The sequence below is a fragment of the Acidovorax sp. DMC1 genome (assembly GCF_056314325.1).
This window is the reverse complement of the sequence record NZ_JBQUYO010000008.1, coordinates 165,423-221,176: the sequence shown is the minus strand read 5'-3', so window position 1 is coordinate 221,176 and position 55,754 is coordinate 165,423. Positions and strand designations below refer to the sequence as shown.

General features: G+C 67.1%; 52 protein-coding genes and 1 pseudogene (2 of these 53 cut by a window edge). 36 read left to right on the top strand and 17 right to left on the bottom strand.

The annotated features are described in order from the left end of the window. The 10 genes from ACT531_RS17305 to ACT531_RS17260 form a co-directional block, all read left to right on the top strand. Positions 1–681, top strand: partial view of a DMT family transporter gene (locus tag ACT531_RS17305; RefSeq protein ID WP_476018218.1) — the 3' portion only. The gene continues 237 nt to the left of window position 1, outside the view; 681 of the gene's 918 nt are visible here — the last part of the coding sequence; the start codon falls outside the window, past its left edge; the stop codon is at positions 679–681. After that, entirely contained in the window at positions 678–1,148 is a 471-nt protein-coding gene (locus ACT531_RS17300; RefSeq protein ID WP_476018217.1) for a RidA family protein, read from the top strand. The genes ACT531_RS17305 and ACT531_RS17300 overlap by 4 nt, the downstream gene beginning before the upstream one ends. 4 nt (positions 1,149–1,152) lie before the next feature. Then, entirely contained in the window at positions 1,153–1,482 is a 330-nt protein-coding gene (locus ACT531_RS17295) for a DHCW motif cupin fold protein (RefSeq protein WP_476018216.1), read from the top strand. Positions 1,483–1,578: 96 nt separating this feature from the next. After that, positions 1,579–2,784: an aminotransferase-like domain-containing protein gene (locus ACT531_RS17290; protein WP_207780578.1), complete on the top strand. Its 1,206-nt coding sequence runs from the start codon at positions 1,579–1,581 to the stop codon at positions 2,782–2,784. Between the two features lie 6 nt (positions 2,785–2,790). After that, positions 2,791–3,420 (top strand): glutathione S-transferase, encoded by a 630-nt coding sequence (locus ACT531_RS17285; protein WP_309828673.1) that lies wholly within the window; start codon positions 2,791–2,793, stop codon positions 3,418–3,420. 8 nt (positions 3,421–3,428) lie between these two features. Then, entirely contained in the window at positions 3,429–4,292 is an 864-nt protein-coding gene (locus tag ACT531_RS17280) for a PhzF family phenazine biosynthesis protein (protein WP_056065622.1), read from the top strand. 164 nt (positions 4,293–4,456) lie between these two features. Then, the gene (locus tag ACT531_RS17275; RefSeq protein WP_476018215.1) at positions 4,457–5,332 is read left to right on the top strand and encodes a PhzF family phenazine biosynthesis protein; all 876 of its coding nucleotides are present in this window, start codon (positions 4,457–4,459) and stop codon (positions 5,330–5,332) included. Then, the gene (locus ACT531_RS17270) at positions 5,329–6,057 is read left to right on the top strand and encodes a VOC family protein (protein ID WP_476018214.1); all 729 of its coding nucleotides are present in this window, start codon (positions 5,329–5,331) and stop codon (positions 6,055–6,057) included. Before ACT531_RS17275 ends, ACT531_RS17270 begins: the two co-directional genes overlap by 4 nt. After that, entirely contained in the window at positions 6,054–7,037 is a 984-nt protein-coding gene (locus tag ACT531_RS17265) for a threonine dehydratase (RefSeq protein ID WP_476018213.1), read from the top strand. Before ACT531_RS17270 ends, ACT531_RS17265 begins: the two co-directional genes overlap by 4 nt. A 96-nt stretch (positions 7,038–7,133) precedes the next feature. Then, a complete protein-coding gene (locus ACT531_RS17260; protein ID WP_476018212.1) occupies positions 7,134–7,805 on the top strand; it encodes a histidine phosphatase family protein in 672 nt (223 codons plus the stop codon). An 88-nt stretch (positions 7,806–7,893) separates the two neighbouring features. Here the strand turns inward: ACT531_RS17260 and ACT531_RS17255 are convergent, their stop codons facing one another. Next, entirely contained in the window at positions 7,894–8,745 is an 852-nt protein-coding gene (locus ACT531_RS17255) for a creatininase family protein (protein WP_476018211.1), read from the bottom strand. A 64-nt stretch (positions 8,746–8,809) separates the two neighbouring features. Between ACT531_RS17255 and ACT531_RS17250 the strand changes: the two genes are divergently transcribed. The 4 genes from ACT531_RS17250 (at position 8,810) to ACT531_RS17235 (ending at position 16,735) form a co-directional block, all read left to right on the top strand. Next, on the top strand, positions 8,810–9,562 hold the full coding sequence (locus ACT531_RS17250; protein ID WP_476018210.1) for an alanyl-tRNA editing protein: 753 nt from the start codon (positions 8,810–8,812) through the stop codon (positions 9,560–9,562). Between the two features lie 178 nt (positions 9,563–9,740). Further along, positions 9,741–13,577, top strand: a complete 3,837-nt coding sequence (locus ACT531_RS17245) for a DUF748 domain-containing protein (RefSeq protein ID WP_476018209.1) — start codon at positions 9,741–9,743, stop codon at positions 13,575–13,577. 244 nt (positions 13,578–13,821) lie between these two features. Then, positions 13,822–16,074 carry a protein-disulfide reductase DsbD family protein gene (locus ACT531_RS17240; RefSeq protein WP_476018208.1) on the top strand — a complete coding sequence of 751 codons (2,253 nt, stop codon included), beginning with the start codon at positions 13,822–13,824 and terminating at the stop codon, positions 16,072–16,074. Positions 16,075–16,120: 46 nt separating this feature from the next. Further along, positions 16,121–16,735 carry a thioredoxin family protein gene (locus tag ACT531_RS17235; RefSeq protein WP_476018207.1) on the top strand — a complete coding sequence of 205 codons (615 nt, stop codon included), beginning with the start codon at positions 16,121–16,123 and terminating at the stop codon, positions 16,733–16,735. A gap of 18 nt (positions 16,736–16,753) precedes the next feature. Here ACT531_RS17235 and ACT531_RS17230 read toward each other — a convergent pair whose 3' ends face one another. Together ACT531_RS17230 and ACT531_RS17225 are read right to left on the bottom strand one after the other, a co-directional pair. Beyond that, entirely contained in the window at positions 16,754–17,434 is a 681-nt protein-coding gene (locus ACT531_RS17230; protein ID WP_476018206.1) for a DUF4276 family protein, read from the bottom strand. Continuing rightward, a complete protein-coding gene (locus ACT531_RS17225) occupies positions 17,431–18,528 on the bottom strand; it encodes an AAA family ATPase (RefSeq protein ID WP_476018205.1) in 1,098 nt (365 codons plus the stop codon). The genes ACT531_RS17230 and ACT531_RS17225 overlap by 4 nt, the downstream gene beginning before the upstream one ends. A gap of 126 nt (positions 18,529–18,654) precedes the next feature. On the opposite strand from ACT531_RS17225, the gene ACT531_RS17220 reads away from it, so the two are divergent. From ACT531_RS17220 to ACT531_RS17210, 3 genes are all read left to right on the top strand, one after another. After that, positions 18,655–19,203, top strand: coding sequence for a CoA-binding protein (locus ACT531_RS17220; RefSeq protein ID WP_476018204.1), 549 nt, complete (start codon positions 18,655–18,657; stop codon positions 19,201–19,203). A 71-nt stretch (positions 19,204–19,274) separates the two neighbouring features. Then, entirely contained in the window at positions 19,275–20,591 is a 1,317-nt protein-coding gene (locus ACT531_RS17215; RefSeq protein ID WP_476018203.1) for an O-acetylhomoserine aminocarboxypropyltransferase/cysteine synthase family protein, read from the top strand. 14 nt (positions 20,592–20,605) lie between these two features. After that, complete coding sequence (locus ACT531_RS17210) at positions 20,606–21,061, top strand: hypothetical protein (RefSeq protein WP_476018202.1); 456 nt, start codon at positions 20,606–20,608, stop codon at positions 21,059–21,061. A gap of 8 nt (positions 21,062–21,069) precedes the next feature. Here ACT531_RS17210 and ACT531_RS17205 read toward each other — a convergent pair whose 3' ends face one another. After that, entirely contained in the window at positions 21,070–21,876 is an 807-nt protein-coding gene (locus tag ACT531_RS17205) for an IclR family transcriptional regulator (protein ID WP_476018201.1), read from the bottom strand. Positions 21,877–22,018: 142 nt separating this feature from the next. On the opposite strand from ACT531_RS17205, the gene ACT531_RS17200 reads away from it, so the two are divergent. The 4 genes from ACT531_RS17200 (at position 22,019) to ACT531_RS17185 (ending at position 26,006) form a co-directional block, all read left to right on the top strand. Continuing rightward, positions 22,019–22,978, top strand: a complete 960-nt coding sequence (locus ACT531_RS17200; RefSeq protein WP_476018200.1) for an MBL fold metallo-hydrolase — start codon at positions 22,019–22,021, stop codon at positions 22,976–22,978. A 26-nt stretch (positions 22,979–23,004) separates the two neighbouring features. After that, positions 23,005–24,657, top strand: coding sequence for an FAD-dependent oxidoreductase (locus tag ACT531_RS17195; protein ID WP_476018199.1), 1,653 nt, complete (start codon positions 23,005–23,007; stop codon positions 24,655–24,657). Between the two features lie 26 nt (positions 24,658–24,683). Then, positions 24,684–24,941 carry a DUF2783 domain-containing protein gene (locus ACT531_RS17190; protein ID WP_476018198.1) on the top strand — a complete coding sequence of 86 codons (258 nt, stop codon included), beginning with the start codon at positions 24,684–24,686 and terminating at the stop codon, positions 24,939–24,941. A gap of 96 nt (positions 24,942–25,037) precedes the next feature. After that, on the top strand, positions 25,038–26,006 hold the full coding sequence (locus tag ACT531_RS17185; protein WP_476018251.1) for a Bug family tripartite tricarboxylate transporter substrate binding protein: 969 nt from the start codon (positions 25,038–25,040) through the stop codon (positions 26,004–26,006). A 6-nt stretch (positions 26,007–26,012) separates the two neighbouring features. Here ACT531_RS17185 and ACT531_RS17180 read toward each other — a convergent pair whose 3' ends face one another. Genes ACT531_RS17180 through ACT531_RS17170 form a run of 3 tightly spaced genes read right to left on the bottom strand, consistent with a single transcriptional unit; the run spans position 26,013 to position 27,730 of the window. Beyond that, on the bottom strand, positions 26,013–26,564 hold the full coding sequence (locus ACT531_RS17180) for a DUF2062 domain-containing protein (RefSeq protein WP_476018197.1): 552 nt from the start codon (positions 26,562–26,564) through the stop codon (positions 26,013–26,015). After that, complete coding sequence (locus ACT531_RS17175; protein ID WP_167514376.1) at positions 26,561–26,719, bottom strand: hypothetical protein; 159 nt, start codon at positions 26,717–26,719, stop codon at positions 26,561–26,563. Before ACT531_RS17175 ends, ACT531_RS17180 begins: the two co-directional genes overlap by 4 nt. A 27-nt stretch (positions 26,720–26,746) precedes the next feature. After that, positions 26,747–27,730: a TerC family protein gene (locus tag ACT531_RS17170; RefSeq protein WP_060987433.1), complete on the bottom strand. Its 984-nt coding sequence runs from the start codon at positions 27,728–27,730 to the stop codon at positions 26,747–26,749. A 162-nt stretch (positions 27,731–27,892) separates the two neighbouring features. Here ACT531_RS17170 and ACT531_RS17165 point away from each other — a divergent pair, with 162 nt between their 5' ends. Further along, positions 27,893–28,795 carry a LysR family transcriptional regulator gene (locus ACT531_RS17165; RefSeq protein ID WP_108625908.1) on the top strand — a complete coding sequence of 301 codons (903 nt, stop codon included), beginning with the start codon at positions 27,893–27,895 and terminating at the stop codon, positions 28,793–28,795. Positions 28,796–28,874: 79 nt separating this feature from the next. Here ACT531_RS17165 and ACT531_RS17160 read toward each other — a convergent pair whose 3' ends face one another. From ACT531_RS17160 to ACT531_RS17145, 4 genes are all read right to left on the bottom strand, one after another. Then, positions 28,875–29,603 carry an alpha/beta hydrolase gene (locus tag ACT531_RS17160; protein ID WP_476018196.1) on the bottom strand — a complete coding sequence of 243 codons (729 nt, stop codon included), beginning with the start codon at positions 29,601–29,603 and terminating at the stop codon, positions 28,875–28,877. Between the two features lie 184 nt (positions 29,604–29,787). Continuing rightward, positions 29,788–30,759, bottom strand: a complete 972-nt coding sequence (locus tag ACT531_RS17155; RefSeq protein WP_476018195.1) for a helix-turn-helix domain-containing protein — start codon at positions 30,757–30,759, stop codon at positions 29,788–29,790. Positions 30,760–30,844: 85 nt separating this feature from the next. Next, positions 30,845–32,176 carry a sulfatase family protein gene (locus tag ACT531_RS17150; protein WP_476018194.1) on the bottom strand — a complete coding sequence of 444 codons (1,332 nt, stop codon included), beginning with the start codon at positions 32,174–32,176 and terminating at the stop codon, positions 30,845–30,847. 189 nt (positions 32,177–32,365) lie between these two features. Next, positions 32,366–33,319 (bottom strand): Bug family tripartite tricarboxylate transporter substrate binding protein, encoded by a 954-nt coding sequence (locus tag ACT531_RS17145; protein WP_476018193.1) that lies wholly within the window; start codon positions 33,317–33,319, stop codon positions 32,366–32,368. Between the two features lie 117 nt (positions 33,320–33,436). Here ACT531_RS17145 and ACT531_RS17140 point away from each other — a divergent pair, with 117 nt between their 5' ends. The 4 genes from ACT531_RS17140 (at position 33,437) to ACT531_RS17125 (ending at position 37,849) form a co-directional block, all read left to right on the top strand. Further along, entirely contained in the window at positions 33,437–33,982 is a 546-nt protein-coding gene (locus ACT531_RS17140) for a MarR family transcriptional regulator (RefSeq protein WP_291444181.1), read from the top strand. A gap of 135 nt (positions 33,983–34,117) precedes the next feature. Further along, complete coding sequence (locus tag ACT531_RS17135) at positions 34,118–35,698, top strand: MFS transporter (RefSeq protein WP_476018192.1); 1,581 nt, start codon at positions 34,118–34,120, stop codon at positions 35,696–35,698. Positions 35,699–35,799: 101 nt separating this feature from the next. After that, positions 35,800–36,912, top strand: coding sequence for a uroporphyrinogen decarboxylase (gene hemE / locus ACT531_RS17130; RefSeq protein ID WP_422847887.1), 1,113 nt, complete (start codon positions 35,800–35,802; stop codon positions 36,910–36,912). A 52-nt stretch (positions 36,913–36,964) separates the two neighbouring features. Next, on the top strand, positions 36,965–37,849 hold the full coding sequence (locus tag ACT531_RS17125; RefSeq protein WP_476018191.1) for a helix-turn-helix domain-containing protein: 885 nt from the start codon (positions 36,965–36,967) through the stop codon (positions 37,847–37,849). A 12-nt stretch (positions 37,850–37,861) separates the two neighbouring features. Here ACT531_RS17125 and ACT531_RS17120 read toward each other — a convergent pair whose 3' ends face one another. Beyond that, the gene (locus ACT531_RS17120) at positions 37,862–38,323 is read right to left on the bottom strand and encodes a NuoB/complex I 20 kDa subunit family protein (RefSeq protein ID WP_370220959.1); all 462 of its coding nucleotides are present in this window, start codon (positions 38,321–38,323) and stop codon (positions 37,862–37,864) included. 827 nt (positions 38,324–39,150) lie between these two features. Here ACT531_RS17120 and priA point away from each other — a divergent pair. Beyond that, a complete protein-coding gene (priA, locus tag ACT531_RS17115; RefSeq protein WP_476018190.1) occupies positions 39,151–41,283 on the top strand; it encodes a replication restart helicase PriA in 2,133 nt (710 codons plus the stop codon). A 96-nt stretch (positions 41,284–41,379) separates the two neighbouring features. On the opposite strand, the gene ACT531_RS17110 is transcribed toward priA, so the two are convergent. Then, complete coding sequence (locus ACT531_RS17110; protein ID WP_476018189.1) at positions 41,380–43,341, bottom strand: gamma-glutamyltransferase family protein; 1,962 nt, start codon at positions 43,339–43,341, stop codon at positions 41,380–41,382. 335 nt (positions 43,342–43,676) lie between these two features. Here ACT531_RS17110 and ACT531_RS17105 point away from each other — a divergent pair, with 335 nt between their 5' ends. Then, positions 43,677–43,958 (top strand): cupin domain-containing protein, encoded by a 282-nt coding sequence (locus ACT531_RS17105; RefSeq protein WP_476018188.1) that lies wholly within the window; start codon positions 43,677–43,679, stop codon positions 43,956–43,958. Between the two features lie 35 nt (positions 43,959–43,993). Here ACT531_RS17105 and ACT531_RS17100 read toward each other — a convergent pair whose 3' ends face one another. Both ACT531_RS17100 and ACT531_RS17095 read right to left on the bottom strand, forming a co-directional pair. After that, a complete protein-coding gene (locus ACT531_RS17100) occupies positions 43,994–44,947 on the bottom strand; it encodes an AEC family transporter (protein ID WP_476018187.1) in 954 nt (317 codons plus the stop codon). Between the two features lie 110 nt (positions 44,948–45,057). After that, positions 45,058–46,347, bottom strand: coding sequence for an ABC transporter substrate-binding protein (locus tag ACT531_RS17095; RefSeq protein ID WP_309828617.1), 1,290 nt, complete (start codon positions 46,345–46,347; stop codon positions 45,058–45,060). Between the two features lie 314 nt (positions 46,348–46,661). Between ACT531_RS17095 and ACT531_RS17090 the strand changes: the two genes are divergently transcribed. The 4 genes from ACT531_RS17090 to ACT531_RS17075 all read left to right on the top strand — a co-directional run bounded on the left by ACT531_RS17090 (position 46,662) and on the right by ACT531_RS17075 (position 51,293). Beyond that, on the top strand, positions 46,662–48,761 hold the full coding sequence (locus tag ACT531_RS17090; protein ID WP_015015965.1) for an ATP-dependent helicase: 2,100 nt from the start codon (positions 46,662–46,664) through the stop codon (positions 48,759–48,761). A 180-nt stretch (positions 48,762–48,941) separates the two neighbouring features. Beyond that, positions 48,942–49,295 (top strand): hypothetical protein, encoded by a 354-nt coding sequence (locus ACT531_RS17085; RefSeq protein WP_238990895.1) that lies wholly within the window; start codon positions 48,942–48,944, stop codon positions 49,293–49,295. Next, positions 49,292–50,518, top strand: coding sequence for a phospholipase A (locus ACT531_RS17080; RefSeq protein WP_291444195.1), 1,227 nt, complete (start codon positions 49,292–49,294; stop codon positions 50,516–50,518). The genes ACT531_RS17085 and ACT531_RS17080 overlap by 4 nt, the downstream gene beginning before the upstream one ends. A gap of 385 nt (positions 50,519–50,903) precedes the next feature. Further along, on the top strand, positions 50,904–51,293 hold the full coding sequence (locus tag ACT531_RS17075; RefSeq protein WP_008903515.1) for a hypothetical protein: 390 nt from the start codon (positions 50,904–50,906) through the stop codon (positions 51,291–51,293). 84 nt (positions 51,294–51,377) lie between these two features. Here ACT531_RS17075 and ACT531_RS17070 read toward each other — a convergent pair whose 3' ends face one another. Next, positions 51,378–51,857, bottom strand: coding sequence for a universal stress protein (locus tag ACT531_RS17070; RefSeq protein ID WP_476018186.1), 480 nt, complete (start codon positions 51,855–51,857; stop codon positions 51,378–51,380). Between the two features lie 123 nt (positions 51,858–51,980). On the opposite strand from ACT531_RS17070, the gene tgt reads away from it, so the two are divergent. Both tgt and ACT531_RS17060 read left to right on the top strand, forming a co-directional pair. Then, the gene (gene tgt, locus ACT531_RS17065; protein WP_476018185.1) at positions 51,981–53,153 is read left to right on the top strand and encodes a tRNA guanosine(34) transglycosylase Tgt; all 1,173 of its coding nucleotides are present in this window, start codon (positions 51,981–51,983) and stop codon (positions 53,151–53,153) included. A 77-nt stretch (positions 53,154–53,230) separates the two neighbouring features. Next, positions 53,231–54,031, top strand: coding sequence for a YiiX/YebB-like N1pC/P60 family cysteine hydrolase (locus tag ACT531_RS17060; protein WP_476018184.1), 801 nt, complete (start codon positions 53,231–53,233; stop codon positions 54,029–54,031). 9 nt (positions 54,032–54,040) lie between these two features. Here the strand turns inward: ACT531_RS17060 and ACT531_RS17055 are convergent, their stop codons facing one another. Next, positions 54,041–54,508: a hypothetical protein gene (locus ACT531_RS17055; RefSeq protein ID WP_296338873.1), complete on the bottom strand. Its 468-nt coding sequence runs from the start codon at positions 54,506–54,508 to the stop codon at positions 54,041–54,043. A 522-nt stretch (positions 54,509–55,030) separates the two neighbouring features. Between ACT531_RS17055 and ACT531_RS17050 the strand changes: the two genes are divergently transcribed. Together ACT531_RS17050 and ACT531_RS17045 are read left to right on the top strand one after the other, a co-directional pair. Next, complete coding sequence (locus ACT531_RS17050; RefSeq protein ID WP_476018183.1) at positions 55,031–55,429, top strand: hypothetical protein; 399 nt, start codon at positions 55,031–55,033, stop codon at positions 55,427–55,429. A 139-nt stretch (positions 55,430–55,568) separates the two neighbouring features. Further along, a pseudogene (locus tag ACT531_RS17045) lies at positions 55,569–55,754 on the top strand (GGDEF domain-containing protein); it runs 956 nt beyond the window's last position.

Below are 55,754 nucleotides of genomic sequence, written 5' to 3'. Positions count from 1 at the left end.
CTGGGCATCACGGCGTTTGGCGTGATTGTCGGCTTCCCGCTGTTCCTTGCGCTGGCATTGCGCCATGTGCCCAGCACCCATGGCGCCGTGGTCACGGCCCTGCTGCCGCTGTCCACCGCCCTGCTGGGTGCACTGTGGTACCGGCAGCGGCCCTCGGCAGGCTTCTGGGCCTGTGCGGTGCTGGGTAGCGGGCTGGTGCTGGGCTTCATGGTGTGGCGTGCGGGCGGGCTGTACCTGGGGGCGGCCAACGTCTACCTGCTGATTGCCATGACCACAGGCGCCCTGGGCTACATCGGCGGCGCCCGCCTCACGCCCCGGCTGGGGGCCGAGCAGGTCATCTGCTGGGTGCTGGTGTGCAGCCTGCCACTCACGCTGCCCGTGGCCTGGTGGTTTGCGCCCGCCGTGCCCTCCAGCATTGGCGCGATGAGCTGGGCGGGCTTTCTGTACGTGGCCCTGTTCTCGATGTGGATCGGCTTCTTTGCGTGGTACCGCGCCCTGGCGCTGGGTGCCGTGCGGGTCAGCCAGATCCAGCTCATCCAGCCCTTTTTGAGCCTGCTGTTTGCGGTGCCGCTGCTGGGTGAACACCTCGATACCGTCACCCTGGTGTTCGCAGTGGCCGTGATCGCCACCGTCTTCATGGGCAAACGGATGCCCATTCAACAACAAGGAGCCCCCGCATGAGTGCCATCACCCCGGAGCAGCGACTGCAACAGCTGGGCCTGGCGCTGCCCACCGTGTCCGCCCCGCGCGGCAACTTCGATGCCTATGTGCTGGACGGCCACACGCTGTACCTGTCGGGCAAGGGATCGCCCCTGCGCAACGACATTGCGGTGGTACCCAAGGTGGGCCGCGAGATCAGCACGGACGAGGCTCGCCAGCACGCCCGCGACGTAGGCCTGCACCTGATTGCCACGATGCAGGCAGCCCTCGGAGACTTGTCGCGCGTGCGCCGCGTGGTCAAGCTGCTGGGCATGGTGAATGCGGTGCCCGACTTCATGCAACACACCGAGGTCATCAACGGCTGCTCCGACCTGCTGGTGGAAGTGTTTGGTGATGCGGGACGGCACGCGCGCTCGGCCGTGGGTGTCGGCTCCTTGCCGCGCGGCTTCGCGGTCGAGATCGAGGCCGTGGTGTCGATCAAGGACTGAAACCATGCATTTGCAGAACATCCCCTTTGCCACCACCGACTGGGCCAGCATTCCGCGCGAAGAAAAAAGCGCCGAAGCGGGCCAGGCCTTCTGGCGCACCCAGACATTTGGCGGGGTGCGCGTGCGCATGGTCGAGTACACCCCTGGCTATGTGTCCGACCACTGGTGCACCAAGGGCCATGTGCTGTTGTGCCTGAGCGGCGAGCTGCACACCGAGCTGGCCGACGGCCGCCAATACACCCTGACGCCGGGCATGAGTTACCAGGTGGCGGACAATGCAGAACCTCACCGGTCCACCTCCCCACAGGGCGCCACCCTGTTCATCGTGGACTAAGAAGATATGAACGCACCCGCCAGGGCTGCTGCTCCCATTTTTTGACAACAACTTTGCAACCGTAGCGGCCCAGGCGGCCACCCGCAGGAGACGAGAGTGAAACTGAACGACCTTCCCACCACCAGCACGTGGACCCTGGCACGCCGTGCCGAGCGCATGAACCCCTCGGTCATCCGCGAAATCCTGAAGGTCACCGAAAAGCCCGGCATCATCAGCCTGGCAGGCGGCCTGCCCTCGCCCAAGACCTTCCCGGTGTCCGCGTTTGCCGCCGCCTCTGCCGCGGTGCTGGCCAATGACGGCCCCGGCGCCCTGCAATATGCCGCCAGCGAAGGCTACGGCCCGCTGCGCCAGGCGATTGCCGACTTCCTGCCCTGGGACGTGAGCCCCGACCAGATCCTGATCACCACCGGCTCGCAGCAGGCGCTGGACCTGATCGCCAAAATCCTCATCGACGAAAACAGCCGCGTGCTGGTGGAAACCCCCACCTACCTGGGCGCGCTGCAAGCCTTCACGCCCATGGAGCCCAACGTGGTGTCCGTGGCCAGCGACGACCAGGGCGTGCTGATGGACGACCTGCGCGCCAAGGTGGGCACGGGTGCGGACAAGGCGCGTTTCCTGTACGTGCTGCCCAACTTCCAGAACCCCACGGGCCGCACCATGAGCGACGCACGACGCGCCGAGCTGGTGGCCGCCGCCGCCGAGCTGAACCTGCCCCTGGTGGAAGACAACCCCTACGGCGACCTGTGGTTCGACGCCCCACCGCCCGCCCCGCTCACGGCCCGCAACCCCGAGGGCTGCATCTACATGGGCTCGTTCTCCAAGGTGCTGGCCCCCGGCCTGCGCCTGGGCTACATCGTGGCGCCCAAGGCCGTATACCCCAAGCTGCTGCAAGCCAAGCAGGCGGCCGACCTGCACACCCCCGGCTACAACCAGCGCCTGGTGGCCGAGGTGATGAAGGACGGCTTCCTGGACCGCCACGTGCCCACCATCCGCGCGCTGTACAAGCAGCAGTGCGAGGCCATGCTGGCCGCGCTCGACAAGGAAATGCAGGGCCTGGGCGTGCACTGGAACCGCCCCGACGGCGGCATGTTCCTGTGGGTGCGCCTGCCCGAAGGCATGAGCGCCATCGAGCTGCTGCCCAAGGCCGTGGAGCGCAATGTGGCCTTTGTGCCCGGGGCAGCCTTCTATGCCGACAACGCCGACCACCGCACCCTGCGCCTGTCGTTCGTCACCTCCACCGTGGAGCAGATCGCCACCGGCATCGCCGCCCTGGCTGCGGCGATCCGCGAGAGCAAGGGCTGATTCACCATGCTGAGGCTCTGGGGGCGCCTGTCGTCCATCAACGTGCGCAAGGTCGTGTGGGCCGTGCAAGAGCTGGGCCTGCCCTCGGTGCAGCGCACCGACGCGGGCGGCCAGTTCGGCATCGTGCGCGAGGCACGCTACCTGGGCCTCAACCCCAACGGTCTGGTGCCGCTGATTGAGGACGAGGACACGGGCGTCACGCTGTGGGAGTCCAACGCCATCGTGCGCTATCTGTGCGCCCGGCATTCGCTGGGCAACCTGTACCCCGAAGACCTGCCCACGCGCTTTGTGGCCGAACAGTGGATGGACTGGCAACAGACCACGCTGAACCCCGCAGGGCGTGATGCGTTCCTCCAGTGGATTCGCACCCCCGCAGCGCAGCGCAATGAGGCGCTCATCGCTGCATCGGTCGCACTGACCGAGCCGCTGATGGCGATGCTCGATGCCCACCTGGCGCGCCAGCCCTTCATGGCGGGTGAGCGGTTCACCATGGCCGACATCCCGGTGGGCTGTGAGATCCACCGCTGGTGGGGCCTGCCGCAAGATCGCGCCGCACACCCCCACTTGGAGCGGTGGTACAACACGGTCAGCACCCGCCCCGGCGCCCGGGGCGTGTTGGATCAGCCTCTCGCGTGAGCCTCTCCATGCACCAGCGCCCCTTCAAGCAGATCGACGTGTTCAGCGACCGCCCCGGCTACGGCAACCCCGTGGCCGTGGTGCTGGATGCCGACGGCCTGAGCGACAGCGACATGCGCCGCTTTGCGGCCTGGACCAACCTGTCGGAAACCACCTTTCTGATGCCGCCCACCGACGCCGGGCGCGCGGCCGGGGCCGACTACCGCCTGCGCATCTTCAGCCCCAATGGCGAGCTGCCTTTTGCGGGCCACCCCACACTGGGCACCTGCCACGCCTGGCTGCAGGCGGGCCACCGCCCGCAACAAGACGGCATGGTGATCCAGGAATGTGCGCTGGGCCTGGTGCGCATTGCCCTGAGCGGCGACACCCTGGCGTTTGCCGCGCCCCCGCTCAAGCGCAGCGCCCCCAGCCCCGCGCTGGTGCCACTGATCGCGAGCGCCCTGGGCCTGCGCCCGCAGCAGATTCTGGGCGCGCAGATGCTGGATAACGGCCCCGTGTGGCTGGGCCTGCTGCTCGACAGCGCCGACACAGTGCTGGGCCTGCACCCCGACCACGCCCGCCTGAAGGACCTGGGCCAGGACGTGGGCGTGATCCATGTGGGCCCTGCCGCCAGCAACACCGCCCAGCCCGGCGTGGTGGTGCGCGCGTTTGCCGCGCCCATGGGTAACCCTGAAGACCCGGTCACGGGCACCCTTAACGCCAGCCTGGCCGAATGGCTGATTGCCGACGGCCTCGCCCCCCGCAGCTACCTGGTGGCCCAGGGCGAATGCCTGGGCCGCGCGGGCCGCGTGCACATCCGCCAGGACGATGACCACCAGCTATGGGTGGGCGGTCGCGCCGTCACCTGCATTGAAGGCACGGTGCTGCTATGACCCCGTACCGCACCGCCCTACGCCCCAGCGGCTGATTGCCCCCTCGGCCGCACCAGGGCGCCGAGCCCCAACCAACTGTTTGCACACCGGGCCCCACCCCGGTGAGCCCCCGGCGTGCCCGGCCTACCCCGCTTCACTGTTTTTTGCTCTCAAGGACCTGCCCCATGCACCAACGCCCCTTCCAGCAAGTCGACGTATTCACCGCCACGCCCTACCGTGGCAACCCCCTGGCCGTGGTGCTGGACGGCTCCAGCCTCAGCACCGAAGCCATGCAGGACTTCACCAACTGGACCAACCTGTCCGAAGCCACCTTCCTGCTGCCCCCCACCCCGGAAGGCCGTGCCGCCGGAGCCGACTACCGCGTACGCATCTTCTGCCCAGGACGCGAGCTGCCTTTTGCAGGCCACCCCACACTGGGCAGCTGCCATGCCTGGCTGAAGGCTGGTGGGCAGCCCCAGGTCGCGGGCCAGGTGGTGCAGGAATGTGGCGTGGGCCTGGTCACGCTGCGCCAGGATGGCGAGCGCCTGGCCTTCGCTGCGCCGCCCCTCATCAAGAGCGGCCCGCTGGCCGAAGAGGACGTGGCGCTGATTGCCCGGGGCCTGGGCGTGGCACGCAGCGACATCCTGCACCACGCCTGGTGCGACAACGGCCCCAACTGGCGCGGGGTGATGCTGCGCAGCAGCGAGCAGGTGCTGGCGCTGAAGCCCGACGCCAGCATCCTGGGCCAGCTGGACGTGGGCGTCGTGGGCCCGCGTGGAAAAGTCGGCGTCATCGGCAGCACCGACGCCGAAGGCATCGCCTTTGAAGTGCGCGCCTTCTTCCCCGGCAACAACGGCCTGGCCGAAGACCCCGTGACTGGCAGCCTCAACGCCGCGCTGGCCCAGTGGCTCATCGGCGCCGGGCTGGCCCCCACGCAGTATGTGGCCGCCCAGGGCACCTGCCTGGGCCGCGCAGGGCGGGTGTACGTGCAGCAGGACGGCGACACCATCTGGGTCGGCGGCAGCTCGGTCACCTGCATGTCCGGTGAGGTGCTGCTGTGACCGCCACCTCCACCCAGCAACCCCCCTGCGTGGACCACCTTGTCGTGCTGGCGGCCGACCTGGCCAGTGGTGTGGCCTGGTGCGAACGCACGCTGGGCATCACCCCCACGGCGGGCGGCGAACACCCGCTGATGGGCACCCACAACCGCATCTTCAACGTCTCCAGCCCGGCGCATCCACGCGCCTACCTGGAGATCATTGCTATCAACCCAGGAGCACCCAAGGCAATATCCACTAGCGCAAGACGCTGGTTTGACATGGATGACGCCAATCTGCAGGCCCAGGTGGCGCAACACGGCCCCCAGCTCATCCACTGGGTGGCGAGCGTGCCCGACGTGGCGGCCACGTGCACCGCGTTGTCGGCGCTGGACATGGATCGCGGCGCCGTCATCACCGCCAGCCGCCCCACGCCCCATGGCCTGCTGCAGTGGCAGATCACCGTGCGGGACGACGGCCTGCGCCTGATGGACGGATGCCTGCCCACCCTCATCCAGTGGGGCGCCGTGCACCCCTGCGACAGCCTGCCCGCGAGCGGCGTGCAGCTGGAACAACTCGCACTGCAGCACCCGCAGGTCTCCACGCTGCAGGCGGCATGTGACGCCATCGGTGTCGGCCCCCAGGTCGCCGTCGCCGCAGGCAACGCGCCTGGCCTCACGGCACACCTCTCCACGCCGCTGGGCCCCGTCACCCTGTGGTCCTCTACCGAAAAGAAAGCCGCCGCATGAACACCCGCCTCGACCCCACCGCCCTGCTGCCCACCCTGGCCGACATCGAAGCCGCTGCCGAGGTGGTGTACCGCGACTTCGCCGCCACGCCCCAGTACCGCTGGGGCCTGCTCAGCCAGCGCCTGGGCACCGACTGCTGGCTCAAGCACGAGAACCACACGCCCGTGGGAGCGTTCAAGATCCGCGGTGGCCTCACTTACTTCGACCAGCTCGCCCAGCGCGGCGCGCTGCCCCAAGAGGTCATCAGCGCCACGCGCGGCAACCACGGCCAAAGCATGGGCTGGGCCGCGCGCCGCCACGGCGTGGCCTGCACCATCGTCGTGCCGCGTGGCAACTCGGTGGAGAAGAACGCTGCCATGCGCGCCCTGGGCGTCACGCTCATCGAACACGGCGACGACTTTCAGGAAGCGCGCGAACACGCTATCCAGCTCGCGGCCCAGCGCGGCGCCCACATGGTTCCCAGCTTCCACCCCGACCTGCTGCGCGGTGTCAGCACCTACTGGTGGGAGTTCTTGCGCGCCGTGCCGCAGCTCGATGTGGTGTACGTGCCCATCGGCCAGGGCTCGGGCGCGTGCTCGGCCATCGCAGCCAAGCTTGCGCTGCAGCACCCCGTGCGCGTGGTCGGCGTGGTCAGCAGCCATGCCACCACCTACGCCGATTCGCTGGCCGCCGGCCGCGTAGTCGAGGCACCCGTCACCACCCAGCTCGCCGACGGCATGGCCTGCCGCGTGGCCGACGCCGAGGCCCTGGCCGTGATGGCGCCCCACATCGACCACATCGTGCAGGTGAGCGACGCCGAAGTGGCCGCTGCCATGCGCGCCTTGTTCACCGACACGCACAACGTGGCCGAAGGCGCAGGTGCGGCGGCACTGGCGGCAGCGCTGCAGGAACGCGACCAGCTACAGGGTTTGCAAGTGGGCCTGGCGTTGACGGGCGGCAACGTGGATGCGCCCATGTTCGGCAACGTTCTGGCGGACTGAAGCCCTCGCGGATTCAACCGAAAAAGCTACACATTTAATAGCATCGGTCGCTTTTGCGACAAACGCCTGCAGCTGGTTCTGATCACAATCCGCCGCATGGGAACCCTCTACCTTGTGCGCCACGGCCAGGCCTCGTTTGGCGCGGAAGACTACGACCAGCTCAGCGCGCTGGGCCGCCAGCAGGCGGTGCGACTGGGCGAACACTGGCGCGCACGCGGCCTGGGGTTTGACGCCGTCATCACCGGCACGCTGCGCCGCCACACACAGACGCTGGAAGGCATTGCCGAGGGCCTGCAGACCACGCCCAATGCGCTGCAGTTGCTAGGCCTCAACGAATACGACAGCCACGCACTCATCGCCGCCATCCACCCCCAACCATTGGGCCCGGCCGACACGCCCGAGCGTTATCGCGCGCACTTCCGCATCCTGTGCGACGCACTGGCGCAGTGGATGGCGGGTGTCATCAGCCCCCAGGGCATGCCCAGCTGGAACGAATTTTCGGCCGGCGTGCGCAGCGCACTCGACCATGTGCGCCACCACCACGCAGGCCAGAACGTGCTGCTGGTGAGCAGCGGCGGCCCCATCTCCACGGCCGTGGGCGAGGTGCTGGGCACGGCGCCCGAGGTCACCATTGCGCTGAACATGCGCATCCGCAACAGCGCGGTGACGGAGTTCTCCATCTCGCCCAAGCGATTGATGCTGCAGACCTTCAACACGCTGCCGCACCTGAATGAGCTGGAGCATGCGCAGTGGGTCACGCACGCCTGAGCACCGAGATTTCGGCTTTTTGAGCCTTTCAGGCTGCTTGCGTTAGTGGATCATGCGCCAGTAGCTATCAATAAGATAGCAAATCGATTCAACCCAGGTCAGGCCCGCTCGCCAGGGTAGATAGCGGCAGCGCCTGCAGCTCCTGCAGCAGCGCCACCAGTTGCTGCGCTGCAGCGTCTACCACCGCTTGCCCCTTGTCGGCCGTGGCTGCGGCCGCGTCACCCACGGCACCCGCCGGGTGGTAGTCCTGCATCTGCCAGCCCAGCTTGGCGCTTTTGCCGTTGCCCAGGATGGCGTAGCGCTCCGACCGGTCTTGTGAAGTGGAGCGGAAGTTCTGCGCCTGTTCCATGCGCACCGTGGCGGGCGCCAGGTGCAGCATCATCGATGTCTCGATCTCGCCTGCGTGGATGCCAAAGCGGTGCTCCTGGGCGCTGAACTGGCCCGCTACCGCGTCTGGCAGCGGCAGGCTGAACCAGCTGGCGCTGTAGACGATGAGATCGCATCGCGTGCGCAGCTCGCGCGCCACGATGTCCATCACGCTCACCTGGCCGCCGTGGCCGTTGAACAGCAGCAGTTTCTGGATGCCCGCGCGCGCCACGCATTCACCGATCTCGGTCCACAGCGCAATCACCGTAGCGGGCGACAAGGTGAGCGTGCCGGGAAAGCGAATGTGCTCCGGGCTCAGGCCCACGTTCTGTGGCGGCAAGAACAGCACGGGCAACTCGGCGGGCAGCTGCGGCAGCGCGGCATCGATCACGCCCTGCAGCAGCGTCGCATCCACCGACAGCGGCAGGTGTGGCCCATGCTGCTCGACAGCCGCCACCGGCAGCACGGCCACCACCTGTTCAGCCTGCCCGCTAGCCTTTAGCGCCGCGAAATCACGGGTGGACAAGTCGGCCCAGAAGCGGGAGGGCAAGGGAGTCAATGCGGCAGAAGTCATGTGTGCATGGTAGCGGCGCTGTTGATGCCTGGGAAACGGCCAGCGCCGCCGCTAACATGCCACCATGACCCAAGACCTCTTCCGCCAAGACGCCTACCTGCGCGAATGCAGCGCCCACATCACCGCCGTCACCGATGCTGGCATCGTGCTGGACCAGACCGTGTTCTACCCTCTGGGCGGCGGCCAGGCCGGTGACAGCGGCGTGCTGGTGCTGGCAGACGGCACGCAGATCACCATTGCCGACACCCGCAAGGGCAAAGATGCCGATGGCAACCCCACCAGCGACATCGTCCACGCCCCTGCCCCCGGGCAAGAAGACCGCGTGGCGCAGCTCACGCCCGGTACGACTGTCACCGCCCGCATCGACTGGGAGCGCCGCCACCGCATGATGCGCCTGCACACCACCAGCCACCTGCTGTGCCATGTGGTGCCGCAGCTGGTCAACGGCTGCTCGATCACGCCCGACTACGCGCGGCTGGACTTTGCGATGACCGACCCGCTGGACAAGGAGCAGCTGACCGCCGCCATCGCCACCCTGGTGGCCGCTGCGCACCCGCTCACCGTGGCCTCGATCAGCGACGAAGAACTGGACGCCAACCCCGCGCTGGTCAAAAGCATGAGCGTGCAGCCCCCGCGCGGCACCGGGCGCATCCGCACCATCCGCATCGGTGGCGAAGACAACGCGCCGCTGATCGACCTGCAGCCCTGTGGCGGCACGCATGTGGCCAACACGTCGGAGATCGGCGCCATCGTGGTGACCAAAATCGAGAAAAAGAGCGCAACGACTCGACGGGTGGTACTGGGCTTTGCTCCGTGAGCGCAGCGACGAGCGCGCCCCTCAAATGTCAACAATCTTGAGCCGCCGCAGCCCCCGGTTGCAATGGCTTACCCCGCCAGACCCACAACGGGGACAATAGCGGCCCGCGCGCGCGGCCTTTTTTGGACTTCTTGCACCCGGCGTCCTGGGGCTGCGGCGCTCACTTTTGCCTGCCGCCATGCCGATCTCCCTGCGCTCCGTCTCGTTTGCCTCCCTGCGCCAGCACCGCTGGTTCCGCCCCGCCGTCCGCGCGCTGGCGGGTTTGATCGTCCTGTGGCTGGTCACCTGGCAGGCCATTCCGCCGCTGGTCAAGGGGCCGCTGGAGCGCATTGCGTCCGAACAACTGGGCCGCACCGTCACCGTGGGGGGCATCGACTTTGAGCCCTGGAGCCTGGAATTCGCGCTGCGCGACGTGGCCGTGGCGGGTGCCAACGGCGCACCCCCACAGCTGACCATTGGCCGCGTCTATGCCGATGGCGAGTTGCAGTCGCTGCTGCGCCTGGCGCCCGTGGTGGACGCCTTCACCATCGAAAACCCGGTGCTGCGCATCACCCACCTGGGCGACGGCCGCTATGACGTGGACGACATCATCGCCAAGGTCACCGCGCCCACCACCGAACCCGAGCCCGACAAAGGCCCCGCACGGGTGGCGCTGTACAACCTGGCACTGACGGGTGGCAGCATCGACTTCTCGGACACCGCCGTGGATAAAACCCACGAGGTGCGCGACCTGGCCCTCAAGGTGCCTTTCATCAGCACCTTGCCGTCGCAACGCGAGGTGAAGGTCGAGCCCCACCTTGCGTTCACGCTCAATGGCAGCCGGTTTGACTCGTCCGCCCAGGGCACGCCGTTTGCGCAGACCGGCCAGGCTGACGCGCAGATTCGGCTGGACGGGCTGGACCTCGCGCCCTACTTGGGCTATTTGCCAGCCAACCTGCCCGTCAAGGTGCAGGGCGCCACGCTGGATGCGGATGTGAAGGTGGCCTTTGAGCAGCACCCGCGCATGGCCGTGAAGCTGACCGGCACCGTGCAAGCCAGCGGCGTACGCATCGCAGACCGCCAGGGCGCCGACCTTCTGAGCTATGAGCGCCTGAAAGTCGACATGGCCGATGTGCGCCCGCTGGACCAGGTGGTGCGACTGCAGCATGTGGAGCTGACCGCGCCCGTGGTCACCGCCACGCGCGATGCAGCAGGCCAGATCAACCTGGCGCAACTGGCACCGCCTGCACCGCCGCCATCGGCGGTCAAGGGCAAGACCCCCGCACCTGCGGCACCTGCATCTGCTGAACCGGCGTCTTCGCCACTGGCCAGCGCCAGCTCAGCATCGGCCTCTGCCTCGCCCGCTTCCTCCAGCAAAGCCAAGGCCAAGGCCGCACCCGCCTGGGTAGTAGAAGTCGCCACCGCCGCAGTGCGCGGCGGCACCCTGCGCTGGGCCGACCAGACCACGCGCCCCGCAGCGGCCCTGCAGGCCACAGAGGTCACACTGGATGCGGCCGACGTCGCCGTCCCCTTCGCCAAACCCTTTACCTTCAAAGGCGGGCTCAACCTGCAGGGCAGCACACTCAGCTTCACCGGTGAAGCCACGGACCAGAAGGCCCAGGTCAACGCCACCCTGAACGCCCTGGCCCTGCAACTGGCGGCACCCTACCTGGCCCAGACGCTCGAGCCCACGGTGACCGGCCAGCTCAGCGGCGATGTGGGTGTGGCGTGGCAAGCGCCCACGCCACAGGCCGCGCAGGCGGGCGCCACCGGCGTCACCCTCAAGGCAGGCCCCCTGGCGCTGGAGCAACTGGCCGTCAAGCAGGGCAAGACTACCTTGGCCAGCCTGGGCAAGCTCGACATAGCGGGCGCCGAGGTGCCCCTGGATGCGCGCACTGCCACGCTGGAGCGCCTGGCCATCAGCCAGCCGCAACTGGCGGTGGAACGGGGCGCGGACGGGCGCTGGATGTTCGAGCGCTGGCTGAAGGCAGCGCCAGGCAGCACCACGGCCCCGGCGGCAACGGCTGACGCAGCACCCGCCAGCACCAGCACACCCTGGAAGCTGCGCGTGGCCGATTTCTCGCTGCAGGGCGGCACCGTCTCGCTGGCCGACGACGCCCAGCCGCGCCCCGTGGCGCTGGACGTGACGGCCCTGGGCATCACCGCCCGCAACCTGGCCAGCGACGGCAGCAAGCCCGAAGCCTTCACGCTCACCGCCCGCGCCGCCGCACCGGGCAAGGGCAGCAAGGCCGCGCCGGGCAAGCTCGACTACCAGGGCACGCTGGCCCTGCAGCCGCTGACCACCCAGGGCAAGCTCGACGCCACCCGCCTGCCGCTGCACGCACTCGACGGCTACCTGGCCAGCCAGCTGTCGGTAGAACTGCTGCGCGCCGATGTGGGCTACCGGGGCCAAGTGGCCCTGGCGCAGACCGACAAAGGAGTCAGCCTGCGTCTGAGCGGTGATGCCGTGGTGGAAGACCTGCAGGCCAACAGCACCGCCGCCTTCACCCCCAAGACCGAGGCCCAGGTGGGTGAGGAACTGCTGGCCTGGAAGAGCTTGAACCTGCGCGGCCTGGCCGTGGCCACCGCCCCCGGCACCGCGCCGCGCGTGGAGGTCAAAGAAACCAGCCTGGTGGACTTTTTTGCCCGGGTCACCATCAACGAGGCCGGCCGCATCAACCTGAGCGACATTGCCAAGACCCCGGCCGAGGCACGAGCGGCCAATGCGGCCAGCGCTGCGGCCAGCACGGCCGCCCCCACGGCATCAGCCCCCGCCTCAGCCGCATCGGCAACTCCCACCGCCCCTGCCCCTGCCCCTGCCCCTGCCCCTGCGGCTGTGGCCCAGGCCGACCCGCTGGCCCCTGTGGTGGTCTTTGGCCCCGTGAGCCTGGTCAACGGCAAGGTGCTGTTTTCGGACTTTTTCATCAAGCCCAACTACTCGGCCGACCTGTCGGAGCTGACTGGCAAGCTCAGCGCGTTCTCGTCCGAAGCCTCGGGCGGCGAGCCCGTGCTGGCCGACCTGGAGCTGCGCGGCCGCGCCGAGGGCTCGGCGTCGCTCGAAGTGACCGGCAAACTCAACCCGCTGGCCAAACCGCTGGCCCTCGACATCGTGGGCAAGGTGCGCGACCTGGAGCTGCCCCCGCTCACGCCCTATTCCGTCAAATACGCGGGCCATGGCATCGAGCGCGGCAAACTCAGCGTGGACGTGAACTACAAGGTGCTGCCGAACGGCCAGCTCACCGCCAGCAACCGGCTGGTGCTCAACCAGCTGACCTTTGGCGAGCCCGTGGAGGGCGCGCCCAACAGCCTGCCCGTGAAGCTGGCCGTGGCCCTGCTGGCTGACCGCCAGGGCGTGATCGACCTGGACCTGCCCATCAGCGGCTCGCTCAACGACCCGCAGTTCCGCATTGGCCCGGTGATCTTCAAGATCATCGTCAACCTCATCGGCAAGGCGCTGACCTCGCCCTTCAGCCTGCTGGCCAGCGCCTTCGGCGGTGGCGACGAGATGAGCCACGTGCCCTTTGCCCCTGGCAGCGCCACCCTCACACCCGAGGCGCAGCAGAACCTGGACAAGGTGGCCAAGGCCCTGGCCGACCGCCCCGCGCTCAAGATCACTGTGACCGGCACGGCCAGCCTGCAGGACGAGCGCGAAGGCCTGCGGCGCGAGAGCCTGCAACAACGGGTGCTGGCCGAAAAACGCCGCGCCAATCCGGGCGATACCGCCCCCGTATCGGCCGCCGAATACCCCGCCCTGCTCAAGGAGGTGTACCGCCGCGCCGACATCCCCAAGCCGCGCAACCTGGTCGGCCTGACCAAGGAGCTCACGGTGCCCGAGATGGAAGCCCTGCTGCTGGCCAACCAGCCCGCCACCGAGGCCATGGCCGCCGAACTGGCCACGCAGCGCGGCCAGGCGATCCGCGCGTACCTGGTGGCGCAAAAGCTGCCGGTAGAACGGCTGTTCGTGGCCGCGCCCAAATCGGGCAAGCAGCCCGAAAAGTGGACCCCGCGTGCGGATTTGAGCCTGGCGACACAGTGAGCAACACCCCCTGAGTCGCCTACGGCGCCTTCCCCCCTCTCTCGCTACGCGGGAGGGGGACGCCCCCAGCGCAAAAGGCTGGATACGCCGCTTTCGCGGCGGGGCGGCCCTTGCGCGGGGGCCCCTGGTACTGGCCGCGCCCGTTTTCACGGACATGGACGGCTCCAAGCACAATGGTGGATCGAGAATCGAAACGGCGACTGCGCCGGAACCAATCCCGCCCCGCCCGCTCCCACACTGCACCATGCCTTCACGCCTGTTCCACCGCCTTGCAGCCACTCTCTTTTTTATAGCTGCCAGCGCTTTATGGACTAGCGCTAGCGCCCAATTGGGCACCAAAACCAGCGGACAGGGCACCAGCGTGGTCACCACGCCCTATGTGCGTGCCGAGCTGCTGGCCCATGCGCCCCAGGGCGTGGCGCCCGGCCAGCCGCTGTGGCTGGGCCTGCAAATCACCCACCAGCCCGAGTGGCACACCTACTGGAAGAACCCTGGCGACTCCGGCCTGCCCACCGACCTGGCCTGGACGCTGCCCGCCGGTCTGGACGCGGGCGAGATTGCCTGGCCCCTGCCCAAGAAGATCCCCATCGGCACGTTGGCCAACTATGGCTACGAAGGCACGGTGCTGCTGCCCGTGCCCGTCACCGTGGCCAGCACCTATGCCCCCGGCCCGCTGGCCAAGGACGCGACCATCAAGCTGCGCGCCTCGTGGCTGGTGTGCCGCAAGGAGTGCATTCCCGAAGAAGGTGAATTCACGCTGCAGCTGCCCATCCAGAGCACCACGGCACTGAGCAGTGCTGCCTTTGAGGCGGCCGCCAAGGCCCATCCCCGCGCCGTGGTGGCAGGCACCAGCGGCATCGTGCCCGACAGCCAGGCGCAGATCGCGGACGGCAACCTGCTGAACGTCAGCGTGCAGGGCCTGCCCGTGGCGCTGCGTGGCAAGACACTGGACCTGTTCCCCGAAACCGCCGAGGTCATCGACAACGCGGCGAGCTGGAAGCAGAGCTGGAACGGCAGCGTCTGGACCGCGCAAATTCCCCTGTCGGCCCAGCGCAGCGCCAGCCCCAGCCTGATGCCCGTGGTGCTGGCCGAGCAGGCGGCCCCGGGCCATGGCACCGGCCCCGACACCCGCACCGGCTACCGCGCCGAACTGAAGGTGCTGGGCACCTGGCCGCAGGGCGCATCGGTGGCCAGCGTGTCGCCCGCGCTGGAGGCCGCGCTCAAAGCCAATGCGGCGCAGGCTGGCGGCTCGGCAACGCCTGCCGCAGCCTCCGGCGCATCGTCCCTCACCCTCACGGCCGCGCTGCTCGGCGCCTTGCTCGGGGGCCTCATCCTCAACCTCATGCCCTGCGTGTTCCCGGTGCTGGCGATCAAGGTGGTGGGCTTCACACAGCATGCGCAAGACCGGCGCGCGCACCGCATCAGCGGCATCGCCTACACAGCGGGCGTGGTGCTGTCGTTCATCGCCCTGGGCGCGCTCATGCTGGGCCTGCGCGCGGCGGGTGAGGCGGTGGGTTGGGGCTTTCAGCTGCAGTCGCCCGCCGTGGTGGCATCGCTGGCGGCGCTGTTCACGCTGATCGCGCTGAACCTGGCGGGCGTGTTCGAGTTCGGGCATTTCCTGCCGTCCTCGGTGGCCAGCCTGCAGGCACGCCACCCGGTGGCCGACAGTTTTCTCACTGGCGTGCTGGCCGTGGCCGTGGCCTCACCGTGCACGGCGCCGTTCATGGGCGCATCCCTGGGCCTCACCGCCACGCTGCCTGCGCCCCAGGCGCTGGCCGTGTTTGCGGCGCTGGGGCTGGGGCTGGCGCTGCCGTACCTGGCGGCCAGCTTTGTGCCCGCCGTGGCGCGCGCCCTGCCGCGCCCCGGCGCGTGGATGGACACCTTCCGCAAGCTCATGGCCTTCCCCATGCTGGCCACCGTGGTCTGGCTGGTGTGGGTGCTGGGCCAGCAAAGCGGCATCGACGGCGCGGGGGCGCTGCTGATCCTGCTGGTGGGCCTGTCGCTGGTGGTGTGGGCCCTGTCGCTGGCCGGGCGGGCGCGGGTGTGGATGGCCACGGTGTCCATCGCGGCCATGGCCTTGCTGGTCTGGGCCTTTGCGCCGCACGTCACCAACATGCCTGCCGCGCAGGCGGCCACGTCGTCCCCGCAAGTCTCCGCCACCGGCTGGCAGCCCTGGGCACCCGGCGCGGCCGAGCAGATCGTGGCCGGTGGCCGCCCCGTGTTTGTGGACTTCACCGCCGCCTGGTGCGTGACCTGCCAATACAACAAGAAGACCACGTTGGCGGATGCCAACGTGGTCGCCGACCTGCAAACCAAGAACGTGGCTCTGCTGCGCGCCGACTGGACGCGCCGCGACCCTGCCATCACCGCCGCCCTGGCGTCGCTGGGCCGCAGCGGCGTGCCGGTGTACGTGTTCTACCGCCCCGGCAAGCCGCCGGTGGTGCTGACCGAGGTGCTCAGCGTGGACGAGGTGCGCGCCACCATCGCCCAGCTGTAGCCCTCCCTGCTTTCGACCACCCGCCAACCCTTCAGGAGACCCCGCCATGAAGCTGCTTCGCCGTACGTTGATTGCCACCGCCGCCCTGGTTGCCCTGGGCGCACAGGCCGCCGCCACCGTGGGCCAGCCCGCGCCCGACTTCATGCTCAAGGACACCAACGGAAAAACCGTGCGCCTGTCGGACTTCAAGGGCAAGCATGTGGTGCTGGAGTGGACCAACCCCGGCTGCCCCTTCGTGCGCAAACACTACGACAGCGGCAACATGCCCGCCACACAGAAAGACGCCACCAGCCAAGGCGTGGTGTGGCTGTCCATCAACTCCACCGAAAGAGCCAGCAGCGACTACCTGGAGCCCGCCAAGCTGATGGCCTGGAAGCAGGAGCGCAAGGCCGCCCCCACCGCCGTGCTGATGGACGAGGAAGGCACCGTGGGCAGGAGCTACGGCGCACGCACCACGCCGCACCTGTACATCGTCAACCCGCAGGGCCAGCTGATCTACGCGGGCGGCATCGACAGCATTCCCTCGGCCCGCCCGGCCGACATCGAGAAGGCCACCAACTACGTGAAGGTGGGGCTGGGCGAAGCGCTGGCGGGCAAGCCGATCTCGGCGGCGACGACTGCGCCGTACGGGTGCAGCATCAAGTACAAGTCGCCTGCCTAAGAACGTCACGATGACTTGTCACGAATGCGCCAAGCTTCTGATTTGCGCAAGCCATGCGGAAAAGAAGGCGCATTCAGCTTCGATCGTGGTTAACCCGATCTTTTGGGCCGCGATAGGACCGTGCCTTCGCTTGTGATAACTGGGGTTTCTCAGTTCACGCTCTAGATGTGCTGCCGGTTTGGTTTCTGGTCGCTCGTTGATGTGCTCGGGCGATTCAGCTGCTGCGCGTGCTTTCGCCAGCGCATCGCTTGCTGCCCGCCAACCCGGCTCCACGCGTACCAAGGTTGCCACATCGCTGAAGAGCAAGGCTTCAAACTCGTACGGCTGAACATAAGGAATGAAACGCCCAGGCTGGCAACCAGCTTCAGCTACCACATCTGCGTGCAACGCTCGATTTATCGCATCCAACCTCTGAGTCAAATTGGGCATTGCTCGTGAAACATCAAAACCGGGGAATCCATTATCTAGGCGGTACAGATCAAAAAGCGTGGTAACCACCGGCGCACTGTTCTGCCTAAGCGTGTTGCGCAAATGACGCTTGACCCTGTCGTACTTCAGAGCGCCGCCCTTGTGACCTGGAGACGTCCCAACCATCTCAGGAATCAGATTCAGCCCCAAATCGTAGAAGGCTGGAGCCAACACATCCCGCACGAACGTCTCCTCGGTCTGACCTTCGCAGACGATACAAACACGCCTCATCGAGTCGGCCTCCCGCCCAGTACATTCCGTTTCCAAAGATCCCCAAGGTTGTAGTCCTCCAGCCAGTCTTTCAACTCCTCCTGATCAAGCCGCTTGAGCATCGTGGCGCCGCTTTCGCGTTCCACAACAACCACATCTTGCGGCTCAAAAGCGTTGAGTAATTCCACCGACTGGGTTGAAACAATCACCTGCTTGGTTTCGGCCACCTGCTTGAGCATGTCCGCGAGCAAGTTAATGGCATAGGGGTGCAAACCCAGCTCCGGCTCATCAATCAGTACCGTGTCAGGCAACAGATGAGTAGGCTGCATCAGCAGCGTGGTGAGACAAATGAAGCGCAAGGTGCCATCCGAAAGCACATGCGCTTTGTAGGGCGTATCCGGATCTGTCTGCTCAAACCACTCCAGCTCAATGCTCTCGGGCAATGGATCGCGGATAACAAAGCCACCAAAGAATGGAGCAGCAAGCTTGATAGTGTCCACAACTCGCTGATAGGCGTCAGGATAAATTTTTTTGAGTTTGGCCAGATAGGCCGCTAGGTTATCCGCTGCGGGCTTCAACCTCAGATTGTCATTGCTGCCATGCGGACGCTTCACAGCCGCCGAGTCCCCGGTGTCGTGAAAGTGATATTGCCGCCAACTTTGCAAAGCTGGCCGTACATATTTACTCACTGCTTGTTGGTCATCGAGCAGTTTGGCCTCATCGTGCGCTTTGCCTAGTGAAATGGCCTTAGCCGTGTAATGGCCATCAATCCACGTCTCTTCGCGGCCAAAAATGAGGCGGTTATCCGCTGTGGGTGTAAGGCTGATGCGATAGCCGTTGCTGATGCCCTGGTACTGCGGCTCAAAGTAGATTTCCGCGTCGATCTGCTGGGTGCGCTTGCGACTGCCATGCAGCAAAGCATCCGGCCCGCCCTGCTTCTGGACAAAAGTCTGTAAATTGCCATCGGCCAACGCCGCCAGCAGCTTAAAGATGCCGATGAAATTGCTTTTGCCCGCTCCATTGGCACCAATCAGCACGTTCAGGTTGCGCAGTTCAAAGGCTTCCACCTTGGCGATGGATTTGTAGCCCCGCAGGGTCACTGTTTTGAGTTTCATTCGACACTGCCTCCATCAGGCCAGAGTATCTGCTCCAGATAGTTGAGAAATTGCAGTTCTATGTTGTTCATGAATTCATTCGCGAGCTTACGCCCACCATTCTGGCCCATGCTTACACTGGTCCCCATGCTCCACACCCCCGACACCATCAGCACCCTGCGCCACCTGCTCACCGCCTGCCGCACCATCGCGGTGGTGGGGCTCTCGCCGCAGTGGCACCGTCCCAGCTACTTTGCGGCCAAGTACATGCAGGCGCATGGCTATCGCATCGTGCCGGTCAACCCGCTGGTAGCGCGTGAGGGCGGGCAGATCCTGGGCGAGACGGCCTACGCCAGCGTGACCGAGGCGGCTGCCGCGCTGGCAGCGCAGGGCCAGAAGATCGACATGGTGGACTGCTTTCGCAAGAGTGAGGACATCCCGCCGCTGGCCGATGAGGCCGTCGCCATCGGCGCAAAGTGCCTGTGGCTGCAGCTGGGCGTGTTCAACGAGGCCGCAGGCCTCCGCGCTGAAGCGGCCGGGCTGCAAGTCATCCAGAACCGCTGCGTGAAGATCGAACACGCACGGCTGTTTGGGGGCCTGGGCTGGATGGGCGTGAACACGCGCGTGATCAGCGCCAAGCGCCTGCGGCAGCTTCCTTACTTGCAAATTGATAGCTGCCAGCGCATATCGCACTAGCGCTTGCGGCCTATTTCATTCAAATTCCTTCACACAACCCCCTGCGCAGCACTGCGGGCTGCGCCACCGCCATGACAGAGCCCACATCCAACGGCGCCGACCGCCACTTTGGCTTTGGCACCCGCGCCATCCACGCCGGCGCCCAGCCCGACCCGGTGACCGGCGCGCGCGCCACGCCCATCCATCAGACGACCAGCTTCGTTTTCGACAACGCCGAGCACGCGAGCAGCCTGTTCAACCTGCAGACCTTTGGCAACGTCTACAGCCGCATCAGCAACCCCACGGTGGCTGTTTTTGAAGAGCGCATCGCCAGCCTGGAGAACGGCCGCGCCGCGCTGGCCTGCGCCAGCGGCATGGCGGCGCAGATGGCGGCGCTGCTGGCCATTTTGAAAACCGGTGATCACATCGTGGCGGCCAGCACGCTCTACGGCGGCACCGTGGGGCAGCTGGGCGTGGGCTTCAGCCGTCTGGGCATCGAGACCACGTTTGTGGACCCGGCCGACCCCGAGAACTTTGTGCGCGCCATGCGCCCCAACACCCGCGCCGTGTACGGCGAGACCATCGGCAACCCGCTGGTCAACGTGCTCGACATCGCGGCCGTGGCCGAGGTGGCGCATGCGCACGGCGTGCCGCTCGTCATCGACAACACGGTGGCCAGCCCCTACCTGTGCAACCCCTTGCAGCTCGGCGCCGACATCGTGGTGCACAGCGCCACCAAGTACATCGGCGGCCACGGCACCACCATGGGCGGTGTGGTGGTGGAAGGCGGCAAGTTCCCGTGGGACAACGGCAAGTTCCCCGAGATGGTGGAGCCCAGCCGCGCCTACCACGGCGTGAAGTTCTACGAGACCTTTGGCGACTTCGGCTACACCATGAAGGCACGCATGGAGGTCAACCGTACCATCGGCGGCGTGCTCTCGCCCATGAACGCGTGGCTGCTGTTGCAGGGCGCCGAAACCCTGCAACTGCGCATGCGCGAGCACTGCCGCAATGCGCTGGCCGTGGCGAAGTTTCTGCAAAGTCACCCGCAGGTGGCGTGGGTCAACTATCCGGGTCTGGCGGACTCGCCGTACTACGACCTGGCGCAAAAGCAGTTCCGCGCGGTGGACGGCACACCGGGCGCCTCGGGCATCCTCACGTTTGGCGTGAAGGGAGGCGCAGCAGCGGGTGAGAAGTTCATCGACGCCTGCGAGTTTTTAAGCCACCTCGCCAACATCGGCGACGCGAAGACGCTGGTAATTCACCCTGCATCGACCACGCACCGGCAGCTCAATGAAGAAGAGCTGGCCCGCGCGGGGGTGAGCGCGGACATGGTGCGGCTGTCGGTAGGCATTGAAGACCTGGATGACATCCTGTGGGACGTCGACCAGGCGCTGGGGCGCACCTGAAAGGCAACCCAGCGATGAACCTGATCCTGGAAGATTGCCCGCAGGTTCCTTACTACACCAATATGCGATGGGTGCTGGATGCATTGGGGCTCAACGCCAACGAATTCGACTGGTTTGTGAGCGATATCGAGCATACGGCTGGTGATGCCTTTCGCACGGAGGACCATTGGATATCTGGTGCAGATCTAGAGCGAGCCCTTCGCTACAACGACATTCAATTTATCTGGGCCGTTTTCAGCGCAGTCTCCAAGGGCAGCTCTCGACCGCCCATCCACGCTTCCCCGTATGCAGATGGCAATGCATCTTTTTGGACCAATCCGCCTGTACGTCCCCAACTCAGTGGCGCGAGCTTTGAGATCGTGTGCTGGGATAGCAGCGCAACCATCTTGATAGAACTTCCAGAACCGGCTGCGCGACGGTTTTGCCAAAGGTTCCCAGGCGCTAAGGCGCTAGACAACGCGCGCAGCTAGTCAATCCATCAGCGGGCTACCGGCGCCCCCAGCCGCTGCGACAAGCTCCGCGCCGCCTCCCGCAGGTGCTGCGCTGCCGGGCTCGCGGGCCTAGTCTGCAACGTGGCGCTGGGGCCAATCACAGCGATGCACAGCACCAGCTGCCCAAACCCATCGAACACCGGCGTGGCCAGCGCGCTGATGCCGGGCAGGAGCTGGTCCGTTACCTCGCTGATCTGGTGCTGGCGCACAGCCTCCAGTTCGGCCGCAAAGGCGGGCTCATCCAGCGCACCCGCAAACCCTTCGGCCGCCAGCGCGGCGGCAGCGCGCTCGCGCGGGCCGAAGGCTGCAAACACCTTGCCCGTGGCCGTGTGCCGCACCGAGGCCGTGGTGCCGTGGCGCATGGCCACGTACACGGCGGTGGGGCCTTCTTCCACCCGGATGATGGTGGGGCCGTTGTCGCCCCAGACCGAGGCCGACACGGTGTAGCCGATGCGCTGGGCCAGCGCGGGCAGCTCGGCAATGGCCAGGCGCACCGGGTCCACCTGCTGCAGGCTGATCAGGCCCAGCTGCATGGCCAAGGGGCCCAGGCCGTAGTGGCCGCTCACGGCGTCCTGCTCGATCAGGCCCAGCTTGCCAAAGCTCACCAGGTAGGGATGCGCCTTGGCGGCCGTCATGTCCGCCGCGCGGGCCAGGTCCTTGAGCGCCATGCGCCGGCCGGTGCGCGCCAGCACCTTCAGCAGCTGGCCGCCCACCTCCACGCTCTGAATGCCGCGCGGGCTGCGGGGCGTGTCTTCGTCGTCGGCGGGGGGCAGGTCGGGGGTCGTGGTGGGCATGGGGCGATTGTCCACGCAGCGCAGCATCCATTCGCACCTCGGGTTTACACCTAAACAAATGCGTTAGACATGAACGAATTTCTTGCCTAACATCAACGCATTCCGTTTAGATAAACGCATTCACCATTAACAAATCACTACCATGAGCACCGTCAAAACCTTTGCCTCCGCCGCCGACCTCGAAGTGAAGAAGGTGAGCTTCGACAAGCTCTCCGACCACGCCTATGCCTACACGGCCGAGGGCGACCCCAACACCGGCATCATCATTGGCGACGACGCGGTGATGGTCATCGACACCCAGGCCACGCCGGTGATGGCGCAGGACGTGATCCGCCGCATCCGCGAGGTGACGGACAAGCCTATCAAGTACGTCCTGCTCTCCCACTACCACGCGGTGCGCGTGCTGGGCGCAAGCGCTTACGGCGCTGAGCACATCATTGCCAGCGAGGACACGCGCGACCTGATCGTGGAGCGCGGCCAGTTCGACAAGGACAGCGAGATCGGCCGCTTTCCGCGCCTGTTCCAGAACGTGGAGAGCGTGCCGGACGGCCTGACCTGGCCGACCATGACCTTCAACCAAAAGATGACCCTGTGGCTGGGCAAGCTGGAGGTGCAGATCCTGCAACTGGGTCGGGGCCACACCAAGGGCGATACGGTCGCCTGGCTGCCGCAGGAAAAGATCCTGTTCAGCGGCGACCTGGTGGAGTTCGACGCCACGCCGTATGCGGGCGACGCTTATTTCCAGGACTGGCCGCAGACCCTGGACAACATCGCGGCTCTGAAGCCCGAAAAGCTGGTGCCCGGCCGTGGCGCCGCGCTGCAGACGCCCGAGCAGGTGCAGGCGGGCCTGGCGGGCACGCGCGCCTTCATCAGCGACCTGTACGAGAGCGTGAAGGCCAGTGCGGCCCAGGGCGAAGACCTGCGCAAGGTGTACGAGGCCACGTTTGCCCAACTGCAACCCAAGTACGGGCACTGGGTCATCTTCAACCACTGCATGCCGTTTGACGTGACCCGGGCGTACGACGAGGCCACGCAGTACCCCGACCCGCGCATCTGGACCGCCGAGCGCGACATCCAAATGTGGAAGGCTCTGGAAGGCTAGGCCGCTGAGGTTGGAGGAGACAAAAAATGAACCCTAGAGACATCCCCCAAGAGGCCTTCCACGCCAGCGGCGCCGAAGTGCAGGCCCTCGATTTTGGTTACGTACGCTCGCCCGACCAGGACCGCGCGACGCCTGCGCAGCACCCCATCGTGATCATCGGCGCGGGCCCTGTGGGCCTGTCGCTCGCCATCGACCTGGCCCAGCGCGGACAGCGCGTGGTGGTGCTGGACAACGACCACAAGCTCTCCATCGGCTCGCGCGCCATCTGCTTTGCCAAGCGCACGCTGGAGATCTGGGACCGCCTGGGTGTGGGCCAGCGCATGGTGGACAAGGGCGTGTCGTGGAACCTGGGCAAGGTGTTCCTCAAAGACGAGCAGCTCTATGAATTCAACCTGCTGCCCGAAGAAGGCCACGAGCGCCCCGCCTTCATCAACCTGCAGCAGTACTACGCCGAGGCCTACCTGGTGGAGCGTGCGCTGCAGCTGCCGGGCATCGACATCCGCTGGCTCAACAAGGTGACGGCCGTGCAAAGCCGCGCAGACGGCGCACTGCTGAGCATCGACACGCCCGAGGGCGCTTACCAGATCGACGCGCAATGGCTGGTGGCCTGCGACGGCGCGCGCTCGCCCACGCGGCAGATGTTGGGGCTGGAGAGCAAGGGGCGCATTTTTCAGGACCGCTTCTTGATCGCCGATGTGAAGCTGGCGGATGAGGCGAACTTCCCCACCGAGCGCTGGTTCTGGTTCGACCCACCCTTTCATCCCAACCAGAGCGTGCTGCTGCACCGCCAGCCCGACAACGTCTGGCGCATCGACTTCCAGCTGGGCTGGGACGCCGACCCCGAAGAAGAAAAGAAGCCCGAGAACATCATCCCGCGCGTGAAAGCGTTGCTGGGCGCGGAGGCGCAGTTTGAGCTGGACTGGGCCAGCGTCTACACCTTTGCCTGCCTGCGCATGGACCAGTTCGTGCACGGCCGCGTCATCTTTGCGGGCGACAGCGCCCACGGCGTTTCGCCCTTTGGTGCACGGGGCGCCAACAGCGGCGTGCAGGACGCGGAGAACCTGGCCTGGAAGCTCGATTGGGTGCTCCAGGGCCGCGCCAGCCCCGCGCTGGTGAGCACCTATGGCCCCGAGCGTGAATACGCGGCGGACGAGAACCTGTGCAACTCCACCCGCGCCACCGACTTCATCACGCCCAAGAGCGAGGTGAGCCGCCTGTTCCGCGACGCGGCCCTGCACCTGGCGCGTGAGCACGCGTTTGCGCGCCGCATCGTCAACAGCGGCCGCCTGTCGGTGCCGGCCACGCTGCATGCATCGCCATTGAACACGCCCGACACCGATGCGTTTGCGGGCACACAGGTGCCCGGCGCCGTGCTGCTGGATGCACCGTTGACGAAGCAGGGCCAGCCCACCTGGCTGCTGCGCGAGCTGGGGCCGGACTTCACGCTGCTGGTGTTTGGCCCCGCCCCTGCATGGGCCCATGGCCTGCTCGGTGTGAAGGTGCTGCAGATCGGCATCGACGTGCTCGACCACCAGGCGCTGGCCGCCCAGCGGCTGGACGCGCTACCGCGCACCGTGTACCTGGTGCGGCCCGACCAGCATGTGTGCGCACGCTGGCGCACGCCCACCGAAGCCGCGGTGCGCAGCGCGCTGGCCCGTGCCACGGCCGCAGCAGTCTGACCAGGAAGACGACAAGGAACATGCCCATGCTGAACACCCAACCGAACCTGCAGGCCTGCGACGATTTTTATGAAGCGCTGATTGCGGCGCACCAGGGCCTGTCCACGCCCGAGAGCCACGCCATGAACGCACGCCTGGTGCTGCTGCTGGCCAACCACATTGGCGACCAGGCCACGCTGCAGCACGCGCTGCAACTGGCGCGCGGCAGTGCCGTGCCGATGGCCGACCGGCGCACCATCCCAGCCATCACGCCGGTGGTGCCCACCCACGCGGTGGCGGCCTAGCCGCAGCCCCTTCTCATCCCCACGGCTTCAGCACCGCGCAGACGGTGCAGGGCCCGACTCGCCTTGAACCTTGACCAAAACGGAGACATCACCACCATGCAGCGCAAACATTTCCTCGCCACCCTTGCGGGCCTGGCACTGGCCACCACACTGCCCCTGGCCCACGCCCAGGATTCCAAGCCGCTCGAATGGGTGGTGGGCTACGCCGCAGGCGGCGGCTCGGACATCGTGGCGCGCACCATTGCCGAGTCGATGTCGGCCACGCTGGGCCGCACCATCATCGTCAACAACAAGCCCGGCGCGGGCACCAACATTGCCGCCGAGTACAGCGCACGCAACAAGGACTACGGCAACCTGATGTTCTCGGCCGACTTCGCCACGCTGGCGGCCAACCCGTTCTTGTTCAGCAAGCTCAGCTACAACGCCGAAAAGGACTTCCAGCCCGTGGGCCTGCTGGTGCGCTTTCCGATGTTCCTGGTGGTGTCCAACAGCGTGCCCGCCAAGAACCTCAAGGAGTTCATGGCCTGGGCCAAGGGCATGCCCGATGGGGTGAACTGGGCATCGGCCGGCCCCGGCAGCCCGCACCACCTGGTGGGCGAGCTGTTCCGCGAGCAAAGCGGTCTCAAGCTCACGCATGTGCCCTATCGCGGCGCAGCCCCAGCCATCCAGGACGTGATCGGCGGCCAGGTGCCTGCGATGTGGATCGACAGCGCCACGGTGTACCCGTTCCTCACAGGCAACAAGGTGCGCGCCATTGGTGTGGCCAGCCCGCAGCGCGTGGCGACCATGCCCGATGTGCCCACGATTTCCGAACAAGGTCTGCAGGGGTTTGAAGGCTTTGCATGGCAGGGCCTGGTGGTGCCCACCGGCGCACCGGCCGATGTGGTGGCCAGCTTCAGCAAGGCACTGCAGACGGCCCTGGCCGACACGCGCACCAAGGCGCGCCTGCAGGCCCTAGGGGTGGAGCCCATGCCCGGCACCGCTGCCCAGATGGGCAGCTTTGCGCGCACCGAACGGGAGAAGTGGGGGCGAGTCATCACCAAGGTGGGCGTAAAACTCGACTGACCCCCCTCAGCGGCTGCGCGCCAGCCTTCGCTTGCGGTGCAAGGCGGGCGCGAGCCACAGCAGCTGCATCGTCACATAACCCAGCACCGCCAGCAGCAGGCCCAGCGTGGGCAGGCCGATCAAAAGCGGCGTGCCCAGCGCCTGCATCCAGGTGCCCAGTGCCTGCACCGTGAACTCCCCACCCGGCGCCACGCTGCTCCAGGCGGGCAGGGTCTGCGCGCCAGGCATCACCAGCGCCCCGAGGTAGAAGGCCATCACATACAGCGGCACGGTGGTGAGCGGGTTGGTATAGAAGGTGGCCACGCCCCCGGCCACCACGTTGCCGCGCAGCCAGGCGCACACCAGCAGCGTGCCCGGGATCTGCAGCGGCCCGGGGATCAGGCCGCAGAACATGCCCGCCGCCACCCCGCGCGCCAGCGGCTGGCGCTGAAAGCGGAACAGCGCGCGCTGCTCCAGCCAGGGCTGGAACTGCGCCAGCCAGCTGCGGTCCAGCAGCTGCCGGGCCCGGGGCTCCAGGGCCCGCAGCCAGCGGCGCAGGCGACACAGCGGCTGCATCATGCGACGAACGCTACTGCGGTGCCAGCGCCCCACAAGGTGGTCAGGCCCACCAGCAGGCGCACGTCGCGCGGCTCATTCTCCGCACGGTAGGCCATCGCGGTGGCCCCCACCAGGCCCAACAACATGCACAGCATCACCGATTCGATCAGATCCATGGCTCGGGTCTCCCGGTTCGGCAGCGATCAGGCCTTGGGGGGCAGTGCGGGTGGGGCGCCCTTGGCCGCCTCGCCCGAATTGCGCAGCGACAGGAAGATCGACCCGGCGATCAGCGTGGCCGTGACCAGCAACGCATAGCCAATCGGAATCTTCACAAAGTCGATGAGCAACATCTTGCCGCCGATGAAGACCAGGACCAGCGCCAGACCATAGGCCAGCAGGTGGAAGCGGTCGGCCAGGTCAGCCAGCAGGAAGTACAGCGCACGCAGGCCCAGGATGGCAAAGATGTTGGCTGTGAGCACGATGAACGGGTCGCTGGTGATGGCGAAGATGGCCGGGATGCTATCCACCGCAAAGATGATGTCGGTCGTGCCGATCAGGATCAGCACCACGAACAAGGGCGTGTAGTGCTTGACGCCGTTGATCATGGTGGAGAGCTTTTCACCATCGAACTGGTCGGTGATGCGGATGCGCTTTTTCAGGAACTTGAGCACCGGGTTGGTGGCGATGTCAGGCTCCTGCCCGGCGGCAAACCACATCTTCACGCCCGTGACGACCAGGAACGCACCGAACACATACAGCAGCCAGTGGAAGGTGGCCAGCAGCCAGGCGCCTGCCAGGATCAGCAGCGTGCGCAGCACGATGGCGCCGATGATGCCGATGATGAGCGCGCGCTTCTGGTACTGCGGTGGCACGGCAAAGTAGCTGAACAGCATCAGGAAGACGAAGATGTTGTCCACCGACAGGCTCTTCTCCACCAGGTAGCCGGTGATGAACTGCATGGACACCGTGTTGGCGACCTCGCGGCCCTGGCTGCTGTCCAGGTACCACCACAGAATGGCCACGAACACAAAGGCCAGCGAGAACCACAACAGGCTCCAGCGCGCGGCCTCGCCCATGGTGACCTTGTGCGCGCCCTGGCGCTCCATGACCAGCAGGTCCACGCCAATGGCGATGACCACGAAGACGGCAAATCCCGCCCACATCCACCACGTTCCGATTGTTTCCATCGAGTTTCTCCAAAGATGCCCTCATACGCCCAGACCAGCCGGGCGCCCAAGCCCCGCACTGTAGGGGTCGGGGTACTTCTTTAAAACCTGTGATCACAGTAGTATTAGTTCGGTTTTTACGAACCAAACCCCTTCCCTCGACTTCTCCCCCCGGAAAACCCCATGAGCCAGAGCTTCAACTACCGCCATCTTTTCTACTTCTGGGTGGTGGCCAAGGAGGGCGGCATTGCCCGCGCCGCCGAGCGGCTGGACATGGCCGTGCAGACCATCAGCGCCCAGGTGCGCGAGCTGGAGAAGTCGCTGGGCGTGAGCCTGCTGCGCACCGAGGGCCGCAACCTGGTGCTGACCGACGCGGGCGTGGCTGCGCTGCACGAGGCCGACCACATCTTTGCGCTGGGCGAGCTGCTGCCCGTGCGCGTGCGCGAGGCCGCCAGCGGTCAAACGCTGCGGCTGAACCTGGGCATATCCGACGGCATTGCCAAGCTGGCCGTGCACCGGCTGCTGACGCCCGTGCTGGACGAGCCCCACCTGCGCCTGCTGTGCCACGAGGGCGAGTTCCAGCCCCTCTTAGGCGAGCTGGCGCTGCACAAGCTCGACGCCGTGCTCGCCGACCGCGCCGCGCCCCCCAACCCCGCCCTGCGCACCACCAGCCAGCTGCTGGGCACGAGCGCGATTGCCTGGTACGCGCCCCCGCTGTGGGCCGAGGCGGCGGCCAACAACTTTCCGCACAGCCTGGCCGTGGTGCCCGTGCTGCTGCCCACCGACCACGCCGCCATGCGCGCACGCATCGACCACTGGCTGGAGCGCGAACGCATCCGCCCGCACATTGCCGGGGAGTTCGAAGACAGCGCCCTCTTGAGCACCTTTGCCGCCACCGGCATGGGCGTGATGCCTGCACCGGTCTCGCTGGGCGAGCACCTGGCCCAGACCCACGGGCTGGTGCAGGTGGGCACCGCGCCCGACGTGCAGGAGCAGTTCCACCTGATCTACAGCGCGCGCAAGGTGATGCACCCGCTGCTCACGCGGCTGTTGGAGGCGGGCCAGGGCGGGACGCTATTGAATTAATAGCTGCCAGCGCATATTCATCTAACGCTTGAGGCCAAAAACACTCAAAAACCGACGCATACCCCCTGCGCAGGGCCCGTCAGTCGCGCCCGGCCCGCTCGATGTGAAGCGCCGCCGATGCCGGGTCGGAAAAGCACAGCTCGTGGCTGCCCGGGCACTCCACCAGGCGGAACAGGCCCAGCCGCTCCGACAGGCGCGGGTGCCAGGGCAGGCTGTGGGGCAGCGCGGTGTCCTGCTGCGCGTTCAGGTAGCTCTTGCCCACCTCCAGCGCGGCCAGCGGCACCGGTAGCTGCGCCGGTTCGGTGAAGGTGCGGTAGGGATGGGGGTTGAGCAGCGCGTAGGTGCTTTGCGCCAGGGCCTCGTCGGCATCGTTGATGAAGGCCTCGCGCCAGATGGGGTACGGCAGCATCACGGCATTGCCGCTGCTGGCCGCCACCTGGTCGAACAGCGCGCGGTAGTGTGGCGGCACCAGGTCGTTCAGGCACTCGCCCGGCTGCGGCACAAAGGCGTTCCAGTACACCAGGCGGCGAATGCGCCCGGGCAGGCGCGCAGGCATGTGGCTGATGACCATGCCGCCATAGCTGTGGCCCACCAGGCGCACGTCGGTCAGGCCATGGCTGTCGATGAAGGCCGCCAGCGAATCCACCGCATCGGCCAGGCCCGTGGCCGCGCGGTCGTCGCCGGGGTGGTTGCCCGCGAGCGTGGGGCAGTGCACCGTGTGGCCCCGCGCGCGCAGGTGGGTGGCGGTGGCTTCCATCTCGGCACCGGTGTGCCAGGCGCCATGGACCAGGACATAGGTATCCGGCATGTGTGTGTCTCCTTGGGGTTGTATTGCAGGACCGGGCAAACCGCCCTGCCGCTACCTTAGGAACACCGGACGGGGCTGAATGGCCCGCGCGTGCCAGCCGGCTGTGCTGGGTGTGCCAAAAGCTCCACCACCGGGCAGCACGGCAAGCCGAAGCCACAACGACCCGGAGGATCGGGAGACGGAATCAGCCGCCGCGCCGCCACTGCGCGGGCGACACACCCATGGTGCGCTGGAAGGCGCGTGCGAAATGCGAAGGGTCGGCAAAGCCGCAGCGCCGCCCGATCTCGCCCACGGCCACATGGGCCAGCTGGGGGCGGCGCAGCAACTCGCCCGCCCGCGCGAGGCGCAGTTCGCGCAAGGTGCCCGCAAAGGTGTGGCCCTGGGCCGCAAACGCCCGATGCAGGGTGCGCAGCGACACGCCCGCCTCCTGCGCCAGCACTGAGGCCGAGAGGCTGGGCTGGTCGATGCGCGCCCGCAGCAGCGCGCACAGGTGGGCATGCAGGCTGCCTGCCGCCGTAGGGGCGTGTGGCTGGGGCGGCTCCAGCGCCGCGCACAACAGCGCACCTAGGTGATCGGACAGCAAGGCGGGTGGCAGGGCCTGCGCCGAGGCCGGGTCGCGCGCCAACTGCACGGCCAGCGCCCCCAGGCTCTGGCCCCAGCCCTGGTCGCGCCAGGCCACACGCGGCCCGGGTGCCTCGGCCTGCTGCAGCCACTGCCCCACCCAGGCGCGCGGCAGCTGCAGCGACACGCAGTGCACGCCTTCTGGGAAGTGCAGTTCGTACGGCCGGGCCGAATCCAGCAGCACCACATCGCCCGGTCGCAGGTGGGCCACATGGCCGTCCTGGCGCACATGCCACGCGGTCTCGGCCTGGCCGATCAGGTAGAAGGGCAGCTGGCGGCTGCGCGCAATGCCGGCGGGCGTGCGAAACACATCCTGGGTAGAGGCCCGCACGCGGTTGATAGAGAGCGTCTCCACCGGCAGGCTTTGCAGCTCGCCGCCAAACAGCGGTGCCTCGCGGGAACTGCAGTCCATCTCCAGAAACGCCTCGCAGATCGCGCCCACCCAGTAGTCCAGTCGCGCGGGCGGCGCCACCACGTCGGTGGTCCACTGGCGCAGAGCAGTGGGGGACAAAGGCGCGTGGGCAACAGCGGGCATGGTGCCCAATCTACCGGCAAGGGTGCCGGGCGGGCAACAGGGCAAGCCCTGCCGTCCGCCCGCTGACCTACCTGCCCGCCAGGACTCAGCGCTGCGGCATGTCCTTGACGGAGTACCCCAGGCTCACCGTGGCATCGTCAGGAATGGCGGGCATGGACGCATTCCACGCCTCCCACGCGGCGCGCATGGCCTGCAGGCGGTCGGGCTCCACAGGCGCACGGTTGGCGCGCTCGCGTTCGTCGTCGGCCAGGTTGAACAGGTAATCGTTGCCGTCCACCCGCAGGTACTTCCACACGCCCTGGCGCATGGCGCGCTGGCCCCGGTGGTTCATGCGCCAGAACAGCGGGGGCTCGTCGATCACGTTGGCATCGCGCAGCAGCGGCATCAGCGAGCGGCCGTCCAGCGGGTAGTCCGCATGTGCGGCGGCGCCTGCGGCGTCGAGCATGGTGGCCGACCAGTCCATGGTCATGCAGGTCTGCGCGCTCACGCCGCCCGGGGCAATCACCGCAGGCCAGTGCGCGATCCAGGGCACGCGGATGCCGCCTTCGGTCAGGTCCATCTTGCCGCCCACCAGGGGCCAGTTGTCCGAGAAGCGCTCGCCGCCGTTGTCGCTGGTGAACACCACCAGCGTGTCGCGCGCCAGGCCCTTTGCCTCCAGCAGCGCCATGATGCGGCCGATGCCCTCGTCCATGTGGTGGATCATGCGGCGGTAAGTCTCGATGTTGCCGCCGTGCAGGTGGAACAGGTTCGTCTTCACCTCCTGCGCCAGCGCCTCATCGTCGCGCGTCTCCCAGGGCCAGTGGGGCGCGGTGTAGTGCAGGCTCAGAAAGAACGGCGTGCCGGCCTGCGCGCCCGGCGCCATGCGCTGCACATAGTCGAGCGCGTGGTCGGTGATGAGGTCAGTCAGGTAGCCGTCCTGCTGCTTTTCCTCCTCGCCCAGGTACAGGTCGTGGGCGCCATTGGAGCTGCAGTGGGTGAAGTAATCCACCCCGCCCGACATGGGCCCGAAGAACTCGTCATACCCCGAGCGCAGGGGCCCGAACGCAGGTGGATAGCCCAGGTGCCACTTGCCCATCAGCGCCGTGCGGTAGCCCGATGCGCGCAGCAGCGACGGCAACGTGGGATGCTCGGGCGGCAGTCCCAGGGTGGTGCTGCCCCGGCTTTTGCTGTTGATGGGCTCCTCGGCCGCGCCGCGCAGGCGGTACTGGTAACGCGCCGTCATCAGCGCAAAGCGCGTGGGCGAGCAGACGGGCGAATTGGAATAGCCCTGCGTGAGCTTGAGTCCGTTGGCCGCCAGCTGGTCGAGCACCGGCGACACGGGGCCAAAGGCTGCGTCGCGCCCGCCATAGCAGCCCAGGTCGGCATAGCCGAGGTCGTCGGCAACGATGAAGATGATGTTGGGGCGTGGATGGCTCATGGTGATGTCTTGAGAAGAGGACTGCGAAAGGCAACACTGAATGAGTCTTCGCGATGGCGCGTGCCCCGATTTGGGATGGGCGGCTAGGCGCAAAGCGCAGCCATAGCCCGTGCTACGGCGAGCATTTGCAACGACGCAGACCGCCCAAAGCGGGGTGCGCGGCGCGCGACGGACTCGTTCAGTGTTGCCTTAGGGCTTGAAGCCCGAGCGCTGTACGACTGGCGCCCACTGCGCGCGGTAAGCCTTGAGCATGGCTTCGGTCTGCGCCATGGTCGCCACCACGGGCTCCATCTTGGCGGTTGCGAACTTGCGCTGGGTGTCGGGGTCCTTCATCACCTCATGGATCAGGCCGGCCAGTCGCTCGGCCTGCGCTTTGGGCATGCTCATGGGCGCGAAGAAGGTGTTCCAGCCAGTGGCGGCCAGGTCCATGCCACTTTCCTTGAAGGTGGGGATCTGGGGCGCCAGCGCGCTGCGCTTGGCGCTCGACACGGCCAGGATGCGGATCTTGCCGGCCTCGTGCTGGGGCAGCAGGGTGTCAAACGTATCGAAAGCTACGGGCACCTGGCCGCCCAGCAAGTCGTTGAGCAGGGGGGCCGAACCCCGGTAGCCCACCACCTCGGCGCGCACCTTGGCGGCGTCGCCCACCATCAGGCCAAAAAAGTGCGGCAGGCTGCCCGTGGCGGGCACGCCGAAGTTGGCCTTGTCCGGGTTGGCCTTGAGCCAGGCCATGAGGTGCGGCAGCTCCTTGACCGGCACGGCACTGCCCACGGCCACGCCGAATTCATAGCTGTTGACATGGCTCACAGGGCGGAAGTCGCGCTCAGGGTCATAGCCCGCATCGGGGAAGACCAGCGGCGCCACCAGCATCACGGCGGGGTTGGCCAGCAGCAGCGTGGGCTGGTTGGCGGGCGCGGCCTTCACGGCCTGGGCCGACAGGCGGCCGCCCGCGCCGGTCTTGTTCTCCACGATCACGGGCGTGCCAAGCTTGCTGCCCAGCTTGTCGGCCACGATGCGGGCGACGCGGTCGGTCGCACCACCGGGGGCGTAGCCCACCACGATGCGCAGCGGAGTGTCCTGCGCCTGGGCCAGGGTGGCGCACAGGGCGAGTGCGGCAGTCAGCACAAAAGCAAGGGGTTTGCGCATGGTCGAAATCTCCAGGGGCGATGGCAGGGCCTGCGCAGCCGCGCAGGGGGTGGATGGCCGGACTGTATTGGCCACACAATCAATTGATCTAATCAATCATTGCCCGGAAATACCCTGATGCCTGCCCCGGCCCCCAAATCACCCGCCGCGCCCGGTCACCGGCTGGCCCACCCGCAGGCTGCCAACGACCTGCTGATGTACCGCCTCAACCGCCTGATCGCGGTGGCGGGCAGCCTGGTGGTGCGGCTGTGCGAAGGCGGCTACGGCATCACCCGCCGCGAGTGGGGGCTGATGATGATGCTGGCGCAGCACCCCGGCATGCCCCCGGCCGAGCTGGCCCAGCGCCTGGGGCTGGACCGGGCCCGCACCTCGCGCGCCATCACCTCGCTGCTGACCAAGAAGCTCATCACCCGCGACGCCATGCCCGGCGACCGGCGCCAGGCCCGGCTGTCGCTCACTACGGCGGGCCAGGCCGTGCACGACGAGCTGTTTCCGCAGGTCAAGGCGCTCAACCAGGAGCTGCTGGCCGGGCTGGGTGCCGAGGCGGTGGCAGGCCTGGACCAGGCCCTGGCCGACATGCAGCGGCGCGCCGAGGCGCTGGTTGCCACCCGCACCGACGTGCCACGCACCTACCGGCTGCGCGGTGGACGGCATGTGGATTGAGGGGGTTTGCAGGATGGAGTTGCCCCAAAACGGGGAACCGGCGATATCCTCAAACCCGCCCTGAGCCACCCGCCCACGGCACGCACGCGCTCCCCTTGTCCCACAACGACCCACGCACACCCAACGCCACCCTCCATGTCCCAGCACTCGACCTCTTTGTGGAGCCCCCTGCGCCAACCCGCGTTCCGGGGCCTGTGGATTTGTGGCGGCATCTTTTTTGTGGGCAGTGGCATGCAGACCATGGCAGCTGCCTGGCTCATGGTGGAGCTGACGGGGTCCTCCTTCCTGGCCGCGCTGGTGCAGACCGCCGTGTTCATGCCCATGTTCTTGCTGGCTCTGCCCGCCGGGGTGCTGGCCGACACCACCGACCGGCGGCGCCTGATCTCTGGCGCACTGCTGGCGCAGGCGGGGGCCAGCGCACTGCTCACGCTGCTGGTGCTGGGCGGCTGGGGCGGGTCGGCCTCGGTGCTGTTCCTGGTGTTTGTGTGTGGCTGCTGCACGGCGGTGCTCACACCCGCGTGGAACTCGTCGGTCATCGACCCCGTGCCGCGCGACGAGTGGCCCCAGGCCATCACCGCGGTGAGCATTGCCTACAACGCGGCGCGCGCCGTTGGGCCCACGCTGGCGGGCCTGGTGTTTGCGCAGCTGGGCGCGGGCTGGGTGTTTGCGATCACCGTGACCACCACGCTGGTGATGTGGGAGTCCATCCGCCGCTGGCCGCCCAAGGCGCACCCGCCTTCCAAGCTGCCCGCCGAGCGCCTGTGGGGCGGCACCCTGAGCGGTCTGCGTTTTGCCTGGCACTCTCGCATGATCCTGGCGCAACTGGTGCGCGTGATGGCCTTCAGCGCCGCGGGCTCGGCCCTGTGGGCGCTGCTGCCGGTGATTGCGCAGCGCCTGGGCACGGGGGCGCCGGGTTTTGGTTTGCTGATGGGCTGCCTGGGCACGGGCGCCGTGGGCGTGGGCCTGGTGCTGGGGCGGCTGCGCGCACGCTTTGGCATGGAGGTCATCGTGGGCGTGGGCGGCGTCGTGTTTGGCATCGCCATGCTGGTGGCGGCACTCACCCACATTACCTGGGTGGTCTACATCGCCATGCTGTTTGCGGGCGCGGCGTGGATGTCGGCCATGTCCACCTTCAACACCGCCACCCAGGCCAGCGCGCCGCAGTGGGTGCGCTCGCGCGCCGTGGCCATGCACATGGTGGCGGCGCTGGGTGCGTTTGCGATGGGCTCGGCCTTCTGGGGCGCGGCGTCGGACATCCTGGGCCTCACGCCCACGCTCTGCGTCGCCGCCGCGTTGATGGGCGTGGGCCTGCTGCTGGCCCGCCCCATGCCGCTGCGCATGGGTGCGCTGCACGAGGTGACCCAGGCCACGCCCTGGGATGAACTGTTCATCGAAGCCGAGCCCCTGCCCGAAGCAGGCCCCGTGGCCGTGGAGGTGGGCTACCGCATCGCCCCCGGCACCGACGCCGCCTTCCTCGACACCATCAGCCGCATGAAGGCCCCACGCCGCCGCGACGGCGCCACCTTCTGGCGCGTGTACAAGGACCTGGGCGAGCCCTCGCGTTATGTGGAGCGCTTCATCGTCGAGTCCTGGGCCGACTACCTACACCAGCGCGCCCGCGCCACGATGGCCGACCAGGCGCTGGAGACGGAAGTACGAGCGTTTTTGGCACCGGGCGAGGTGGTGCGGATGTCGCACTACATCGCGGAGCGGTAGGCGCCCTTGAGCCGACCCGCCGTGGTTCCGGCTTGATGCGCGTCAATTTCCGCAGCCGGATCGGGTACCGACACCGGCGGTCGGCCTGCGACAATCGCAGCATGACCTTCGCCCCCCTTGCCAACGACACCTTCCTGCGCGCCTGCCGCCGCCAGGCCACCGACTACACGCCCCTATGGCTCATGCGCCAGGCGGGGCGCTATCTGCCGGAGTACAAGGCCACGCGTGCCCAGGCGGGCAGCTTCATGGGCCTGGCCACCAATGTCCAGTACGCCACCGAAGTGACCTTGCAGCCGCTGGAGCGTTTTCCGCTCGACGCGGCCATCCTGTTCAGCGACATCCTCACCGTGCCCGACGCCATGGGCCTGGGCCTGTCGTTTGCCGAGGGGGAAGGCCCGCGCTTTGCCAAGGTGGTGCGCGATGAAGCCGCCGTGGCCGGGCTGGCCGTGCCCGACATGGACAAGCTGCGCTACGTGTTCGATGCGGTCACCAGCATCCGCAAGGCGCTCAACGGCCGCGTGCCGCTCATCGGCTTCTCGGGCAGCCCCTGGACGCTGGCCTGCTACATGGTCGAGGGCAAGGGATCGGACGACTACCGTCTCGTCAAGACGCTGATGTACAGCCGCCCCGACCTGATGCACCGCATCCTGGCCGTGAATGCCGACAGCGTGGCCGCGTACCTCAACGCCCAGATCGACGCCGGAGCCCAGGCCGTGATGATTTTTGACAGCTGGGGCGGCGTGCTGGCCGATGGCGCCTTCCAGGAATTCAGCCTGGCCTACACCAAGCGTGTGCTGGCCCAGCTCAAACGCACCGGCGTGGATGGCACCGACGTGCCGCGCATCGTCTTCACCAAGGGCGGCGGCATCTGGCTCGAAGACATGAAGGACATCGACTGCGAGGTGCTGGGCCTGGACTGGACGGCCAACCTGGGCAAGGCGCGCGCCATCGTCGGCGGGCAGGTGGGCGGCCCCGGCAAGGCACTGCAGGGCAACATCGACCCCAACGTGCTGTTTGCGCCGCCTGCGCAGATCGTCACCCAAGTGCATGCCGTGCTCGACAGCTTTGGCAAGCCCCACACCGACCGCAGCACCACCGGCCCCACGCACATCTTCAACCTGGGCCACGGCATCAGCCAGTTCACCCCGCCCGAGCATGTGGCGGCGCTGGTGGAGGCGGTGCATAGCCACTCGCGCGCGCAGCGCCAGGGCTGATCGCCCGGGCGAGTGCTCCAGACCGCGCGGCGCACCCGGCAGGGACCAGGTGATGGCAATGGAACATCCCGCACCGCCGCCAGCGGAGCCACCCACCGGCCCGCAGGCGCTGCCCGCCTCGGCCCTGCAAGCCCCACCCGGCGCGCTCGCGGACTGCGTGCGCGCCTTTTTCTGGCGCGACCTCGGCCGCCAGCCGCCCCACACCCCGGCGGACACGCGCGTGCCGCCCAGCCCCTACCCCGGCATCATCTGGCTCACGCGGGGCACGGCCCAGCTTGTGGAGTGTGCAGGTACGGCCACGGCAGCGGCCCTACCGGCCATCACGCTGTCGGGCGCACACCGCCATCCTTACCACTCGATCTCTTCCCGCGATGGCGATTCGTTCTGCCTGGCTTTCCAGCCCGGCGCGCTGGGGCTGCTGACAGGGCAGGACCTGGCGCCGCTGACCGACCGCATCACGGACGCGGTGACCTGGCTGCCCGAGGAGTGGCACCCCTTCCTGGCGGCCGTCCACACGGCGCCCGACCATGGCGCGCGCCAGGCGCTGTGCGTGGACTTTCTGGCCCCGCGCTGGGCGGCAGTGGCCGACCGGCACGCCGCCTGGCTGCAGGTTCTGCACCAGGCATGGCGGCGCGGCGCACGCCAGGCCCTGGCCTCCACGCTGGACTGGACGCCCCGGCACCTGCAGCGCCGCACCCGGCAACTGGCGGGCCTGCGGCCTGGCGAGATAGAACGCATGCTGCGCGCCGAACATGCACTGCTGGCCATGCGCGATGGCAACGCCGGGGCCCTCGATGCCGCACTGCGCCACGGCTACGCCGACCAGGCGCATTTCAGCCGCGAGGCGCGTGCGCTGTTCGAGAGGCCCCCCGCCGCACTCAAGGCCCACACCCAGCGGCCGGGCGACGATGCAGACTGGCTGCTGCGGCGCAGTTAAACCACCCGCCGTTTACCGCTGGATCACCCGGGGCCGCTTGATCTTGGCCTGCAACTGCAGGATGCCGTAGAGCAGCGCCTCGGCCGTGGGCGGGCAGCCGGGCACATACACATCCACCGGCACGATGCGGTCGCAACCCCGCACCACCGAGTAGCTGTAGTGGTAGTAGCCACCGCCGTTGGCGCACGAGCCCATGGAGATCACATAGCGCGGCTCGGGCATCTGGTCGTAGACCTTGCGGATGGCGGGCGCCATCTTGTTGGTGAGGGTGCCCGCCACGATCATCAGGTCGCTGTGGCGCGGGCTGGAGCGCGGGATGATGCCGAAGCGGTCCAGGTCGTAGCGCGCCATGGCGGCGTGCATCATCTCGACCGCGCAGCACGCCAGGCCGAAGGTCATGAACCACAGGCTGTCGGTGCGCGCCGCTTGCACCACCTCGTCCAGCCGGGCCAGCACAAAACCGTCGCGCTCCATGGTGGGCGCCTCTGTCATGGGGGAAGAAGAGTAAGTAGCCATGGCGGCATCGTCGCCACAAGCCGCTGCGCCGTCTTGAAGCAAAGCGACATGGAGCGCTGTGACACCCGGGACGCCAGAGACTCCGGGCCCTGCGACAATCCCCGGGCATTTCGTCGCAGATCCAGGCGCCTCGCCAGCGCACTTATGCACAAAAATGGAGCATCCTCACGCCCGGCATGACAGCAGACTGCAACTTGCCAAAAAACCTTGCCAACGCACTAAGTCGTTGATTCATAAGGATTTAAATCCCCTGCTTTTTTGACAGGCAATCCAGCCAAAGCACGATTTGACAAGGACTTGCGGGGCAAACCCAAGGGATATCAACAAAGTTATCCACAGGAATTCTGGATTTCTTACAAATACCCTGTCAAATCAACCACTTGCAGCCCAAACCGAAGAAATGCATGAACATCTGATGACGGCACTAGCACAAAAAGGGGGCTGCCTGTCCTCTTGACGAACCCATGCTGTCCGACTTATGCACACAAAACGTGATGCAGCGCAACATCGAGACGCCGAATGGGCTTAGCACAAAAATCGAAGCTAAATTTCTTCAGATGATTGATTCATAAGGATTTTTTTGGAGTGCCGCATTTCCGGGCAATCTGTTCGCAGCCAGTATTCATGCGGCTTGGGCGGGGGTCCAGGCGGGATGTCAACAAAGTTATCCACAGAAATCCGGGATTACTCACACACCCTCGGCAAATCAAGCACTTAGCCGCCAAAGCTCCAGATCACATCCACAACGCGCACTAAGCTCGCCAGCCACCCCATAGCCCGTGTCTATGCCCACCCACATCGTCCACGTTGCCCTGCAAACGCCCTCGCACAGCGGGGTCGGCGACTTGCTGAGCTACGCCAGTGAGCGCCCGCTCTCACCCGGAACGCTGGTGCGTGTGCCCCTGGGCACGCGCGAGGTGCTGGGCGTGGTGTGGGATGCCGACGAGGCCCCTGGCGAGCTGCCCGATGGCGCCACCCTGCGCCCCATTGCCGGCGTGCTGGAGGGTGTGGCGCCCCTGGATGCGCCGTGGCGCCGACTAGTGGGGTTTGCGGCGCGCTACTACCAGCGCGCCTTGGGCGAGGTGGCGCTGGCCGCCCTGCCCCCCCAGCTGCGCGACCTGCGCCCCGAGCAGTTGGCGCGGCGGCTGCGGCGCCCGGCCAAGGGCGCTGGAGACGCCTCAGGCACTATTGAAAACATAGCACTCACCGCAGAGCAGGAAAGCGCTAGGGCCCGAATTTCTGCAGAAAAAGGACCCTTCCTGCTGTTTGGCAGCACGGGCAGCGGCAAGACCGAGGTGTACCTGCGCTGCGTGCAGGAGATGCTGGAGGCCGACCCCACCGCCCAGGCGCTGGTGATGGTGCCCGAGATCAACCTCACGCCCCAGCTGGAGGAGCGGTTTGCAGGCCGCTTTGCGCCGCGCTTCGGCCCCGGCGCCGTGGTGTCGCTGCACAGCGGCATGACCAACCCGCAACGCCTGGCCAGCTGGCTGGCCGCCCATGGCGGCAGCGCACGCATCGTGCTGGGCACGCGCATGGCGGTGTTCGCCAGCCTGCCGGGATTGAAACTCATCGTGGTCGATGAAGAGCACGACCCCAGCTACAAGCAGCAAGAAGGCGCGCGCTACTCGGCCCGCGACCTGGCCATCTGGCGCGGACGCGAGCAGGGCGCGAAGGTGATCCTGGGCTCGGCCACCCCGTCGCTGGAAAGCTGGCACGCCAGCCGCCCGCCCACGGCCGAGGACCCCGAGGGCGGCCGCTACGTGCGCCTGCACATGCCCAGCCGCATCGGCGCCGGAGCCCTGGCCCGTGTGCGCCGGGTGGACATGAACCAGCAGCCCCGCCGCACCGTGTTCAGCGCGCCGCTGCTGCAGGCCATCACCGAACGCGTGGCGCGCGGCGAGCAGAGCATGATCCTGCTGAACCGCCGGGGCTACGCGCCCGTGCTGCACTGCGTGGACTGCGGCTGGAAGAGCGACTGCCCGCACTGCAGCGCGCACCAGGTGTTCCACAAGACCGACCGCACCCTGCGTTGCCACCACTGCGGCTACACCGTGCGCGTGCCGTTTCACTGCCCGACCTGCGGCAGCCCCGACATCCACCCCATGGGCAAGGGCACCGAGCAGCTGGAGGAGCAGCTGGGCACGCTGCTGCGGGAGGTGCTGCGGCCCGACCGCACGCCCGCCCGCATCGCCCGCATCGACGCTGACACCACCAAAGCCAAAGGCGCGCTGGAGGCGCAACTGGCGCAGGTGCATTCGGGCGAGGTGGATGTGCTGGTGGGCACCCAGATGATTGCCAAGGGGCACGACTTTCGGCGCATCACGCTGGTGGCCGCCGTGCAGCCCGATGGCGCACTCTTCAGCAGCGACTTCCGCGCCGCCGAGCGGCTGTTTGCCCTGCTGATGCAGGCTGCAGGCCGCGCCGGGCGCGACGCTGCCTACATGGCCGCCCAAGCGGTGCACGGCACGCAGCCCGAGATGTGGGTGCAGAGCTTTCACCCCCAGCATGCGGTGTTCGAGGCGCTGCGCAAGCACGACTACGAAGCCTTTGCCGCCCAGCAGCTCAAGGAGCGCGAAGAGGCGGCCATGCCGCCGTTCTCGTACCAGGCGCTGGTGCGGGCCGATGCGCGCACGCAGGAGGTGGCGCAGGGCTTTCTGACCGCGGCCACCGCCGCCGCCCACGCCGCGCAGTTGCCCGGTTTGCCCGACGGCACGGTGATCCTGTTCCCGCCAGTGCCGCTCACGATCCAGCGCGTTGCCAATGTGGAGCGCGCCCAGATGCTGATGGAGAGCAGCAGCCGCGCCACCCTGCAGCGCTTTCTGGCCGCATGGCAGCCGATATTGCAAGCCACGCGCAGCCAGCCGGAGCACAAGGGGTTGATCCGCTGGCTGGTGGACGTGGACCCACTAGCCATCTAAGTCCGCCCGGCAGGCCCACACAGCGGCCTCAATACAAAGCAACGGGGGCTGCGCTTTTCAACGCAGCCCCCGTCTCGTCAGAGCGTGGTTCGCCGGTTACAGCGCGCCGTCACCCAGCACGATGCCTTCACGGCGGGGGTCCACCCCGCCTTCCAGCCGGGTCTGGCCGTTGCGGTTGACCCGCATGATGGTGGACACGCCGCTCGACTGCGCGGCGTTGTTCACCGTGTGGCCCTTGGCCTTGAGGCCGTCGATCAGCCCGGTGAGGTCCAGCGCCGTGTTGGCGCCGTCCACGTTGGTGGTGGGGCTGTTGGTGGCGCCAAAGTTCACCAGCGACGTGGCTTGCTGGGCATCGAGGTTCCAGTCCACCGCGCCGACCACGGTCTTGAGCACGTACTGGATGATGGTGCCGCCGCCGGGCGAGCCCGTGGCCATCACGAAATCACCCGGCTCCGTGCCCTTGAACACCAGCGTGGGCGCCATGGTGCTGCGGGGGCGCTTGCCGGGCGCCACGCGGTTGGCAATGGGCACACCGGCGCCGTCAGCCGGCTGGGCCGAGAAGTCGGTGAGCTGGTTGGTCAGCAGGAAGCCGCCCACCATGTGGAACGAGCCCATGCTGGACTCGACCGTGGAGGTCATCGACACCACGTTGCCGTAGGCGTCCACGATGGAGAAGTGCGTCGTGCCGCGCTCCACCGTCTTGTCCACGCCCAGAGGCACATCGCCCAGCGCCCCTGCCGACGCCGTTCCCAGCGACTTGCCGTCCGGCTGGATCAGTGCCGCGCGCTGCTTGAGGTAGGCCTTGTCCAGCATGGTGGACACGCCCTTGCCGGGCAGCGGGATGAAGTCGGTGTCGGCCACGTACTTGTCGCGGTCGGCATAAGCCAGGCGCTCTGCCTCGGACACCAGGTGCACGCCCATCACGCTCGGTACGCCGCCTTCGTTGGTCGGGTTGGTGGGGCCGTATTTGGAAAGGTCGAAGTTCTCCAGAATGCCCAGCGCCTGCGCAATGGCGATACCGCCCGACGACGGGGGCGACATGGTGCAGACGTAGTAGCTTGCGCGGTAGGTGGTGCACACCGGTTCGCGCTTCTTGGCCTGGTAGTTCTTGAGGTCGTTCACCGTCATCAGGCTGGGGGTGATGGGCGTCTTGGCCGCATCGTCACCCACCGACTGGGCCGCCTTGGCCACGATCGCTTCGGCCAGAGGGCCGGAGTACAGGGCGTTGGCGCCGCCGCTGGCCAGCGTGCGCAGCGTCTGTGCATACGGCAGGTTGGTCGTCACGGTGCCGGTGGCCTTGGGTGTGCCGTCGGCATTGAAGAAGGCGGCGACCGCATTCGCGTCCAGCGCCAGGCTGGCGGCGTTGCCCTTGATGGCGTCGCCCATGCGGCCCGGAATGCGGTAGCCGTTGGTGGCCAGCTGGATGCCTTCGTCGAACAGCTTGTCCCAACCCAGCTTGCCGTGTTCCTTGTGGGCCATGTCCAGCATGCGCATCACGCCGGGCACGCCAATGGAGCGGCCGCTGCGCCGGGCGCTGGGCACGGGCGCGGGGGACGAGGCATCGCCCTGGTCCTGGCGCACCAGGTAGTAGCCATTGGCGGCAGCAGGGGCGGTCTCGCGGCCGTCGTACGCCACGACCTTTTTGGTGTTGGCGTCGTAATACATCATGAAGGCGCTGCCCGCCAGAGTGCTGGACTGCGGCTCCACCAGGCCCAGCACGGCCTGCACGGCCACGGCAGCGTCCACCGCCGTGCCGCCGGCCTTGAGCACGTCACAGCCGGCCTTGGTGGCCAGCGGGGTGTTGGCCACCACCATGTATTTGCTCGATTGCTTGGCCTTGTAGCCCAGGCGGTAGCCCGATGCCGCCTCGGGCGCGGCCGGGTCGCCCGTCACGCCAGAGCCCACCACCACGGCCGATCCGGAGCTGGACACCACCGAGCAGCTCTGGGCATTGTTGTCCACGGCCAGGTCGTTGTCCGAGCCGCTGCCGCAACCCGACAGCACCAGCGCAACGGCCACGGGCGTGAGTGCCCACAGCGCGATATTCCTCTTCCTCATAGTGAATCTCCTGTTGTTGTCCGTTCGTGGGCATAGATTGACCACGTGGCATCGTCGGCGCAAAAAGCATGCCGTGTCGAATGTTTTTTCGTATCGTTTTCTCAAGGTAGCCATCTCAGGAAGGCAACGACAGGCAAGCCAAGGCGGCGGCATCGCAGCGGCACGGCCACATTGCCTGGGCGACGCCCACGCGCGATGCCGCATGAAAATGGAAGCAAATCCGGCGGTAGCGCTAGTGCATCATGCGCTGGTAGCTATCATTTTTGAGAGTCCGAGCCCCCACCCTGGCTTTGAGCCCGCACCTACACTGCCCCCGTACCGAAGCAGGAGACCCCATGACCCCCGAACAATTTGCAGACGAACTGGCCCGCGAGGGCTTCGAGCCCGCCGTCACCGTGACCCTCGAGGCCGGCGGCATGCTGGGCGACCACACGCACCCGTTCGAGGCCAAGGCGCTGATCCTGTCGGGCGATATCCGCATCGCCACGGCTATGTCAGAACGGGTGTACCAGGCGGGCGATGTCTTTCACCTGGCGGCCGAAGAGCCGCACTCGGAGTTCTACGGAATGCTGGGCGTGCAGTACCTGGTAGGGCGCAAGACGCCTGCAGCGGCCTGAGGCCTGAGCCCACCGCACCGCAGCGGCCTGGCGGCTCAGGTCAGCAGCGCAACGGCGGCAGAGAAGCTCAGAAACGCCAGCGCGGTGGACACTAGGATGATGCGCGCCACCCGCCCGTTGTTGGCGCCAAACTTCTCGGCCAGCAGCGACACGTTGCTGGCGCTGGGCAAGGCGGCCAGCAGCACCATCACCGTGAGCGCAAACGGCGTGAGCGGCACCCCCAGCGCCATGGCCGCCATGCCCACGCCCCACACCAGCAGCGGGTGCACCAGCAGCTTGGCCAGCGCCACCGGCACGTAGTCCCGTGCAGGGACCTGCTCGTACTGGTTCATCTGCGAGCGGGCCAGCACCGCGCCGATGGTGAACAGCGCGACGGGAGAGGCCGCGTCGGCCAGCATGGCAATGGTCTTGTCCACCGGGCCGGGCAGCTTGAATTGCAGCGCCGACGCCAGCGCCCCCAGCGCAATCGACCAGGGCATGGGGTTGGTGGCCATGCCCCTGAAAGCGTTCTTCAGCGCCACGCCCACGCCGTGGGTGCCCGCACCATCCAGGCGCGAGAGCGCGATGCACAGCGAGCTGGTGATGACCATGTCCACCACGATGGTGACGATGGCCGGGCCTGCGCTCTGCGCGCCCAGGAGGGCCACCAGCAGCGGCACGCCCATGAAGCCGGTGTTGGGGAAGGCCGCAACGAGCGCCCCAAAGGCGGCATCGTTCCAGCCGATGCGCGCGTTGCGCGTGAGCGCCACCGTGGCCCCCACCATCACGAGCGCACACAGCACATACACGCCTGCCACGGCCGGGTCCAGCAGTTGGTGGATGGGCGTGCTGGCGCCAAAGCGGTACAGCATGCAGGGCAGCGCAAAGTACAGCACGAAGGCGTTGAGCCCCGGGATGGCCGGCTGCGGCAGCACGCCGCGCCGTGCGGCAAGGTAGCCGCAGAGCACAAGCGCAAAGAAGGGGAAGGTGATGAGCAGGACGGACAGCACGGCCCGATTGTCCTTGTTGCGCCTGCAGCCAGGGCCTGCAGCGCCCGAGGTGGTCAGCGCAAAGTCAGGTGGGTGGGCTCGCGGGTGGCGAGCGCAGGCACCCGCTTTTGTTATTGCTTGCGCTGGATGATGAGGTTGCGCTTGGCATCCTCGGGGTAGGCAAAGGTGATGGCACCGTTCTTGACCATGCCCATGACCAGCATGTTGCGCGTGATCGCGTCCTTGTCCTGCGCGCTGAAGGGCTTGTCGTAGGTGGTGACCACGCCGTAGTAGGTCTTCATCTTGCCCTCCAGCGACTCCTTGATGGCCTTGCCGTTCAGGTTGCCGTCGCGGATGCCGAGGAACGAATACATCAGCAGATAGGTGGCGTCGTAAGCGTTGGCCGCCGCCATGGGCACGGCCACCTTGCCTTGGTACTTGCGGGTGTAGCTCGACAGGAACGATGCCCGGCGCTCGTTGCTGGGCTCGGCGATGAAGGTCTGCACCATGAGCGCGCCCTCGGCCGCGTCCTTGGCGCCTTCGAGGAAAAACGGGAAGGACAGTGGCCACGGCCCCACCTGCGGCACCTTCCAGCCGAGCGCCTTCTTGCCGTTGGCAATGGTGGCGTTCTCCGGCCCCACGGTGTAGCTGTAGACCACGTTGGCACCCGCGTTGCGCGCTGCAGTCAGCTCGGCCGTCAGGTCCTTCACCCCCAGGTCAAAGCGCGCCACATGCACGGGTTTGAGGTTCTTGGCCGCCAGCGCAGCCACCACGTCGTTGTAGCCGCCTTCGCCATAGCCGGTCTTGTCGGCAAAGATGGCGACCTTGTCCCAGCCGCGTTTGACGATGTCGTCCACCAGGAAGGGCGCCTGGATCGCGTCGCGCGCCTGCACGCGGAAGATGTAGCTGTCGGGCGCAGGGTATTTGGCCGTGACGGCCGTGCCCGTGGCGCAGGGCACGATGAGCGGGCTTTTGGCGTCCTGGAACAGGTCGATGGCCTTGAGCGCCACGCCGGTGTTGCAAAAGCCAATGGTGGCGACTACCTTCTCGGCCAGCAGCTCCTGCGACACCTTGCGGCCCTGGTCGGGGTCGGCCCTGTCGTCCTTGATGACCAGCTCCAGGGGGCGGCCCAGGTAGCCGCCCACGGCATTGATCTCGTCCACCGCCAGCTTGATGCCATTGAGCATGGGCACACCAAAGTCGGCCGACGGCCCGGTGAAAGGCCCCACCACGCCGATGCGCGCGGGGGCGTTGCCCCCCACCTGCGCATGCGCCGCCCGTGGCAGCAGCGCCGCGCTCGCCAGCACACCGGCAGCCGCCAGGGCGGCGCATGCGGTCCATAAAGGCAGGGGCAACCGACCGTGGACAGCGCGGGGCGTGGCGGCGGTCAAAGCGATGGGAGGCGGGGTCACAGGGTTCATGGCGGTGCTCGGTTCACAACACTCCTCTCCCGGTGGGGGAGGGACTCGCCAACCAGTATCAAATTGTGAAAACAAAGCCCCTAGCGGGGTTTCCCGGAGCACAGGGCCTGCCCCATGGGCTGCGGGGCGCTCCTGTCAGCCGACCGTCAGGCACCGGTCGCGCGTGGGCGACCAGGGCATGCCGGGGGGTACGCCGGTATCATTGCGCCCTTGCGCTGCACGTCCCTTCGGCGTGCACCCCACGCCCGTGGCACCCACCGCCCCGCGCCTGTCCAGTTCCCCCTTCGCCTCTTTCTGCAAGTTCCTTCTCCTCCATGTCTGCCGGTCTCAATCTCGCCCAGCTCCAGGCCGTTCACTACACCGACGGGGCCTGCCTCGTCCTGGCAGGGGCTGGCTCGGGCAAGACGCGGGTGATCACCATGAAGATCGCCCACATGATCGAAAAAGGCATGGACCCCAAGCGCATCGCGGCCATCACCTTCACGAACAAGGCGGCGTCTGAAATGCGCGAGCGCGCGGGCCACCTGATCGGCCGGCGTGCCAAGGATGTGCTGATCTGCACCTTCCACGCGCTGGGCGTGCGCATGGTGCGCGAAGACGGCCATGTGCTGGGCCTCAAGCCCCAGTTCAGCATCCTCGACGCTGACGACGTCACAGGCATCCTGAAGGAAGCCTCGGGCGGCACCACCGACATGGCCACGGCGCGCCAGTGGCAGTGGGTGATCAGCAAGTGGAAGAACATGGGCCTGACCTCCGAACAGGCCCTGGCCCAGGCGGCGGACGACAACGAACGCATCATCGCCACGCTGATGGCGCGCTATGAAGAGCGCCTGGCGGCCTACCAGAGCGTGGACTTTGACGACCTGATCGGCATGCCGCTGCGCCTGCTGCGCGACTTCCCCGAAGTGCGCGCCAAGTGGCAGGCGGCGCTGGGCCATGTGCTGGTGGACGAATACCAGGACACCAACGCCACGCAGTACGAGCTGCTCAAGCTGCTGGTGGGCGAAAAAGGGCACTTCACGGCCGTGGGCGACGATGACCAGTCCATCTACGGCTGGCGTGGCGCCACGCTGGACAACCTCAAGAAACTGCCGGTGGACTACCCCCACCTCAAGGTCATCAAGCTGGAGCAGAACTACCGCTCCACAAGCGCCATCCTGCGCGCCGCCAACAACGTGATCGGCCCCAACCCCAAGCTGTTCCCCAAAACGCTGTTCAGCGAGCTGGGCGAAGGCGAGCCGGTGCGCGTGGTCGATGCCGACAACGAGGAGCACGAAGCCGAGCGCGCCGTAGCCCGCATCCAGAGCCTGCGCGCCGCCAGCAACCCGCCGCCGGACTGGAAGAGCTTTGCCATCCTGTACCGCGCCAACCACCAGGCCAAGCCGTTTGAAAAGGCGCTGCGCAAGGCCAACATTCCGTACAAGGTCTCGGGCGGCACCAGCTTTTTTGACCGGGCGGAAATCAAGGACCTGTGCGCCTGGTTCCGTCTGTGGATCAACAACGACGACGACCCGGCGTTCCTGCGCGCCATCACCACACCCAAGCGCGGCATTGGCCACACCACGCTCGCGGCGCTGGGCGCGTTTGCCACGCAGCACAAGCAGAGCATGTTCGGTGCGCTGTTCAACGGCATGCTGCCGGCCGCCGTGCCCAAGCGCGCCATGGACGGCCTGCACGAGTTTGGCCGCTACATCAACTACCTGGAGTACAGCGCCCGCCGCACCGTCGGCGCCGAAGACGCCCGCGCCTTTCTGAACGAATGGCTCAAGGAAATCGGCTACGAGCAGCACCTGTACGACAACGAAGACAGCGAGAAGGTGGCCGCCGCCCGCTGGAGCAACGTGATGGAGTTCTGCGACTGGATGGCCCAGCGCGCGGGCGGGCAGATTGACGACACCGCAGGCGCCGTGGTGGCCAAGGAGACCAAGAGCTTGCTGGAAGTTTCGCAGACCATTGCGCTGCTCTCCACCATCAGCGAGCGCGAGCAGGAGCAGGACATGGTCACGCTTTCGACCCTGCACGCCAGCAAGGGGCTGGAGTGGCCGCATGTGGTGCTGGTGGGCGTGACCGAAGGCATGCTGCCCTTCAAGCTGGACGACGACGAAGGCCGCCAGCAGAAGGTGACCGACGACGTGCTGCAGCGCCTGCAGGAAGAGCGCCGCCTGATGTATGTGGGCATCACCCGCGCCCAGCGCACCTTGGCCGTGAGCTGGACCAAGCGCCGCAAGAAGGGCCGCGAAATGGTGGCCGCACAGCCCAGCCGCTTCATCGCCGAAATGGGCCTGGACAAGACCACCGCCCGCGAAGACCCGCGCGAAAAGCTCAAGGCCCTGCGCGCCGAGTTTGCAGCCAAGGCCCAGGCCACCACGGCGGCCAACGCCGCTGCGGCCGCCAACCCGGCGCCCACCGCCTGAGAGCGCACACGCACCATGGCAAAACACCCCAGCACGTATCCCCATCCATGCTCGGCCCTGCCTCGTGGCCGCAGCGCCTGGAGCATTGCTGCGCTTTTGATAGCTATCAGCGCTTGTCCTACAAGCGCCATCGGCCAAAAAGTCCCACAATCCGCGTCGGCATGCCCGACGGCGGCAGACATGGACCACCAACACCTGCAGGGCCAGTGGCGCGCCGAGCTGCAGGCCCCTGCGCCGGGGGACCAGCCCACCACGGCCACGCTGCAACTAGGCCCGCACCCCGAGCTGGCACAGAGCGTGCGTGGCACCGTGGTGCGCGGCGGCACCACGGCCCAGGTCAGTGGTGACGTCGATGGCGGCGACCTGACCCTGGAAGAATCGATCAACGGCACCAACATCAGCGCCACCTGGACAGGCCAGGTGGTCGATGGAAGTTGCGGCAAGGAAATACGCGGAACATGGAACAACGCCCACCCCACCCCCACCACGCCGTCGGCACCGTTTGTGCTGCGCAAACAGGCGGCCTGGCAATGAGCGCCGTAACGCGCGTGCCCGCTGCGCCCCATCGGCACCGCTCGCTGGCCCTGCTGCTGGCCGCCCTGGCCCCGGCCGGCGCGGCGCTGGCGCAATCAGCCCCAGCCACTAGCGCAGCGGCGGGGACCGAAGCCGCCCTGCGGCGCTGCACCGCCCTGTCCAGCGACAACCAGGCGCGCCTGGCCTGCTTTGATGCCTGGGCGGCCGAGCAGGCGCAGGCAGCTCCTGCGGGTGGGCAGGCGTGGCAAGCCCCAGCGGCATCAGCCAACGCCAGCGGCGCAACGTCTTCGTCGGCCGTGCCACCCCCGGTGGACGCCACGCTGCCCGCCACGCGCATCATCGACGTGGCGCGCACTGAAGGCTGCCGCGACCCGCAGTACAGCGACCTCTCCCGCTTCTGGGAGCTGGAGACGGGCACCGACTGCGGCACGTTCAGCTTCCGCGGCTACCGCCCGATCACGGTGTCGGTGGTGGCATCGAGCAGCGTGAACCGCCAGCCCACGTCGGATGCCGACGGCAACTCGGCCACCGACTCCACGCCGTACCGCCGCACTGAAAACCGCATCCAGCTGTCCGTGCGTACCAAGATCGCCCAGGGCATGCTGACCCAGGGCCACCCCACGCTCAAGGACTCGCTGTGGTTTGGCTACACGCAGCAGTCGTACTGGCAGCTGTTCACGCCGGAGATCTCGCGCCCCTTCCGCGCCACCGACCACGAGCCCGAGCTGATGTACGTGTACCCCACCACGGCGCAGCTGCCGTTTGGCTGGAAGTGGCGCTACAGCGGCATCGGCCTGGTGCACCAGTCCAACGGCCAGAGCAAACCCCTGTCGCGCAGCTGGAACCGCGCGTACCTGATGACCGGCATCGAGTTGGACAACCGCTTCAGCGTGAACGCCCGTATCTGGAAGCGCATCCCCGAAAGCGCGGGCAGCGACGACAACCCGGGCATCAGCGACTACATCGGCCGGGGCGAGCTGTCGCTGCTGTGGAACGTGAACAAGGACAACACCCTGGGCGCCACCGTGCGCCACACGCTGGCCAGCAGCGACCGGGGCTCGGTGCGCGTGGAGTGGCTGCAGGCCCTGGGTACCGGCCTGTTTGGCAGCAAGAGCAACCTGCGCCTGCACACCTCTCTGTTCAGCGGCTACGGCGACAGCATGATCGACTACAACCGCAAGCGCACTGTGTTCAGCGTGGGGTTGAGTCTGGTGGATTTTTAATCAGGTACATCCCCCTGAGGCGCTGAGCGCCTTCACCCCTTCTCTCGAACGGCTGCGCCGTTCGGGAAGGGGGACGCAGCCCTCGCGGCGGGGCGGCCCTTGCTTGGCTGCACTGGCTTAGGCAGCGCCAGTTGCGTACACCTCCTCCGGTAGAAATGCCGAGCGCAGCCGGGAGCCAGACGGGCCAAATGCCGCGCTCACAACTCGTTACGACATCCTCCTCAAGTTTCTCTGGATGGCGCCGACGTGCGGCCACAATGTCACGCGCACAGAAACCGGCGTGGCCCTCAGTGAGAGGCGTTCAAAAAGAGCCCCTTTCCCACCGTTTTACCTGCCATTGCCTGCAGCGTGCCCCTCGACAATGCCGACAAAGAGGAACACACCCATGGACATGCAATACCAGCTCAAGGCAGGCAGCTATTACCTGTATGACATGCGCGAGGCGCCCAGCGCCGTCACGGGTGAACGCCGCTTCAAGCTCAAGACCGACACCGTGGCCATTGCGTTCGACAAGCACACGGGCGAGGTGCACCAGCATGGCAGCCCCACGCGCATCCAGTCGTGGGCCAACAACACGCGCCGACGCCTGCGCGCGGCCGGGGCGCAGGATGTGGCCAATGACATCGTGGTTGTGTCAGGCCCGCTGCCGGTGGACGAACTCAACAAATGCCTGTGGGTGCGCGGCTATGTGCGCCGCATGTTCTCCCGCCTGGCCACGCTGCCCCACGGCAAGCTGCAGCGCCCGGCGGCCGAGCCATTCCGCAAGGCGGCCTGAGCCCGACGCCTTTTCATCCCGTTCCCCATCAGGGCCGCACACAGCGGCCCTGGTCGTTTTGGGGGGCCGAAACGCTTCAGGGCCTCAGACCTCGGCGTCCTCGGCCACGTCGCTGTCCACGCCCTCCAGCACCTCGGCGTGTTTGACGATGGTCACCGGCACGGGGCTGGCGTGCGCCACCTCGTGCGACACGGAACCCAGCAGCGCACTGGTGATGGCGCCCTGGCCCTTGGCGCCGATGATGACCATGTCGCAGCCTGAACGCTCGATCATGTCCACCAGGGTGTGCGCCACATCGCCCACCCCCACATCGGTTTCGTAAGCCACACCGGCGGCATCGAGCAGCGCGCGGGCCGGTGCCATCAGGTGCTCGCCCGCCTCCAGGCTGGCGGCGGCGATCAGGTCGGGGTCGCGCGTGGTGACCAGCTCGTACAGCGTGGCGGGCTCCTGCACATTGGCCAGCACCATGGTGGCCTGCAGGCCCTGGCGCACCAGGGTCAGCGCGTGGTGCACGCCGTCCAGGGAGAGTTCAGAGCCATCCACTGCGATGAGGATCTTGAGCATGGTGTTCTCCTTGAGTGAGTCAGTGCAGACCAGTGTAGCCACGCCATCGCCCAGCGCCAGCCTATGCCCTTGCGCCATGTCAGGCAGGGCTCTTTCAGCCTGTCTGGGACAATGCGGCCCATCATGCTGCAGTTCGAACTCCTCAAAACCGACCCCTCCAGCCACGCACGCCGTGGCCAGCTCACGCTCAATCATGGCGTGGTGCAGACCCCCATCTTCATGCCTGTGGGCACCTATGGCACCGTCAAGGGCGTGATGCCGCGCAGCCTTCACGACATGGGCGCACAGATCATCCTGGGCAACACCTTCCACCTGTGGATGCGCCCGGGGCTTGACGTGATGCAGAGCTTTGGCGGCCTGCACGGCTTTGAAAAGTGGGACAAGCCCATCCTCACCGACTCGGGTGGCTTCCAGGTCTGGAGCCTGGGCGCCATGCGCAAGATCACCGAAGAAGGCGTGACCTTTGCCAGCCCCGTCAACGGCGACAAGCTCTTCATGTCGCCCGAGGTGAGCATGCAGATCCAGACCACGCTCAACTCCGACATCGTGATGCAGCTCGACGAGTGCACGCCGTACGAAACCAAGGGCCACAAGACCACCGAGGCCGAGGCGCGCAAGAGCATGGAGATGAGCCTGCGCTGGGCCAAGCGCAGCCAGGACGAGTTCCACCGCCTGAACAACCCCAACGCGCTCTTCGGCATCGTGCAGGGCGGCATGTACAAGAACCTGCGGCAAGAGTCGCTCGATGCGCTGGTGGAGATGGACTTCCCCGGCTACGCCGTGGGCGGCGTGAGCGTGGGCGAGCCCAAGGACGAGATGCTGGACATCATGGCCCACACGCCCCACCGCCTGCCCGCGCACAAGCCGCGCTATCTGATGGGCGTGGGCACGCCCGAGGACCTGGTGCAGGGCGTGGCCGACGGCGTAGACATGTTCGACTGTGTGATGCCCACCCGCAACGCGCGCAACGGCACGATGTTCACGCGCTTTGGCGACCTGAAGATCCGCAACGCCCGCCACAAGGCCGACCACCAACCCATGGACACCAGCTGCACCTGCTACGCCTGCGCGGGCAGCTCGGGCGTATCGTGGAACGATGGCGGGCGCGAAGGCTTCAGTCGTGCTTACCTGCACCACCTGGACCGCTGCGGCGAGATGCTGGGCCCCATGCTCACCACCGTGCACAACCTGCACTACTACCTGAACCTGATGCGCGAGGTGCGCGAGTCGCTGGAAGCGGGCACCTTCGCCCAGTTCCGCGCGCAGTTCAAGGCCGACCGGGCGCGCGGCGTGTGAGCTGGCCTTCATCACCGCCGACCGGCCCCAGCATGGCACCACGCCCTCCCCTGGCAACACCGTCGCGTGGTCGCGGCTTGAGCCTCCGAAGCCGCGCCGCACTGTGCGCTGTCATTGCTGCGGTGGCGACGACCAGCGGCTGCGCGACGCGCATTGCCCAAGACGCTGACAACGGCCTGCCATCGCTGCAGTTGCAAAACAGCACGCTGCTCTCGCCCACCAATGGCGGCCAGTTGATCAGCAGCCAGGACCTGCGCGCCGGGGACATCATCCTGTCGGCCACCCGTGGCATCAACTCGCTGGGCATCCGGGCCATCACCCTGTCGCCCGTGAGCCATGCTGCGCTCTACCTGGGCGACGACCAGATCATCGAGGCGGTGGGATCGGGCGTGCGCACGGGCAGCACGACGCAATTCATGGCCGACGAGGCCACCATCGTTGCCTTTCGCCAGCCCGACCTGACGCCCGCGCAGGTTGCGGCGATGCGCAGCTTTGCGCAAGCGCAGGACGGCAAGAAGTACAACACCACCGGCATCGTGCTGCAGGCGCCGTTCACGCTGCAACGCAAGGTTTGCGAGCTGCCGCTCGTGCCAGGCGTCGTGCGCGACGCCTGCATTCGCGGCATCGCCGCCGTGCAGCTGGGTGCCGCGCGCAACGACCGGTTCTTCTGCTCCCAGCTGGTACTGGAGACCTACCGCGCAGCCCATCTGCCTCTCACCGACGCCTCCTCGCTGCTGATCAGCCCGGCCGACCTGCTGCACGTGCGCGAAGGCGATGTACCGTCGGTGCAGATCAAGCAGGCGCTGCAGTACGTGGGACACCTCAAGGGCGTCCACCTGGCGACCGATGTGGCAGCCACCGGGCAGCCCAGCCCATGAGGATGCGCGTCAGCTGCCTATGTGCATCGTGAACAGCGCGCCACTGGAGAGGCGGCACGAGCCGGTGCCCAGCGACAGCGAGTTCATCGAATACTGACAGCTTAGGTAGCCACCCCGCGTGCCGGCGCCATTGGCCAGGCCCTCGCGCGATGAGCCCGCCTTGCGTGTGGCCTCACCCACAAAGTTCTCGCCCTGGATGTTGGCCTGGAAGGTGCCGCGGCCATGCAGGTCATTGGTCACCACCGCATGCACCACACCCAGCGCACTGGCCTGTTCGTTGGCCGGGTACAGACGCACGGACAGCGTGACCGGCATGGGGGGCGCCACGGCAGCCGGAGCATGCACCACGACAGGTGCGGGCTGGATGGGCGCCACATAGCACCCACTGAGGGCCGCCGCTACAGCGAATACCAACACACCGGCCCCGGCACGGCGACCGAAGGGGGACAAAGAATCGAAAGAAGACAACAAGCCCATAAGGCTCCTTGTGACCCAAGCACATGCTTGTGCCCGGATGGTTCCGCCAGCGGGCGATGCAAACGCCAGATTTGTGCGCCGGTGGCGCGGCATAAGGCCTTGGGTATCGCGAGCGGATACTTTTTTACGCGCGCCTCTGTGCAAACGGGGTCTGGGCCGCTGGGCCAAAGCCAGTTGTGGCGCGCTACCCGACCTTGGCCACACAACTGCCTTGGAAGATGCGCAGGGAAAGCACCCGCGATACATCGGAGCGCAGCACCGAAGCCTGCGCAGCCCCCACCTGCGCCAACCTGCTACCCGCCAGCGGTATGCTGCGGGCACGCACGGGTACGTCGCCATGCACCCCTCTCACAATTACTACAATTTTGATAGCTGCCTGCGCTTGCATCGCATCTGCTTGAGGGCAAAATCATTCGAAATCTCTTTCGACAGCTGCTGCGCTGGCCTTGGCGCCTGCTCACGGGCCTGGGCAGCGGCCTGCTCGCCCTGCTGATCCTCTTCGAGGAATGGGGGTGGGAGCCATTGCAGCGCCTGCTGGCGCGCATCGGCCGCTGGCCGGGCCTGCGCTGGGTGGAGGGCTGGGTACGCGCCCTGCCACCCTGGGCGGCGGTGGCCCTGTTTGCGCTGCCCACTGCCATGCTGCTGCCCATCAAGCTGCTGGCGCTCTGGGCCATCGGGCGCGGGCATGTGGTGCTGGGCATGCTGGTGATCGTGCTGGCCAAGGTGGTGGGCACGGCGGTGGTGGCGCGGCTGTTCACCCTCACGCAACCTGCGCTGATGCAACTGCGCTGGTTTGCCTGGACCCATGCGCACTGGATGCAGCTCAAGCATGCCGTGCTGGAGCGGGCCCGCGCATCATGGGCCTGGCGCGTGGCGCGGGTGATCCAGCGGCAGTGGAAGAAGCGGTGGCGCCAGCGCTGAGGACCGCCCTCGGATTCCACCCTGCGCCGCGCTGACATCTAGCATCTGTCACCTGTCACCGCTTTCGGTCACCATACGGGGACTGGGCACTCCCGATCTGATCCGCCCCACTGCCACCACACCACTGCCACGCAGCGCCATGGGTTTACAGCTTGATCTCCCCACCGTCCTCTTGCTCTACAAGACCGCCCTGGTGGCCGGCGCGCTGAGCATCTTTCATGTCAGCCGGCATTCATGCCGCCCGCAAGGACTGCGGCCGCTGGCGGCGGCCTACCTGCTTTTGGCCGTCGGCGCCGAGCTGGCGGGCCAGGGCGAGTACAAAGTG

What these genes read in the sequence shown, in the direction of transcription:
- ACT531_RS17185 (WP_476018251.1), top strand. Translation starts at nt 25,038, where the DNA reads ATGCAGCGCAAACATTTCCTCGCCACCCTTGCGGGCCTGGCACTGGCC.
- ACT531_RS17205 (WP_476018201.1), bottom strand. Translation starts at nt 21,876, where the DNA reads ATGCCCACCACGACCCCCGACCTGCCCCCCGCCGACGACGAAGACACG.
- ACT531_RS17280 (WP_056065622.1), top strand. Translation starts at nt 3,429, where the DNA reads ATGCACCAGCGCCCCTTCAAGCAGATCGACGTGTTCAGCGACCGCCCC.
- ACT531_RS17300 (WP_476018217.1), top strand. Translation starts at nt 678, where the DNA reads ATGAGTGCCATCACCCCGGAGCAGCGACTGCAACAGCTGGGCCTGGCG.
- priA (WP_476018190.1), top strand. Translation starts at nt 39,151, where the DNA reads ATGCCCACCCACATCGTCCACGTTGCCCTGCAAACGCCCTCGCACAGC.
- ACT531_RS17265 (WP_476018213.1), top strand. Translation starts at nt 6,054, where the DNA reads ATGAACACCCGCCTCGACCCCACCGCCCTGCTGCCCACCCTGGCCGAC.
- ACT531_RS17105 (WP_476018188.1), top strand. Translation starts at nt 43,677, where the DNA reads ATGACCCCCGAACAATTTGCAGACGAACTGGCCCGCGAGGGCTTCGAG.
- ACT531_RS17190 (WP_476018198.1), top strand. Translation starts at nt 24,684, where the DNA reads ATGCTGAACACCCAACCGAACCTGCAGGCCTGCGACGATTTTTATGAA.
- ACT531_RS17170 (WP_060987433.1), bottom strand. Translation starts at nt 27,730, where the DNA reads ATGGAAACAATCGGAACGTGGTGGATGTGGGCGGGATTTGCCGTCTTC.
- ACT531_RS17220 (WP_476018204.1), top strand. Translation starts at nt 18,655, where the DNA reads ATGCTCCACACCCCCGACACCATCAGCACCCTGCGCCACCTGCTCACC.
- ACT531_RS17090 (WP_015015965.1), top strand. Translation starts at nt 46,662, where the DNA reads ATGTCTGCCGGTCTCAATCTCGCCCAGCTCCAGGCCGTTCACTACACC.
- tgt (WP_476018185.1), top strand. Translation starts at nt 51,981, where the DNA reads ATGCTGCAGTTCGAACTCCTCAAAACCGACCCCTCCAGCCACGCACGC.
- ACT531_RS17150 (WP_476018194.1), bottom strand. Translation starts at nt 32,176, where the DNA reads ATGAGCCATCCACGCCCCAACATCATCTTCATCGTTGCCGACGACCTC.
- ACT531_RS17110 (WP_476018189.1), bottom strand. Translation starts at nt 43,341, where the DNA reads ATGAGGAAGAGGAATATCGCGCTGTGGGCACTCACGCCCGTGGCCGTT.
- ACT531_RS17070 (WP_476018186.1), bottom strand. Translation starts at nt 51,857, where the DNA reads ATGCTCAAGATCCTCATCGCAGTGGATGGCTCTGAACTCTCCCTGGAC.
- ACT531_RS17255 (WP_476018211.1), bottom strand. Translation starts at nt 8,745, where the DNA reads ATGACTTCTGCCGCATTGACTCCCTTGCCCTCCCGCTTCTGGGCCGAC.
- ACT531_RS17145 (WP_476018193.1), bottom strand. Translation starts at nt 33,319, where the DNA reads ATGCGCAAACCCCTTGCTTTTGTGCTGACTGCCGCACTCGCCCTGTGC.
- ACT531_RS17230 (WP_476018206.1), bottom strand. Translation starts at nt 17,434, where the DNA reads ATGAGGCGTGTTTGTATCGTCTGCGAAGGTCAGACCGAGGAGACGTTC.
- ACT531_RS17195 (WP_476018199.1), top strand. Translation starts at nt 23,005, where the DNA reads ATGAACCCTAGAGACATCCCCCAAGAGGCCTTCCACGCCAGCGGCGCC.
- ACT531_RS17245 (WP_476018209.1), top strand. Translation starts at nt 9,741, where the DNA reads ATGCCGATCTCCCTGCGCTCCGTCTCGTTTGCCTCCCTGCGCCAGCAC.
- ACT531_RS17120 (WP_370220959.1), bottom strand. Translation starts at nt 38,323, where the DNA reads ATGGAGCGCGACGGTTTTGTGCTGGCCCGGCTGGACGAGGTGGTGCAA.
- ACT531_RS17140 (WP_291444181.1), top strand. Translation starts at nt 33,437, where the DNA reads ATGCCTGCCCCGGCCCCCAAATCACCCGCCGCGCCCGGTCACCGGCTG.
- ACT531_RS17235 (WP_476018207.1), top strand. Translation starts at nt 16,121, where the DNA reads ATGAAGCTGCTTCGCCGTACGTTGATTGCCACCGCCGCCCTGGTTGCC.
- ACT531_RS17225 (WP_476018205.1), bottom strand. Translation starts at nt 18,528, where the DNA reads ATGAAACTCAAAACAGTGACCCTGCGGGGCTACAAATCCATCGCCAAG.
- ACT531_RS17175 (WP_167514376.1), bottom strand. Translation starts at nt 26,719, where the DNA reads ATGGATCTGATCGAATCGGTGATGCTGTGCATGTTGTTGGGCCTGGTG.
- ACT531_RS17135 (WP_476018192.1), top strand. Translation starts at nt 34,118, where the DNA reads ATGTCCCAGCACTCGACCTCTTTGTGGAGCCCCCTGCGCCAACCCGCG.
- ACT531_RS17075 (WP_008903515.1), top strand. Translation starts at nt 50,904, where the DNA reads ATGGACATGCAATACCAGCTCAAGGCAGGCAGCTATTACCTGTATGAC.
- ACT531_RS17125 (WP_476018191.1), top strand. Translation starts at nt 36,965, where the DNA reads ATGGCAATGGAACATCCCGCACCGCCGCCAGCGGAGCCACCCACCGGC.
- ACT531_RS17215 (WP_476018203.1), top strand. Translation starts at nt 19,275, where the DNA reads ATGACAGAGCCCACATCCAACGGCGCCGACCGCCACTTTGGCTTTGGC.
- ACT531_RS17155 (WP_476018195.1), bottom strand. Translation starts at nt 30,759, where the DNA reads ATGCCCGCTGTTGCCCACGCGCCTTTGTCCCCCACTGCTCTGCGCCAG.
- ACT531_RS17085 (WP_238990895.1), top strand. Translation starts at nt 48,942, where the DNA reads ATGGACCACCAACACCTGCAGGGCCAGTGGCGCGCCGAGCTGCAGGCC.
- hemE (WP_422847887.1), top strand. Translation starts at nt 35,800, where the DNA reads ATGACCTTCGCCCCCCTTGCCAACGACACCTTCCTGCGCGCCTGCCGC.
- ACT531_RS17180 (WP_476018197.1), bottom strand. Translation starts at nt 26,564, where the DNA reads ATGATGCAGCCGCTGTGTCGCCTGCGCCGCTGGCTGCGGGCCCTGGAG.
- ACT531_RS17095 (WP_309828617.1), bottom strand. Translation starts at nt 46,347, where the DNA reads ATGAACCCTGTGACCCCGCCTCCCATCGCTTTGACCGCCGCCACGCCC.
- ACT531_RS17210 (WP_476018202.1), top strand. Translation starts at nt 20,606, where the DNA reads ATGAACCTGATCCTGGAAGATTGCCCGCAGGTTCCTTACTACACCAAT.
- ACT531_RS17285 (WP_309828673.1), top strand. Translation starts at nt 2,791, where the DNA reads ATGCTGAGGCTCTGGGGGCGCCTGTCGTCCATCAACGTGCGCAAGGTC.
- ACT531_RS17160 (WP_476018196.1), bottom strand. Translation starts at nt 29,603, where the DNA reads ATGCCGGATACCTATGTCCTGGTCCATGGCGCCTGGCACACCGGTGCC.
- ACT531_RS17295 (WP_476018216.1), top strand. Translation starts at nt 1,153, where the DNA reads ATGCATTTGCAGAACATCCCCTTTGCCACCACCGACTGGGCCAGCATT.
- ACT531_RS17165 (WP_108625908.1), top strand. Translation starts at nt 27,893, where the DNA reads ATGAGCCAGAGCTTCAACTACCGCCATCTTTTCTACTTCTGGGTGGTG.
- ACT531_RS17260 (WP_476018212.1), top strand. Translation starts at nt 7,134, where the DNA reads ATGGGAACCCTCTACCTTGTGCGCCACGGCCAGGCCTCGTTTGGCGCG.
- ACT531_RS17250 (WP_476018210.1), top strand. Translation starts at nt 8,810, where the DNA reads ATGACCCAAGACCTCTTCCGCCAAGACGCCTACCTGCGCGAATGCAGC.
- ACT531_RS17055 (WP_296338873.1), bottom strand. Translation starts at nt 54,508, where the DNA reads ATGGGCTTGTTGTCTTCTTTCGATTCTTTGTCCCCCTTCGGTCGCCGT.
- ACT531_RS17275 (WP_476018215.1), top strand. Translation starts at nt 4,457, where the DNA reads ATGCACCAACGCCCCTTCCAGCAAGTCGACGTATTCACCGCCACGCCC.
- ACT531_RS17080 (WP_291444195.1), top strand. Translation starts at nt 49,292, where the DNA reads ATGAGCGCCGTAACGCGCGTGCCCGCTGCGCCCCATCGGCACCGCTCG.
- ACT531_RS17200 (WP_476018200.1), top strand. Translation starts at nt 22,019, where the DNA reads ATGAGCACCGTCAAAACCTTTGCCTCCGCCGCCGACCTCGAAGTGAAG.
- ACT531_RS17240 (WP_476018208.1), top strand. Translation starts at nt 13,822, where the DNA reads ATGCCTTCACGCCTGTTCCACCGCCTTGCAGCCACTCTCTTTTTTATA.